Here is a 56847-nt window from a genome sequence, read left to right as displayed (position 1 = left end):
CCTCGACGCGACCGACGAGGCCGTGTCGGCGGCCGGTGACCGGCTGCGCATGCTCGACGCGGTGGCCAAGGACCCGCGGCAGGAGATCGACCGGACGCGGTTCGCGATCCGGGACGCCCAGCGGCTGGCGATGGAGGGCCGCAGCGTGCCCGACCCGCGGCAGGCGCGGCCGCTGGACGAGGCGGTGGCCCGGCTGGACCGGGCGGTGGCCGAGCTGGAGGGCCGCCACCCCGACTACTGGCACTTCCTCCAGGAGACGAAGGACGTACGGGCGGCGGTCGGCCGCGTCGTGGCGGACATGCGGGGGCAGCGCGGAGTGGGCTGAGGAGCCCCGCCCCACGCTCCCCTTCCGCCCACGCTCCCCTTCCGCTCCCCCGCCCTCCGGCCCCACGCTCCCGCTCCACTTCCACCCCCGCCCTCCGGCTCTCCCGCCCCTCCGCCGTCCGCGGCCGGCACGACTTGTCCCGGAATGGGCATCGGCGGATGCTGGAGGGTGCGGGGAACGGAGCAGAGGAGGGCCGCATGTCTGCCCACACGTCCCACAGGCCCGAAGCACGCGCACGCCACGGCTCCCGTGCGCCCCACACGGCCGACGCGCCGCACGCGGCCTACGGGTGCCACGAGTCCCACGACCACTACGCGCCGTACGTGGCCCACGAGCCGTACGAGCCGGACCGGCCGTACGAGCCGGACCGCCTCCACCTGAAGCACATCTTCCAGCCCGTCAACGCCAAGCTCGACGAGCACCTGCCCACCGACCACAAGCTCAGCAAGGTCTACCGCGTCGGCGCCGGCCTGACCGGCCTCCTGCTGCTGGCCTTCGGGATCCTCGGTCTGACCGACAACATCGGCTTCTTCGACACCGGCGGCGACCGGGTCCTGGGGCTGAACACCAACGGAGCGCTGAGCGTCCTGTCGATCTGCGTCGGACTGCTGCTCTTCGTCGGCATGGTCATCGGCGGCACCTTCGCCTCGACCCTCAACATCGTGCTCGGCGTCCTCTTCATCGCGAGCGGCTTCGTGAACCTGGCCCTGCTCGACACCGGCCTGAACTTCCTCGCGTTCCACATCCAGAACGTCCTGTTCAGCTTCGTGGTCGGCGTGATGCTGATGTGGTTCGGCATGTACGGCCGCGTCGGCAGCGCCCTCCCCCACGACAACCCGTACTGGCAGGCCCGCAACCCCGAACAGGCCGCGCGCGAACAACGCCTCCGCGCCCGCGCCGGCCTCACCGCCCAACCCCGCTGACAGCCCTGCCCGAAGCCGGCGACTTCCTGCCACGCCGCTGGCACGCCGGCCCAAGCTGACCGAATCCCGCCCCCAACTCGACGTTTAGGGGCGGGATTTGCCTGACCCGCGGTCCGGCGGACGCGTACAGTTGCGATCAGCGTGGTACGAGGTCGTGCTGCGACGTATGGGCCTGGGGGCTGCCCCGGGAGCTCCCACGGCGGGCCGCCCGGCCGCCCGCGGGGCTGCTGTCGGTGTTGAGGCACAGCGCAAGCGCGTCTTCGCCCGCACGCGACGGCAACCGCGTCCGACGGCGCCGTCAGACGTCGTGTGTGGGGTATGGGTCACCACCGCCTTGTACGGCCGGCTCGCCGACTGCAACAGGAAAACAGCCCGGCGTGTGCCGAACCTGGCTGGTCAGGACCCTGTACGGAGTTGGTCATCGTGGCCATCACGCGCTTACCGTCCAGCATTTACCTGGCCGACGACAGCGGCGACGCACGTCGGCTCGCCGTGATCGGCTGGATACGCATCGAGCTGGGACGCGTGTCCGACGCGAGCGCCCACTGGCTGCGGTTCCGCTCGGCGCTGGCCGCCGACCCGTACCTCGACATCCCGACGGACAGCCCCCTGCACGCGGTGGACCTCGCGGCAGGCCGCGGCCGCCCCGTCCGCGGAGTGCCGCGCCCTCCCGGAACATCGGCGAAGGACCCCTACCGCCACGTCGTCCGCCGGGCCCTGGAAGCCATCGGGTCGATGCCCGCCACCGGCGTGGGCAGCGCCCATCGGGCCGGCGCGCCGGGCGTTCCGTTCGGTGACGTCAAGCTCGGCCTGTACGAGGCATGGGTCCGGCACCTCAACGACCTGCACGCGGCCGCCGGCAGCCGTGCCTTCATCGTCTTCGACGGCAACGGCACGGAGTCGGGCCTGCGCCGGGCGCACCGGCGCCTGGTCGGCCGCCGCCACGTCATCGGCGACCCCGTGCTCGTCCCGGCCCCGCGGAACCCGCTGCTCCAGGCCGCGGACCAGGTGGCCTACGCCGCCTTCCAGCAGCTCGCACTCCAGCCCCGGCGGGAGTTCATGCACACCTGGCTGGCGGAGGGCGTCCCGCACGCCGCGGGCCCGCTCGCACTCTGAAGGGTCCGGGCCCCGACCTCACGGCCGGGGCCCGGTATGCGGACCTGGCTGCCCGAACGTGCCGGACCAGGACCGCCGTCCCCAGCTTCCCACATCCGCCACCCACCGACGGAGGCCCTACATGACCAACTTGCCACCCGCTCAGGCCGTCTCGGTCGTCTGGGCGGGCGAGACCGTCCTCGTCTCCAATGTCGAGCGCAGCCTCCCCGAGGCGCCCACGGGCGACGACCGGGTGGACACCGTTTCGGCCGGGACGGCCAACCCGGCCACTCCGCTGCCGGCCGACGCCTGGCACGCCGTCGCGCGGGCCGTGGTCACCCCCGGGGCCGCCGCCCTGCAGCTGCGCCCGTCGAAGGCCGCACCCCACGGGCTGCTGATGGAAGAGCACGTCGAGGGCGCGACGCTGCGTTCCCTCCCGTCCAAAGCCTGGCTCCACGAGCTCTTCCCCGGCATACAGCCGCGAACCGGGATGGAGATCATGCCGGTCGCCGATCCGCGAGTGGAAGGCGTGACCGCCGACGACCGGCCGACGACACTGCTGCGTTACGTCTATCCCACCCTGAGCACCCTCAAGGAACACGTCTGGCAGACGATCCAGGGGACTCTGGCGGCAAATTCGTACGCACCGTCGATCCTCAGCCGCAAGGTGACCCGGCAACTCATCACGCATCCGGTCGAGTTCGCATTCGAGGACGGCACGGAATCGTTCTACGGGCTGGTCGTACGGGACGGGATCACCCGGCTGGCGAGTGCCTGGCAGGTACTCGCGGGCCCTGGCGCCTCAGCGGCCGAAGCCGCCGACACGGCAGCCGAAGCACTCTTCGGCACCAGCGCTCCCGTGCCTTCGGGAGAGGGCAAGCCCCTCACCCAACGCATGGCCGCCGGGCGTGAAGCCCGGCGCCGCGCCCTGGCAGCACAGTTCGCCGGCGACTGGGCCGGAGATCGCCCCGGCCTGCGAGCGATCCAGATCGCGCAGACCTACACCGTGCCGACGCAGATCATGGTCGGTGCCCAGCAGCACGCGGGCAGCGGCCCGACCCTCGCGCCGGTGGACCTGTTCGACGATGCCATGCGCTCGATCCTGGCCTCCGTGCACCTGGAGTTCAAGGAATGGGATTCGGCCGCCCAGAACGTCGAAGTGGCCACGCGAGCACTCAAGCGCGTGATGCAGATCGGTCTGGGCGGCTGGCCCAAGGAAGACCTTCTGACCATTTACGGACTCGCAGTGGGACGCACGGAGCCCGAGGACCTGCCGCGGGTGTTCGAGAACCAGTCCATTCCCGGTACCGCCCTGTGGCGCGGTGTCTACCTCGTGCACGCCTTCACCCACCCCGAGCTCTTCGGGTTGCTGAAGCAGCAGGCGAAGGCCATCAAGGGCGTGCGGCGCATGGACGACAGGGCGTTCGCCGCGCTACTGGGTCCCATCGTCGACTTCGCCTGGCGCGATCCGAAGCGCGAGGCCACCAAGCAGGCCCGCAACGCCTGGTCCAATGGCGGTGTCCTGTCCAAGGACGTCCTCGAAAGGGAGTGGGATCCGGTTCCGACCGCGGACTTCGCCTCACTCGTGGAGCCTGCGCTGAAAGGCGACGACGACGCCCGCTGCACGCTCGCCGTGGCCGGCGGCATCGCCTTGATCGCGGACAAGCTGCTCACGCGGAACGTGGGCTCGGCCCTGATGGCCCCGAAGGACAAGGGCGGTGTCCCCTTCCGCGCAAACGTCAACGACGTCATCGGAAGCCTGGCCCGACCGGGCAACGAGACGGGCCTGTGGACACTGGCCCTCGCGGCACAGCGGTTCGAGGCCCATCACCTGCCGCGCAACCCGGCCACCTCCCGGCAGCTCATCCCCAAGGCAGCCGCCTCGACGGGTCAGGACTACGTACACGTGGTCGTGGACCTCTCCGCACCCGACCGCATCGCCCGCGATGAGACGGACCAGCCCGTCGCCCTCACCCAGTGGGACGTCTGCTGGGCTGCCGACCGCGACCGTGCACACAAGGAGGTCCAGCGCGCGACCCCGTTCGCAGCGTCCGCCGTCCGGGCCCCCGGCCCGGCACCGGCCTCCGACCCCGTCCCCTTGCCGTCCTTCTCCCACCCGGATCAGGGTGCGGCCGCCACACCCGCGGGGGTGGCGCTCACACCTTCGCACCGCGCCGCACTCGAACTCCAGACGCTCAAGAACGCCCTCGACGATGCCCATCAGGCGCTAGACGCGCTGGCGGAGCTCGAACCCAAGCTGGGTACCTGGCCACCCCTGTTCCCGACGGACGAGCTCGAAGGTCTGCACACCGTCGCCCAGGAGCTGAAGCACGCCTTGTACCAGCGCCTGAAGGAACAGCAGGACTCCGCCGAACAAGAGGCGGAGGAGCAGGCCGAGGCCGAGGTCGACGCCGAAGCCGACGAGTAGGCACTCCCCGGACCGGCCGCCCCCCGCCCGTTCCCGGGCAGGGGGGCTTCCGCTTAGCCTTGGGGCATGCCTCGATATGAGTACCGGTGCCGGACCTGTGGTGACACGTTCGAGCTGAACCGGCCGATGGCGGAGTCCTCCGCGCCCGCCGCGTGCCCCGAGGGGCACGACGACACCGTCAAGCTGCTGTCCGCCGTCGCCGTCGGCGGGACCGCGGCCGCGCCCGCGCCCAGTGGCGGGTGCTGTGGCGGGGGCGGCTGCGGCTGACCGGCCCGAACGGAGTTCCGCCGCGGCTACCGCTTGCGGGACAGCGTCAGCCCGTCCGAGATGATGGTGAGGACGCTGTCCATGCGCGGGTCGGCGGCCACGTGGTCGTTGAAGGCCTGCACGCCGGCGGCCGAGGCGCTCGGCTCCGCGTCCAGGACGTAGCCGTGGAAGAGCGTGTTGTCGGTGACGATCAGGCCGCCGGGGCGCATCCGGGGGACGAGCTCCTCCCAGTACGCGATCTGGTTCTCCTTGTCGGCGTCGATGTACGCCATGTCCACGTGCGGCTCGGCCGGCAGGCCACACAGGGTGTCGAGGGCCGGGGCGATGCGCAGGTCGATGCGGTCGGCGACGCCCGCCTTCTGCCAGGCCTCGCGGCCGTACGCCGTCCACTCCTCCGAGACGTCGCAGGCGATCACCCTGCCGTCGGCGGGCAGGGCCTGGGCCATCGACAGGGTCGAGAAGCCCGTGAAGGTGCCGATCTCGACGATCATGCGGGCGCCGGTCAGCCGTACCAGGAAGGCCAGCAGCGGGCCCTGCTCCTCGGCCGACTGCATGCCGGCGACGTTCGGGAACTTCTCGTAGGTCGTCGCGACCAGTCCCCGCTGGACCTCGTCCAGCGGGGGGTTGTGCGCGAGCATGTACGCGTAGAGCTCGTCGGTGATCTTGGTGGAATTGCCCTTGGTCATGGACCTCAGTCTGCCGACCGGCGGCCCGATCCGGTGGCGGCGCGGCCGAACTGGCGGACGATTTCCTCGCCGGCCAGTACGCCCGCCTCGGCGAGCGCGGTGACGTCCGGCGCCGTCCAGCGGGCGTCGGCGAGTTCCCCGTGGCCCGGGCGCCACGCCTGGTCAGCGGCGAGCAGCAGGTCCGCGTCGAGCAGCGAGTCGCCGGCGGCGAGGGTACGGGTGGCCCCGGTGCGCCGGGCGACCTCGTGCATCGCCGCGCTCTTGGTCAACGGCCGCGGAACGGCGTAAATCTTTCGGCCCTGGAGCGAGACCGTCCAGCCACGGGCCTCGGCCCATTCGGTCAGCTCCTTCACCCAGTCCGCGGGCAGCAGCGCGCGTTCCACGACCAGGTACGCGAAGAGGTCCTCCGCGATCCGCTCCTTGCGCAGCCACGCGGGGTCGGCCGACGCGACCAGGTGGGCGCGTACGTCCTCCAGGGGCGCGCACTCCGCGGCGAGGCGGGCGGCGACCTGGCGCCGCCAGTCGCGGTCCGGCACGCCGTCCACGAGCAGCTGGCCGCCGTTGGCGCAGATCGCGTACGCCGCCGGGCGCCCGGGGAAACGGATCCGCTGGTACTGCTTGCGGGTGCGGGTCGTCGTGGGCACGAACACCACGTCGGGGTCCTCGGTCAGCGCGGCCAGCAGGCCGGCCGCCGTTTCCGTCATGAAGGACAGCGGCTTGTTCTCGTGCACCTCGACGCACAGCAGCCGGGGCGCCTGCGGGTCGGGCATGGTCAGCCCGAGGGCCGCCGCCGAGTAGATGAGCGTCCGGTCGAGATCGCTTGCGATCAGCACGGTCACTGGGAAGCCACTGCCTTTCCGTCGGCGCCGGTGGCGCCACGTGTGTACCGGGGGTGGATCAGGCCGACGCAGCTGTACGGCAGGCCGTCGACCTCCTCGACGGGCACCCCGCGCTGCTCGGCGAGCAGGCGTACGTGGTCGAGGTCGGCGCCCGCGCCGCGGCGGGCCAGGATCTTCCAGGGGACGCGGCGCAGCAGGACCCGGGTGGTCTCGCCGACGCCGGGCTTGACGAGGTTGACGTCGTGGATGCCGTACTCCTCGCTGATGCGCTCGACGGCCGCCCAGCCCTCCCAGGTGGGGGCGCGGTCGGCGGCCAGCATCTCCTTGACCTCGGCGTCCACGGCCTCGTCGACGTCGCCGAAGTGCGCGGCGACGGCGTCCACGAAGTCCACGGAGACGTCGGCGCCGGCCAGCTCCCGGTAGAACTTCGCGCCGTGGAAGTCGCCGGGTCCGACCAGGTCGGAGCGGAGCACGGTACGGGATATGAGCCCGGAGACGGTGGAGTTGAGGCAGGCCGAGGGGATGAGGAAGTCCTCGCGGGTGCCGTACGTGGACACGCAGCCGCCGGGGTCGGCGAGCACGACGATCTCGGGGTCGAAGCCGGGGCCCCCCGCCTTCTCCTGGTGGGCCTCCAGGGCGGCGGCGAGTTCGCGGGTGATCGCGCCCTTGCCGGTCCAACCGTCGACGAACACCACGTCGGCCGGGTCGTGGTGGGCGGCCAGCCAGCGCAGGGCGTTCTCGTCGATGCCGCGGCCGCGCACGATGGAGACGGCGTAGTGCGGCAGGTCCAGGCCGTGGCGGTGCTGTGCCCAGCGGCGCATCAGCACGCCGACGGGGGTGCCGGCGCGGGCCAGGGAGACCAGCACGGGCAGGGGTCGTGGGTCGCGGGCCTGGCGGCCGGCGCGGAGCGGGAGCTCGGCGAGGACGGTCTCGGTGACCGTGCCGACGGCCTGCGCGATGCGGCGCGCGGACGCGCCGAGGGCCGCCCGGTACAACTCCTGGTACTCGGTGGTCGGCTGGTACTCCACCGGCAGCGACTCGGCGTAGTGGGCGCCGCCCGCCTGGATGGCCTCCTCGCGCTCCTCGGTCGGGGCCTCCAGGGCGGTGCCGGAGAGGTCCTGCAGCAGCCAGCCGACGTCGTCGGCGGCGTACGAGGAGAACTCCGGGCCGCGCAACGGGGAGGGCCCGCCCCAGGCACGGGAAGGCTCGGGCATCGTCGGCTCCTGCCGGTCGGGGACGTGGGACGCGTGAGGCGCATGGGGTGTGTGAGGTGCGTGCGGCTCGTGGGGTACCTGGGGCACGTGGGACGGTACGACGGCCAGGACGACCCGGCCGGTGTGCGGGGCGAGGCGGGCCAGCAGGCCGTCGGGGGCGTGCAGCGCCGGGGTGTCGCCCGCCGAGTCGACGACGGCCACGACGGTGTCGAAGCCCGCCCCGGCCACGTTGTAGGCGTACCGGTCGCCGGGGCCGTCGGCCGGGTCGTCGTGTGCGGGGAAGACCAGCCGGGTGCGGATCGCGTACCCGGGGTCGTCGACGGCCAGGACGGGCGAGCGGGTGGTGGTCGAGAAGCGGACCTCTGCGGCCGCGCCGGACGCCTCCAGGGCGTGCGCGAGCCGCAGCGGCGCGTACATCAGCTCCTCGTTGCCGAGGACGAGGACCCGGCCGGGGCGCGGGCCGAGGGCGTCGGCGATCCGGCCGGCCAGCTCGGGCAGGGCCTTCTCCAGGACCTCCCGGTGGGCGGCGGTGAACCCGTGCCGCCCCCCGTCGGGCAGCCCGGCGGGCCAGCCCAGGTCGACCCGGACGGGCGGGGCGGGGACGGGCGCGGGTGCCGTGGCCGCGGCCGGGGTCGGGGCCGCGGTCGGGGCCGTGGCCGTGGTGGCGGCCGTGGCCGGGCCCGGGTCCAGCGCCTCGACCAGGGCCATCCCCTTCGCGAGGACGTCTTCGGGGAGGGTGACGGTGCCGCTCGCCAGGGCGACCAGGTCCACCCGGGCGCCGAGCTCGTCGGCGAAGGCGTTCAGGCGCTCCCGGTCGGCCGGCGAACGCATGTCGACCAGGGCCACCACCACGTACCGCGCGCGCGGGTGCCGGGCGTGCAGGTCGCGGATGGTGTTGAGGACGGTGTTGCCGGTGGAGAACTCGTCGTCCACGAGGACCAGCGGGCCGGCGCCTGCCAGCAGCGCCGGATCCTCGGGAAGCAGCAGGTGGGAGGTGGCGTGCGAGTGCGCCTCCTCGAAGCCGCCGGCCGCCGTGAGCCCGTCGACCGGGCGCCGGGTCGAGTGCAGGTACGGGGCCGGGCCGAGGCCGTCCGCCACGCAGTGGCCCAGGCCCGTCGCGGTCTCCGCGTAGCCGAGGACGACCGCGCGGGCCGCCTCGGCGGGGCCGAGCAGCTCCCCGACCCGTACGCCGAGGTCGTGGCCGGCGCGGTAGACGGTCTCCGGGGACTGCGGCACGTGCTTGCCGAGGACCTGCGAGACGAGCAGGTGGGCCCGCTTGGGGTTGCGCCGCAGGGCCAGGCCCAGCAGCTCGGTCAGCCTGGGCGCGGCCGCCGCTCCGGCCCGCCCCGCCGCTCCGGCCCGGCCCGTCTCGCCGTCCCGGCCGCTCTCGCCGGCCCGGTCAGCGCTGCCGGCCCCGTCCGGCCCACCCGTCACGCCGTCCTCCAGGACGACGCCGAGTCGCCGTGCGACCCACGTTCCCGACCACACCACGTCGACCGCTGTCCCTCTCGTCGTCGTCACCGGGCTCAGACCGCGAGCCCGGCCGTGAGCAGGTCGACGAATCCGACCTGCTCCCTCGCCACCCCGAAGACCTCGGCGCGCAGCATGGTGCGCTCGGCCCAGGCCCGGTGCGGCTTCACTTCATTCATCTTGTTCGTATAAACCGATCTCAGCACGCCGCCGCCTCCCCGTTCCGGCCGCAGGATGTCCTCGGCGTCGCTGAATTCCTCGTGCGACACCACGGACAGTGCGTGCACGGGGGTCACGTGGGCGGGGTGTATGCAGGTCTTGCCCAGCAGCCCGTTGGCCCGGTCCAGCTCGATCTCGCGGAGCAGCCCGTCGAGGTCGTGCTCGATCAGCGCGGTGCGCAGTTCCTCGGCCTCGCCCTCGAGGAAGGGGCTGCGGCGCAGCTGCGGCTTGAACATCCGCTCCTGGTGACGGAAGTACTCCCAGACCGGCCCGGTGACGGTGAAGCCGGTGCCGTCGGCCCGGCTGAGCACGTTCACGACGTCGGCGATGACCCCGGCGACGATCTGGACGTCGTACGCGGTCATGTCGGGGGTGCGGCGCAGCCCGTACGCGGAGCAGAAGTCGGTGACGCCCAGCCGCAGCGCCAGTACGCGGTCGCGGTGCCGGTTGACCACCCGCGAGATCCCGGCGAGCGTCTCCACCCGGGTCTCCAGATGGAGCAACTCGGGCGATTCGAGTACGGGCATGGCGAAGAGGCGCTGTCCCGAGGTGGCCTCCGCCCGCGCGACGGCGTCGAGGAAGAGCTCTCCGCGGTCCTCGGTGAACTTCGGAAGCACAAATCCGGCCAACCTTCGCACGGAGCTTCCGAGCCGGTCCACGAGGTCGGGAATCTGCTCCGGGACCCGGACCCGTACGAAGAGCAGCGGCAGCTCCCCGCCCTGCGCGTCGAGCGCGGCGAACTGCCGGACGAGGTTCTCCTCGGCCTCGGCGACCTCGGCGTCACCGATGGAATCCTCCAGGCAGAGGACCATCGAGACGACTCCGCGGGCGGCCTGCTTACGGACGTCCTCGGCGAGCCGGGGCCGGGTGGCGGGACTGTAGAGGGTGGCACCGAGGGCGGCGGCGAGGATCCGAGCGGGCGATTCGGCAGTGAATTCGCACGGTTCCCGGTGGAAGAGCTCCTCGCGGAGAGCGGGCGATATATGCCCGAAGTGACGCATGTGCTTCCCCCGTACTGCCTCGGCGGCCCAACTGGCGTGGCCGGTAATAGTACGTACGAATGAGTGTCAAGAGTTCCCCAAGCACATGAAATTCAGGTAACCCTCTCGCACCATGCCCACGCTCCGCTCTCAGGACAAGGGGCGCGGCAAAGCGGGCGCGAAGGGGGGCCGCATTGTCCCGCTCCGCTCCGGGAGGGCAGGATGACGGGCATGACGCACGCGATGCAGAAGGGTTCCAACGTCCCCGTGACGCCGACGGCGGTCCGGGCGGTGCTGCGCTGGACCACCGGCCCGGAGGTCCCGGACGTGGACGCCTCGGCCCTGGTCCTGGGCCGGGACGGCCGTGTGCGCTCCGACGAGGACTTCGTCTTCTACAACCAGCCCCGGCACCCCTCGGGGTCGGTGTGGCGGCTGGGCAAGAAGCGGCTGGGCGAGGACGTCACCGACGCCATCCAGGCGGACCTCGGCGCCGTGCCGGCCGTGGTGGACCGGGTGCTGGTGGTCGCCTCCGCCGAGGACGTCCCCTTCGAGAAGGTCCGCGACCTGCGGATCCTGCTGTACGACGCCACCGTCGAGGGCGGTGCCGAGCCGCTCGCCTACTTCGACGTACGGCCCGAGACCGGCGCGGAGACGGCGCTGATCTGCGGCGAGCTGTACCGGCGCGGCGAGGGCTGGAAGTTCCGGGCGCTCGGTGAGGGCTACTCCGACGGGCTGGTCGGGCTGGCCACCGACCACGGCATCTCGGTGGACGAGAACCAGGGCGAGCCGGATCCCGGCGCCACCCGCCAGACCGCCCCGCCGCAGCCCACCGGGCCGTCTACCGCCACGCCGCGGACCGAGGCGATGGCCGCCCCCGGCCCCCGTACGCAGTCCCCGCCGGCCACGCAGCACGCCGGCGCGGCGACCGACGCGTTCGGCGGCGCGGGTGCGGGCGGGCAGGGCGGCTACGGCTACCCGCAGCCGGTCCCGGCGCCCGGGCCGGCGCACGGCGGCGACCCGGCCTTCCGGATGCCGCTCCAGGGCCCGCAGTTCATCCGGCACTGACCACCGCGCACGCACTGACCGCCGCGCTCACACCGGCCGGCGGCCCGCACCCGGGCCGCCGCCATCCCGTCGCCGTCAGGCGTCGAGCACCCCGGCCGTCACGCCTTGGCCGTCACGCCTTGGCCGTCTTGTAGCCGCGCCCCCACTGGAGTCCCCAGCCGTAGAGCCGGTCCAGCTCCGCCTGGAAGCCGTACACGAACTTCACCTCGCGCCGCACGATCAGCTCGTCCCGGACGTTCTCCAGCATCAGCACCGCGCAGGAGCGCGCCTGCGGCTGGCGCTCGTCGAGGGAGATCTCGATCCGCGGGCCCGTCGTCGGGTAGAGGGTGACCAGCGCGTGCGTCCGGTCGAAGGCGGGCGTCTGGTCGTAGATGTAGACGAACACCAGCAGCCGCTTGATCTTGTCGGCGTGGTCGAGGTTGACGAAGATCGTCTCGCCGGACGGGGCGCCGAACCGGTCGTCCCCGCTGAGCTTCACGTACGGCGGGCTGTTGATGTCCCCGAGGAAGTTGCCCAGCGGCTGGACCACGCCCCGGCTGCCGTCCGTCAGCTCGTACAGGCACCCGATGTCCAGGTCGACGTTGACCATGCCCTGGGTGTGGGCCTGCACGATCTCCGGCTTGAACAGCTTGGACGGGTGCCGCAGCAGCCGGCCGCTCTGCCCGGACCTGCCGCCGAAGTCGGAGGTCCGCATCCGCCAGGACAGGTTCACGCGCAGATTGCCCGTGACCGCGCCCTGCTTGCTGAGCGAGACCGTCGGCTGCCGTTTGGTCAGCTCGATCGCATTGGACGACGCGCTGCCCGACTGGAACTGCGCCGCCCGGCCACCCCTCAGGCCGTCGAAGAACCCCACCCCTGCCCCCCAAGGACATCCGTCAGCGAAAGGGCCGTGCCCCGGAAGGGCCGTACCCGGAAAAGGCCGTGCGCAAAGAGCCCGAGGGGCGGCCCGGGAACCCCGTGCCGCCCCTCGGAAGAAGCGTTCCGCATTCACGGCCGGGTCACACCCCGGACGTGACCTCCGCGCCGTCCTCGGCCGCGATGCGCTTGTTGCGGCGCACCGAGGACCAGAAGGACCAGGCGATCAGCACGACGCCGACGAGACCCGTGATGATCTCGCTGATCTCGTGCTGGATGGTGACGAGCAGGATCACGGCGAGGGCGCCGATCGCGTAGTGCGCGCCGTGCTCCAGGTAGACGTAGTCGTCCAGGGTGCCCTGGCGGACCAGGTAGACCGTGAGCGACCGGACGTACATGGCGCCGATGCCCAGACCCAGCGCCATCCAGAAGATCTGGTTGGTGATGGCGAAGGCGCCGATGACGCCGTCGAAGGAGAACGACGCGTCGAGCACCTCGAGGTAGAGGAACAGGAAGAAGGCCGCCTTGCCGGCGAGGCCGACCGCGGAGACCGGCTTGCCCTCGGCCTTGGCCTTCTCCTCCTCCTCGTGCTCGCGCTCTTCCTCTTCTTCGAGCTTGTCCTCGAAGTACGAGGAGAGGCCGCCGACGATGAGGTAGGTGATCAGACCGGCGACACCCGCGAGCAGCACGGTGGCGGACTTGTCCAGGTGGCCCGTGCTGGTGTGGGCCTCGGTGGCGAAGGTCATCGCCGAGACGAGCAGGGCGATCAGCGCGATGCAGACCGACAGCATGTCGACCTTGCCGAGCTTGGCCAGCGGCCGCTCCAGCCAGGCCAGCCACTTGATGTCCCGGTCCTCGAAGATGAAGTCGAGGAAGATCATCAGCAGGAACATGCCACCGAAGGACGCGATGGCCGGGTGCGCGTCGGTGACGAGCGCCTCGTACTGGTCGGGGTGGTCCAACGCGAGCTGGACGGCTTCGATGGGCCCGACCTGGGCGCTGATCGCGACGATCGCCACGGGGAAGACGAGTCGCATGCCGAAGACGGCGATCAGGATGCCGATCGTGAGGAAGATCTTCTGCCAGAAGGCATTCATCTTCTTCAGGATTCCGGCGTTGACCACCGCGTTGTCGAAGGACAGCGAGATTTCGAGGATCGACAGGATCAGTACGACCCCGAACGCCTCCCACCCCCACTGCCAGGCGGCGAAGGCAAGTCCGATCGCCGTAATGGCGAACGACCAGCCGAAGGTTTTCAGAACCACTGGCACCCCATCGGTAAGTACGGGTCTCCCCCGCGTCGAGCGCGGCTTTACGAAACGTTGACCCCGAAGTCTAGAGCGATGCCCCGCAGGCCCGACGCGTACCCCTGCCCCACTGCACGGAACTTCCACTCGCCCCCGTACCGGTAGACCTCGCCGAAGATCATCGCGGTCTCGCTGGAGGCGTCCTCGGAGAGGTCGTAGCGCGCGAGTTCCTGGCCGTCCGCCTGGTTCACCACGCGGATGAACGCGTTCGTGACCTGGCCGAACGTCTGGCGGCGGGCGTCGGCGTCATGGATGGAGACCGGGAAGACGATCTTGTCGACCCGCTCCGGCACCAGGGTGAGGTCGATGAGGATCGACTCGTCGTCCCCGTCGCCCTCACCGGTGAGGTTGTCGCCCGTGTGTTCGACGGAGCCCTCGGGGCTCGTCAGGTTGTTGTAGAAGACGAAGTACTCGTCGCCGAGCACCCGGCCGTTCTGGCACAGCAGGGCGCTGGCGTCGAGGTCGAAGTCCGCCCCCGTCGTGGAGCGCGCGTCCCAGCCGAGCCCGATGAGCACCCGGGTGAGATTCGGTGCGGCCTTGGAAAGGGAGACATTTCCCCCCTTGGCGAGTGTGACGCCCATGATCGTGGTCCTCCCCGGACGACGGTGTGCTGACAAACCCGGTCTGCGCCGGTCCGCGCGGCCGCAAACCCGTCCGCGCGGTGGCACAACCCGGTCCGGCGCCGCACACACGGGGTGCGCGGCGCCGGACGGAGGTACGTACTGCGGTGGTGCTGCTGCCTCAGACGTTGACGCCGAAGTCCTGGGCGATGCCCCGCAGGCCCGAGGCGTAGCCCTGGCCGATGGCCCGGAACTTCCACTCGGCGCCGTTGCGGTACAGCTCGCCGAAGACCATGGCGGTCTCGGTCGAGGCGTCCTCGGAGAGGTCGTAGCGCGCGAGCTCGGTGTTGTCCGCCTGGTTCACCACGCGGATGTACGCGTTGCGCACCTGGCCGAAGCTCTGCTGGCGGCTCTCCGCCTCGTAGATCGAGACGGGGAAGACGATCTTGTGAACGTCGGCGGGCACGCCGGCCAGGTTCACCTTGATCGCCTCGTCGTCGCCCTCGCCCTCACCGGTGGTGTTGTCGCCGGTGTGCTCGACCGAGCCGTCGGGGCTCTTGAGGTTGTTGAAGAAGACGAAGTTGCCGTCGCTCGTCACCTTGCTCTGGTCGTTCGTCAGCAGAGCACTGGCGTCGAGGTCGAAGTCAACCCCGGTGGTGGTGCGAGCGTCCCAGCCCAGGCCGACGATGACCGCCGTCAGGTTGGGGGCGGCCTTGGTCAGCGAGACGTTGCCGCCCTTGCTGAGGCTGACTCCCACGGGTCCTCCATTGGTTGTGTGGGGCGGGGGCCCCGTCGTGCGGTTGCTACCGGATCAACGGTTCGATCCTAGTGACGGGTTCCCGGTCCGTACCGGTATTTCCCAGGCTGCCGTGCCGCTCAGATGCTGTCGAGGGCCTTGATGTACTCGTTCAGGTCGCGCGCGTCCGGCAGGCCGTTGACGACGGTCCAGCGGACGACGCCGTCCTTGTCGATGACGAAGGTGCCGCGGACCGCGCAGCCCTTGTCCTCGTCGAAGACGCCGTACGCCCTGGAGGTCTCGCCGTGCGGCCAGAAGTCGGAGAGCAGCGGGTAGTCCAGGCCTTCCTGCTCGGCGAAGACGCGCAGGGTGGGGACCGAGTCGTTGGAGACGGCCAGCAGCTGCACGTCGTCGTTCTGGAAGCGCGGCAGCTGGTCGCGCAGCTCGCACAGCTCACCCGTGCACACGCCGGTGAAGGCGAACGGGTAGAAGAGCAGGACGACGTTCTTCTCGCCGCGGAAGTCGGACAGCCGCACGGTGGCACCGTGGTTGTCCTTGAGCTCGAAGTCCGGAGCCTTGTTGCCGGCCTCGATCGCCATCTCTCGCATCCCTTCGTTGGGCTGTTCGGGTGAGGCCCCAGCCTAGTGAGGCCCCGGCAGGACCGTATCCGCGCGGGGGCCGCGGGAACAGCAGAAACCCCGCCGACCGGGGCCGACGGGGTTGATCCACTTGTCTGGGCGCGTGGCTAGCGCTTGGACTTGGCGGCCTTGGGGGTCACCAGCTTGCTGGCGGCCCACTCCTTGCCGACGCTGACGCTCTTCGTCTGCGACAGGCCCGCGGTCTGGGCGGCCTCGCTGATGTCGCTGGCCTCGACGTAACCGGGACGACCGGTCTTGGGGGTCAGCAGCAGGATCAGGGCGCCGTCCTCCACCAAGTTGATGGAGTCGACCAGCGTGTCCGTCAGATCGCCGTCTTCGTCCCGGAACCAGAGCAGCACCGCATCGGCGACGTCGTCGTACTCCTCGTCGACGAGGTCGCTGCCGATGTGATCCTCGATGGCCTCACGGAATTCCTGATCGACGTCATCGTCGTAGCCGATCTCCTGGACCACCTGTTCGGACTCGAAACCCAGCCTGGAAACCAGACTGGTCTCCGCGTGGTCCGCGGTCGCGCTCACGGGGTGCCTCCTGCTCATGTATCGGTGAATGTCTTCGGCCGCGCGCGTACGCGCAGCATTGGGCGTAGTCCACACGGACGCGGCGGATCGCGCAAGTGGCCCGACGGCCGAGACCGTCGAAACGGTGACGATTGCGGCCGTCTCGCCGCAACTCCAGGCACTCCCGTGGTGACCACTGGTGATTCATGCCACACCATTCCAGCACCATGAGGGGTGCTTGAGGACTTTCCTACCTCTTTGAGGGACGAACGGCCTTACGAACCTCGTAAACCACTTGAGCGTAAGGTTGCGATCTGTCCGGACCGTCCCTTCTCGCGCCTCCCGGACCCGCGGTGTGGTGGCCCTCGGATTTCGCGAACCCGCGGTTCGAGGGGTTGCCTAGCGGTAAAGATGACGATTCTGGCGCAGCGGTACACGATGGGAGGCGGTGTGACCCAAGGCACGCCTCCCCCGACAGCGAAGGAACAGCGTGGCTTCCGCATCCGATCGTAATCCGATCATCATTGGCGGCCTGCCGAGCCAGGTCCCGGACTTCGATCCGGAGGAGACCCGGGAGTGGCTCGACTCCCTGGACGCCGCCGTCGACGAGCGGGGCCGCGAGCGTGCCCGCTACCTGATGCTGCGGCTGATCGAGCGGGCCCGCGAGAAGCGCGTGGCCGTGCCCGAGATGCGCAGCTCGGACTACGTCAACACGATCGCCACCAAGGACGAGCCGTTCTTCCCCGGCAACGAGGAGATCGAGCGCAAGGTCCTCAACGCCACCCGCTGGAACGCGGCCGTCATGGTCTCGCGCGCCCAGCGGCCGGGCATCGGCGTGGGCGGCCACATCGCCACGTTCGCCTCCTCCGCCTCCCTCTACGACGTGGGCTTCAACCACTTCTTCCGGGGCAAGGACGAGGGCGACGGCGGCGACCAGATCTTCTTCCAGGGCCACGCCTCCCCGGGCATCTACGCGCGCGCCTACCTCCTGGACCGGCTCTCCGAGCAGCAGCTCGACGCGTTCCGCCAGGAGAAGTCGAAGGCCCCGTACGGCCTCTCCAGCTACCCGCACCCGCGGCTGATGCCGGACTTCTGGGAGTTCCCGACCGTCTCGATGGGCCTGGGCCCGCTGGGCGCGATCTACCAGGCCCGGATGAACCGGTACATGGAGGCGCGCGGGATCGCGGACACTTCCAAGTCCCACGTTTGGGCGTATCTGGGCGACGGCGAGATGGACGAGCCGGAGTCGCTCGGCCAGCTGTCGATCGCCGCCCGCGAGGGCCTGGACAACCTGACCTTCGTCGTCAACTGCAACCTCCAGAGGCTCGACGGCCCGGTGCGCGGCAACGGCAAGATCATCCAGGAGCTGGAGTCGCAGTTCCGCGGGGCCGGCTGGAACGTCATCAAGCTGATCTGGGACCGCTCCTGGGACCCGCTGCTGGCGCAGGACCGCGACGGCATCCTCGTCAACAAGATGAACTCGACGCCGGACGGGCAGTTCCAGACGTACGCCACCGAGACCGGCGCGTACATCCGCGAGCACTTCTTCGGCGGCGACCAGCGGCTGCGCTCGATGGTCGAGAACATGTCCGACCAGCAGCTGCTGCACCTGGGCCGCGGCGGCCACGACCACAAGAAGATCTACGCGGCGTACGCGGCGGCCAAGGCCCACAAGGGCCAGCCGACGGTGATCCTGGCCCAGACGGTCAAGGGCTGGACGCTGGGCCCGAACTTCGAGGGCCGCAACGCGACCCACCAGATGAAGAAGCTGACGGTCGACGACCTCAAGCGGTTCCGCGACCGCCTGCACATCCCGATCACGGACGCCCAGCTGGAGAACGGCGCCCCGCCGTACTACCACCCGGGCCCGAAGTCGCCGGAAATCGAGTACATGCACGACCGCCGCAGCGCGCTGGGCGGCTACGTGCCGACCCGCGTGGTGCGCGCGAAGCCGCTCCAGCTGCCGGACGACAAGACGTACGCCACGGCGAAGAAGGGCTCGGGCCAGCAGTCGATCGCCACCACCATGGCCTTCGTCCGCATCCTGAAGGACCTGATGCGGGACAAGGAGATCGGCAAGCGCTTCGTGCTGATCGCGCCGGACGAGTACCGCACCTTCGGCATGGACGCGTTCTTCCCGAGCGCCAAGATCTACAACCCGCTGGGCCAGCAGTACGAGGCGGTCGACCGCGACCTGCTGCTCGCGTACAAGGAGTCGCCGACCGGCCAGATGCTGCACGACGGCATCTCGGAGGCGGGCTGCACCGCCTCGCTGATCGCCGCGGGCTCGGCGTACGCGACGCACGGCGAGCCGCTGATCCCGGTCTACGTCTTCTACTCGATGTTCGGTTTCCAGCGGACCGGCGACCAGTTCTGGCAGATGGCCGACCAGCTCGCGCGCGGATTCGTGCTGGGTGCGACCGCCGGACGGACGACTCTGACCGGTGAGGGCCTCCAGCACGCGGACGGCCACTCGCAGCTCCTGGCGTCGACCAACCCGGGCTGCGTGGCCTACGACCCGGCGTACGGCTACGAGATCGCGCACATCGTCAAGGACGGCCTGCGCCGCATGTACGGCCCGGACGCCGAGGACGTCTTCTACTACCTGACCGTCTACAACGAGCCGATCCAGCACCCGGCCGAGCCGGCGGACGTCGACGTGGACGGCATCCTGAACGGCATCCACCGCGTCTCCGCCGGCCGGTCCGGCACCATCCCGGCGCAGCTCATGGCCTCGGGCGTGGCGGTGCCGTGGGCGCTGGAGGCCCAGCGGATCCTCGCCGAGGAGTGGGACGTCAAGGCGGACGTCTGGTCGGCGACCTCCTGGAACGAGCTGCGCCGCGACGCCATCGAGGCGGAGGAGCACAACCTGCTGCACCCGGAGGAAGAGGAGCGCGTGCCCTACGTGACGCGCAAGCTCTCGGGCGCCGAGGGGCCGTTCGTGGCGGTCTCGGACTGGATGCGGGCCGTACCGGACCAGATCTCCCGCTGGGTGCCGGGCGCGTACACCTCGCTGGGTGCGGACGGCTTCGGCTTCGCGGACACCCGCGGCGCGGCCCGCCGGTTCTTCCACATCGACGCCCAGTCGGTGGTGCTGGCGGTCCTCACCGAGCTCGCGAAGGCGGGCAGGATCGACCGCTCGGTGCTGAAGCAGGCGGTCGACCGGTACCAGCTGCTGGACGTCACCGCGGCCGACCCGGGCGCCGCGGGCGGCGACGCGTAACCGACGGACGCCTGACCGAACGACGCACGACCGGCAGGCGCGTCACGAGAGACGCATCACCGCGGAACGGCGCGCCACCGCGGAACAGCAGGTCGCAGCGGGTCCCCGGCACGGCCGGGGGCCCGCTCGTCCTTACGGGTTCCCTACGATGCCCGCATGAAGGAACAGCCCGCACAGCTCCGCTGGGAGCGGCACACCCAGGTCCCGCTGCTGGCGTGCGCGATCGCGTTCGCCGTCGCGTACGCCGTGCCGATCATCGCCCCCGACGCACGTCCCGCCGTGCACGAGGGCTGCATGCTGGTGGAGTGGCTCGTGTGGGCGGCCTTCGCGCTGGACTACCTGGTGCGGATGGGCCTGGCGGAGGACCGCCGCCGGTTCGTCCGCACGCACTGGCTGGACCTGGCCGCGGTGCTGCTGCCGATGCTCCAGCCGCTGCGGCTGCTGCGGTTGGTCTCGACCCTGATGCTGGTGGGCCGGCGGGCCCGGATGGCCCCGCAGATCAAGCTGACGACGTACGTGGCGGGCGCGGTGGTCGGGCTGCTGATGTTCGGCTCGCTCGCGGTGCTGAGCGTCGAGCGGGACGCCCCCGGCGGCAACATCAAGAACCTCGGGGACGCCGTCTGGTGGTCGTTCACGACGATGACCACGGTCGGGTACGGGGACCACGCGCCGACCACCGGGCTCGGCCGGGTGCTCGCGGTCGGCCTGATGCTCTCCGGGATCGCGCTGCTCGGTGTGGTGACCGCGAACATCGCCGCCTGGTTCATCTCTCGCTTCGAGCGCGACGACCGGGAGGAACGGCTCCAGACCGCCGCGATCCGGACCCTCACCGACGAGGTCCGGGCGCTGCGGGCCGAGGTGGCCCGGCTGTCGGAGAACGCCCCCTCCGCGCTCTCCGTACCGCCGGTCCCCGCTCCGCAGACACCCGTCCCCGCCGGCGCCCCCGCGCCGCTCTCCCCGGGCCGGGAGACCGCCTAGGACGGCCCGGTGCTGTGACAGGCAAGGTTCACGGCGCTAGGTCTCCCAGACCTTGAAGGCCCGCACCTGGTACGGGGACTGGGGCAGCCAGACCCCGTCCCCCGGGTAGGTCTGGAACTCGCCGGTCTCGGCGCACTCGGCCGACTGGTACGTGGTCACCGGCCGGCCGGTGCGGTTGGCCAGGGCCTGCACCGTGCGGCCGGCGGGCAGCGGGACGCAGCTGTCCACGTCGAGCCCGCTGAGTTCGTGGACCGTCCGCCCACCCGTGAAACCGGGTTTGACCCACAGGCACAGCTGCCCGGTGGCGCAGGGCCCGAGCCCGGGCGGTGCGGCGGCCCGGGCCTGGGGCGCGGGCCGGTGCGCCGGGGCGGCCTGGGCGGCGGGCGAGCCGCTCGGCAGCAGGGCGGTGGCGGTCAGCACCGCGGCGGCGAATGCCGTGGAAATCGTGCGCATCCGAAGTCAACTCCTCACACGGCGTATTGCCCGCACGGGTGGTCCGGTGGACCGAGAGCCGGTGCGTTCGCCGTTGGCCCCCACGCTGACCTGCGCGGATGGCCGGGCGGAAGGGCTTGCCGGCAGTTCCACCCTGATAGGCGACAACCGCATCGGACAGCTCCGGCGGGGCGGCGGCGGGTACTGGAGTTGACGTCGGGGAACCTTCCGGCGCCCTCGCGCGTGATGGTCCGGCCCCGCCCGTCGCCGGAACGGAAGCCGCCGTCCCGCCCGCCGGTAAGGTGAGCCGCCCACGGGGCGGGCGACGGGCGGGGGCGGCGAGCGGCGGGCACGGGCCCCGGACAGGGAAACAGAGGACGGCAGTGGTGATGACGCAAGAGCGGACCGGGGCCCCGGCGGCGCCGGCCGGCCTCCGCGAACGCAAGAAGCAGCGGACCCGCGACGCCCTGCTGCGCGCCTCCCTCGTGCTGTTCACCACGAAGGGGTACGAGGAGACGACCGTCGACGAGATCACCGAGGCCGTCGACGTCTCGCAGCGCACCTTCTTCCGCTACTTCGCCAACAAGGAGGAGGCCGCCTTCGCGGTCCAGGACCTGGTCGAGTCCCACTTCATGGCGGCGCTGCGGGCCCGGCCGGCCGCGGAGAACCCGTTCGCGGCCCTGCGCGCCGCCGTGCTCGGCGCCTGGGACGGCATCGAGGAAGCCCTCGCGGACGTGGTCCCGGTGGACCTCTACCTGCGGACGTACCAGGTCATCGAGTCGACGCCGGCGCTGCTCGCCGTCCACCTGCGCCGCTCCACCGAACTCGACGAGGAGATCGCCCGGATCGTCGCCGCCCGCGAGGGCCTCGACGTGGACGCGGACCCCCGGCCGCGGGTGGCCGTCGCCGCCTTCTCCGCCGTGATGCGGGTGACGGGCCGGCTCTGGGGCCGGGGCGAGGACGTCAGCGTGGCCGCGATCCGGCGGCTGACCGAGGACCACCTCGACCACCTCGCTCCGGCGCTCGCCGCCGACTGGCGGGCACCCGCCGCGCACGGAGCGTGACCCTCGCCGGGGCGGCCGGTCCGATTTCGGTGGAGAACCGTGCAGCGCCGGTGACCCTCCTCACCCGGTGCTCCGATCGCGCGCCGGGTCTCCTAGGCTGATGGACAGTGAACTCCTCCGGCTTGGCGCTTGCCGCGGGGCCCGCCGCTCCCGGGCATCTCGCGCCGCCCCACTCCACCGCCCCCTCCGTGCGGCGCGCCCTGCTCGCGCTCGCGGTGGTCTTCGTCCTGCTCGCCACCACCGGCTGGACGGCGCTGCACCGCTCCGATGACGGCGGCGCGCCCCTGGCCGCGGCCCTCACGTTGTGGAACCGCGGCCGGATCGACGGCCGTCCGCTGCCGTCCTCCGACGCGCCCGCGCCGGTGATCGCCCGGTTCTTCGCGCGGCTCGACCCGGGCCAGCGGTCCCGGCTCACCGAGCGGCACCCGCTGGCGGTCGGCAATCTCAACGGTGTTCCGGTCGCGGTCCGCTACCGGGCCAACCGGCGGGCCGTGCAGCAGGCCCTGCGCACCGCGCGGGCCGACGCCGGGGACTTCCGGCTGGCGCCGGGCGACCGCGAGCAGGCCGGCCGCCGGGCCCACCGCTTCGAGTCGCTGCTCGGCGGCGACCGGCAGCTCCTCGCCTTCGACCCCACCGGCGGCGGCCGGGCCGCCGAGGTCTTCGGCGACCTCGACCAGGCCCGCCGGGTCTCGGTGATCGTCCCCGGCGTCGACACCAACCTGCTCACCTTCGAGCGCACCGCCCGCCGCTACACCGCGCCCGTCGGCATGGCCGAGGCGCTGTACGGGGCCGAGCACGCGGCCGCGCCGGAGGTCCGTACGGCGGTCATCGCGTGGGCCGACTACACCGCCCCGACCGGGCTCGGCATGGACGCCGCGACCGGGCGGCTCGCCGTCGACGGCGCGCGGCGGCTCAAGGCGCTGGTCGGCGCCCTGCCCGGACGCTCGTCGGTGGCCCTGTTCTGCCACAGCTACGGCTCGGTGGTGTGCGGGGTCGCTGCGCGCGGCCTGCCTGCGCGGGTCACCGATCTGAGTGTCGCCGGTAGCCCCGGCATGCGGGCCGGCGGCGTCGACGACCTGGACACGTCCGCCCGGGTGTGGGCGATGCGGGACGGCGGCGACTGGATCGCGGACGTGCCGTACCTGGAGGTCGGCGGGCTGGGCCACGGCGCGGACCCGGTGGCGCCGGAGTTCGGGGCGCGCCGGATCTCTTCGGCAGGCGCGAAGGGCCATACCGGTTACTTCGAGCCAGGCACGGTGTCGGTGGACAATCTGGCACGTATCGGAACCGGCACCTACGGTTCCGTGGTGTGCGCCGAGGACGATGCCGGGTGTCGCGGCGGAATTTCCGGCACGCAAGGGTACTGACACGCGTACATGCGGGAAAATCGCCCCCGGCAGTGGGGAGGACGCCGGTGGGGAGGCCGCTTACGATGAGCCGCATGGGTGAAGTACTGGCCGGAAATCATGCCGTGTGGGAGTTTCACTCGGATTCGGTGCTCATCCGCTTCGAACGGGGAATCCGCACGCCGCGGTTGTGGTCTGCGCTGGGCGAACGGCGCATCCCGTACGACGCGTTGACCGCCGTGACGCTGAAACCCGGGAAGCGGGACACCGTGGTGCTGCGCGCGGTGCCGCGGCCCGGCGCCGATCCGCTGATGGAGGCCGCCGCGGGACAGCTGCGCGAGCACTGCGACCCGTACCGGCTGGTGCTGCCCGGCGAGCGGACCGCGGCCGCCGCCGGGCTCGCCGACGAGCTGCGCGCCGCGATGCCGTCCGACTCCGCCGGGCCCGCAGCCCGCTTCCTGGTCCCGGCGCCCGAGGCGCCGGTCACCTTCAAGGGGTACGACGCGAAGGCCTCCTTCGACGGCTCGGCGGTGGTCTTCCGCTGGTCGCGCACCGGCGCCTCCAGCGTCAAGTGGAAGGCCGGCGACCAGTACTTCGCGCTGGACGGTCTCTGCGGGGTGCAGTGGCGCACGCCCGAGGCGCCCGGCGGCCACCTGCGCCTGCTGCCCCGCGGCGCCGCGCCGGCCGCCGGCGCGGGCGGCACGCCGGGCACGTCGGACCCGGGCGGGCCGGGGGGTGCGGCCGCGGGGGCCGTACCGCCCGACCAGGACCCGGCGGCGGTGCTGTTCGGCCTGGGCTACGGCCCTGTGCACGAGTCGCTGCCCTTCGCCGCCGCCGTGCTGCGGGCGGTACGCGGCCGGAGCCCGGCGCTGCCGGTCGCGGCGGTACGCCCGTCCCGCCGCGACCCGGCCGACATCGCCGAGCGCATCCGCCACCTGGGCGAGCTGCACGGCGCCGGACTGCTGACGGACGCCGAGTTCAGCTCGAAGAAGGCGGAGCTCCTGGCGGAACTCTGACGCCGCCACCGGGGCGCGCGGGGCCGCAGACCACGCGGGGCTCCGCCGACGCCCGAGGCGATATCAGCCTCGCCGGCGTTTGAGGCGCGGGGTTTGGGGCGGAGCCCCAAGACAACCCGGCTGACGCCGGGCACCGGGCTCCGCCCGGACCCGCTCCTCAAACGCCGGAGGGGCTGGATGGTGCCGCCTGGGCAAGGGGCACCTCTCGGGCGCCGGCGAGGCTGGATGGTGCCGCCTGGGCAGGGGGTACCTCTCGGGCGCCGGCGAGGCTCGATGGTGCCGCCTGGGCAAGGGGGTGCCTCTCCGGCGCCGGCGAGGCTGAGCGTTGCCTCAGGCCTCGCGGGCCGCGGAGGTGGAGCTCATGTCGGGGTACCGGTCGCCGGCCACCGCGGCGGCGATCGGCTCCAGCCGGGCCAGCTCCTCCCCGCCGAGCGTCAGCGCGACCGCGCCGAGGTTCTCGGCGAGGCGCTCGCGCTTGCGGGTGCCGGGGATCGGCACCACGGTCAGGCCGGCGTGCACCTGTGCCCGCTGGTGCACCCAGGCCAGCGCGACCTGCGCCGGGCTCGCCCCGTGCGCGGCGGCTATCTCCCGTACGGGCTCCAGCAGCGCCGCATTGGCCTTGGCGTTGTCGCCGGTGAAGCGCGGCTGGAACGCGCGGAAGTCGCCGACGGACAGGTCGGTGCCGGCGTCCGTGAAGGCACCGGTCAGGAAGCCCCGGCCGAGCGGCGAGTACGGCACGAGGGCCACGCCGAGTTCGGCCGCCGCAGCCACCGCGCTGATCTCCACGTCCCGACTGAAGAGCGACCACTCCGACTGGAGGGCCGCGATCGGGTGCACGGCGTGCGCCTCGCGCAGCTCCGCCCCGGTGACCTCGCTCAGCCCGAGGTGGCGGACCTTGCCCTCGGCCACGAGTTCGGCCATCGCGCCCACCGATTCGGCGAGCGGCACGGCCGGGTCGCGGCGGTGCATGTAGTAGAGGTCGATGTACTCGACGCCCAGCCGCCGCAGGCTGTCCTCGACGGACTTCCGCACGTATCCGCGGTCGTTGCGGATGCCCCGGTACTGCGGGTCGTCGGTGCGCTCGATGGCGAACTTCGTCGCGAGCACGATCTCGTCGCGGTGCGCGGCGACGAACGGGGCGAGGAACTCCTCGTTGCGCCCGCGGCCGTAGATGTCCGCGGTGTCGAAGAGCGTGACGCCCGACGCGAGCGCCGCGTCGAGGGTGGAGCGGGCCGCCGCCTCGTCGGTGTCGCCGTAGAACTCGCTCATGCCCATGCAGCCGAGTCCCTGGACGCCGACCAGCGGGCCGCCCGTGCCGAGCTCCACCTGCGCGATCCTGCCGTTGGTCAACACTGTGGTGCCTCTCCGGTGTAGAAACCGATCTTGTGGTCGAGTACCGCGAGCGTGCCGGTGAGTTCGTCGATCCGTGCCCGGACGTCGCGCCGGGTCCGTTCCAGCAGCTCGCGCCGTTCGTCGAAGGTGTGCGCGCCCTCCCGGACGAGCTCCGCGTACCGGACCATGTCCGCCACCGGCATCCCCGTGGTCCGCAACTTGCCGACGAACGCCAGCCAGTCCAGGTCCGCGTCGCTGAACCTCCGCTGCCCGGAGTGCGACCGGTCCACGTGGGGCATCAGGCCGATCCGTTCGTACCAGCGCAGCGTGTGCTGGGTCAGACCGGTGCGGGCCGCGACCTCGCTGATCGTGTACCGGGTCTCCGTCAGGCTCATGTGACCACGCTAAAAGGTTCGAGTGCACTCCAAGCAAGTAGGCTCGGAGGCATGGAGAGCCTGCGGATGATCGAGAACTGGCCGGTACCGACCGCGGCGGCGGCCGTCGTACGGGCCGACGGCACCGTCGTCGGGAGCCGGGGCCCGGTCGACCACCGATTCGCGCTGGCCTCCGTCACCAAGCCGCTCGCCGCGTACGCCGCGCTCGTCGCGTACGAAGAGGGTGCGATCGAGCTCGACGAGCCGGCGGGCCCCGAGGGTTCGACCATCCGCCACCTGCTCGCCCACACCAGCGGCCTCGCCTTCGACGAGCACCGCGTGATGGCCCCGCCCGGGCAGCGCCGGCTGTACTCCAACGCCGGTTTCGAGGTGCTCGGCGACCACATCGCCAAGGCCACCGACATCCCGTTCGCCGAGTACCTGCACCAGGCGGTGCTGGAGCCGCTCGGCATGACCTCGACCTCGCTCGACGGCTCGCCCGCCAAGGACGGCGTCTCCACCGTCGCCGACCTGCTGCGCTTCGCCGCCGAACTCCAGGCCCCCCGGCTGCTGGACGTGCGTACCGTGGCCGAGGCCACGGCCGTGGTGCACCCCGGCCTCAAGGGCGTGCTGCCCGGCTACGGCCACCAGTCCCCCAACGACTGGGGGCTGGGCGTGGAGATCCGGAACGGCAAGTCCCCGCACTGGACGGGGCAGCGGTCCTCGCCGCGCACCTTCGGCCACTTCGGGCAGGCCGGCACCTTCCTGTGGGTGGACCCGGACGCGCGGGCCGCGTGCGTCGCGCTGACCGACCGCGCGTTCGGACCGTGGGCGGTCGACGTTTGGCCGGTGTTCACGGATGCGGTGCTGGCCGAACTCGCCACCGGCCACTGAGAGGCAGATCACACCCCGACTGCTGGCGATCTGTCGGGTTCCGGCGGTTCGTCCCCGTCGCGTGGCGCAATTCGATCGGTAGATTCCGTTTCTCATCCCCCTGGGAACACGGAGACCACCGGTGCGCACGCGCAGAATCTGGGTGACGGCCGCGACCGTCGCCACCGGCATCATCGGCGTACTCACCCTCCAGGGGGTGACCGGAGTCGACGTCCTCGACGGCGAGGGGGACGGCAAGGCGCAAGGCGCCGCCGGCCCCGGACCGGTGGTGTCGAAGGTGCGCACGGCCGGCCTGTCCGTGGCCGGCAACCGCGCCACCTTCAAGGACGAGGACACCAAGGCCTTCAGCATGCTCGCCGTGTCCTGGGCCGACCCGGCCCGCCGGGTCGACGGCACGATCCAGGTCCGCACCCGCTCCGAGAAGTCCGGCGACTGGTCGCAGTGGCTGGACCTGGGCTCCGAGGGCGAATCCTTCAACGACGGCGCCGCCCGGCGCGGCCTGCGCGGCGTCTCCGAGCCCGCCTGGACCGGCCCGTCCGACGGCGTCGAGGTCCGGGTGACCGGCAAGGGCGCCGCACTGCCCGCCGGGCTGCGCCTGGACATGGTCGACCCGGGCCGCTCCCGGGTGCTGCGCGCCGAGCCCGCCGCCTTCGCCGTGGACGCGGCCGAGGGCGAGGGCGCCGAGACCGAGGGACCGACGCAGACTCCGGAGGCCTCCCCCTCGCAGAGCGCCGAGGAGTCCGCCGCGCCCACGACGCCGGCCGCCACCGAGCCGACCGCTCCGGCCACCTCGGCGGACCCGTCCACCTCGCCCACCGCGAGCACCGGCCCGTCGGCCTCCGCCTCCGCCTCGGCTTCCGCTTCCGCCTCGGCGACGCCCAGCCCGAGCGTCTCCACCACTCCGCCGCCCACCGCGCCGGTCTCCACCGTTCCGCAGCCGGCCTTCGTCACGCGCGCCCAGTGGGGCGCCGACGAGTCGATGAACGACGAGGCCCCCACCTACGGCAAGGAGGTCAAGGCCGTCTTCGTGCACCACACCGCGCAGAGCAACACGTACACCTGCGCGGACTCCGCGGCGATCGTGCGCGGCATCCACACGCTGCACGTGAAGACGAACGGCTGGAAGGACGTCGGCTACAACTTCCTGGTCGACAAGTGCGGCACGATCTTCGAGGGCCGCAAGGGCGGGCTCGACCTCCCGGTCATCGGCGCCCACACCATGGGCTGGAACACCGACACCACCGGCATCTCCGTCATCGGCAGCTACACGGACATCGACGCCTCGGCCGCCGCCAAGACCGCCGTGGCCCGCATCGCCGCCTGGAAGCTCGGCCAGTACAAGTACGACCCGAACAGCACGGTCGCCATGACCGCCGCGATCAGCAACGGCAAGTTCACCGCCGGCCAGAGCGCGACCTTCCAGCGGATCTCCGGCCACCGCGACGGCTACGCCACCGAGTGCCCCGGCACCACCCTCTACGGGCAGCTGCCCACGATCCGCTCCTGGGCCGCCGGCCCGGCCGCCGGACCCACCGTCAAGTCCGTCACCGGCGCGAGCCTGTCGGGCTCCGCCTACTGGACCAAGAGCGCAATCACCGTCGGCTGGACCGCCACCACCCCGGCCGCGCTGCTCACGAAGAACGAGCTCCTCGTCGACGGCAAGCCCGTGGCCACCACCGGCGGTGCGGCGACCTCCGCCGGCGCCTCCCTCGCCCTCGGCAGCCACCAGGTGCAGGTCCGCGCCACCCACCAGTCCGGCCGCACCGCGCTGTCCCCCGCGGTCACCGTCATCGCCGAGACCACCGCTCCGACCTTCACCACCAAGCCCTCGCTGGCCCTGCGCGCCGGCACCGTGAACACCACCGCGGTGCCCGTCACCCTCGCGTGGAAGGCCGCCGACACCGGCGCCCTCAAGGACGTGCGCCTCACCGCGCCGCTCACCGCGGGCTTCGCGGCGACCACGCTGAGCTCCGCGCAGACCGCCAAGTCGGGTGTGGCCACCACCTGGACGCTGACCGCCGCCGACCACGCCGGCAACACCGCCGCCGCGTCCGTCGCGGGCACCCCGGTGATCCTCCAGGAGACCTCCGCGGTGCGGACCGGCACCTGGACCAGCCGGTCCTCCAGCAGCTACCTGGGCGGCACCTCGCTCTCCAGCGCCTCCGTGAACTCCAGCCTGACCTGGAGCTTCACCGGCCGCTCGGTCGCGTGGACGGTGTCCCGCGCCGCGACCTCCGGCCAGGCCCACGTCTACGTGGACGGGGTGAAGACCGCCACCGTCGACCTGAAGTCGGCGACCACCAAGTACCGGGACGCGATCTTCACCAAGACGTGGCCGACCAGCGCCGCGCACAAGCTGAAGATCGTCGTCGTGGGCACCGCGGGCCGCCCCACCATCACCACGGACGGCATCGTCTACCTGAAGTAGCCCGCCCCACCCGGCCCGGGGACCGCCCGCCTCAGGCGGGCAGTTCCCACACGAGGAGCTCCCCCGGGGTGAGCGCGCGGATCTCCAGGCCTTGCCCGCCGGTGATCCGCGCCGAGTCCCCGGGGGCCAGCGGCACCGGGGACCCGGCGTCCCCGGCCAGCTCCACCTCGCCCGCCACCACGTGCACGTACACCCGCGGCGCGTCGGGCAGCGCCGTGCGCTCCCCCGCCCCGGGCCGCCGTACGTGCAGCACCGCGCCCGCCGTGGGCACCTCGTACGGGGTGCCGTCGGCGAGGCCGCGGACCACCTCGTACCCGGGCGCGCCGCCCGGCTCCACCGGGCTCAGCCACATCTGCACGAAGCGCAGCGGGAGTTCGCCGTCGTTGCGCTCCACGTGCCGCACCCCGGAGGCGGAGCTCAGCCGCTGCACGTCGCCGGGGCGCAGCACCGTGGCGTGGCCGCCGGAGTCCCGGTGGGTGAGTTCGCCCTCGGTGACCCAGGTGACGATCTCGGTGTGGCTGTGCGGGTGCTCGTCGAACCCGGCGCCCGGGGCGAGGCTCTCCTCGTTGCAGGCGAGGATCGCGCCGAAGCGCAGGTTGTCGGGGTCGTAGAAAGCCCCGAAGGAGAAGGCGTGCCGGGTGGCGATGCCCGCTTCCGCGTCTCCGCCCCGGTAGCGGTCGGCGCCGCGCCGTACGTCAATCATGGGAGCCACCGTAGCCCCGGCCCTCCGCCGGGGCGGTCGGATAAGGCAGTCTTGTCCCGTGCCCCAACCAGATCGTGAGCCCTCCCCGGAGTCCCCCGCGGCCCCGGCGCATCCTGCCCATCCCCACGCCGCAACCCTGCGCCGGCTGGAGAAGTCCTCCGGCCGCCTCGCCGCGAACGCGATCGCCCGCATGGACGAGATGCTGCCGTGGTACCGGGCGATGCCCCCGGAGAACCGGTCGTGGATCGGTCTGGTCGCCCAGGCCGGCATCGCTGCCTTCACCGAGTGGTTCCGGCACCCCGAGACCCCGCAGGCCATCTCGACCGACGTGTTCGGGACGGCTCCCCGGGAGCTGACCCGGGCCATCACGCTGCGCCAGACCGTCGAGATGGTGCGCACCACCATCGAGGTCATGGAGGCGGCGATCGAGGAGGTCGCCGCGCCCGGCGACGAGTCGACGCTGCGCGAGGCGCTGCTGGTCTACGCCCGGGAGATCGCGTTCGCGACCGCCCAGGTGTACGCGCAGGCCGCCGAGGCGCGCGGCGCCTGGGACGCCCGGCTGGAGTCCCTCGTCGTCAACGCGGTGCTCTCCGGCGAGGCCGACGAGGGCGCGCTCTCGCGGGCGGCGGCGCTGGGCTGGAACTCTCCGGAGCACGTGTGCGTGGTCCTGGGCACGGCCCCGGACGGGGACAGCGAACTGACCGTGGAGGCGATCCGGCGGGCCGCCCGGCACGCCAAGCTCCAGGTGCTCACGGGGGTGCTCGGCGACCGGCTGGTGGTCATCGCGGGCGGCAGCGACCAGCCGATCCAGGTGGCGAAGTCCCTGATCGGGCCGTTCGCGCACGGTCCGGTGGTGGCCGGTCCGGTGGTGCCGGACCTGCTGGCGGCGACCCGCTCCGCGCAGGCGGCCGCGGCCGGCCTGAAGGCCTGTACGGCCTGGCAGGACGCCCCGCGTCCGGTGCTCGCGGACGATCTCCTGCCGGAGCGCGCGATGGCGGGAGACCCCTCGGCGCGCGAGCAGCTGGTGGAGGAGATCTACAGACCGCTCGAAGAAGCGGGCTCGGCTCTGCTGGAGACGCTGAGCGTCTATCTGGAGCAGGCGAGCAGCCTCGAAGGCGCAGCTCGGATGCTGTTCGTACACCCGAACACGGTGCGCTACCGGCTCCGACGTGTGACAGACGTCACCGGCTGGTCACCCTCTGATGTCCGTTCCGCGTTCACACTGAGGATCGCCCTGATCCTCGGACGTCTGGCCGAGGGCGATCTTCAGTCCTAGACTTTTGTCGGACATCAACAATTCCCCCGACGGTTCTTGGTCCCTGTCCCCACGGGCGGCGCGGACCATCCACAAGAGAGAGTGTGAGGGTGCTCGTACTCGTCGCTCCCGGCCAAGGCGCTCAGACGCCCGGCTTCCTGACCCCCTGGCTCGAACTGCCCGGCGCTGCTGACCGCATCGCCGCGTGGTCGGACGCCATCGGGCTCGACCTTGCCCACTACGGCACCAAGGCAGACGCGGACGAGATCCGCGACACCGCGGTGGCGCAGCCGCTGCTCGTCGCGGCCGGCCTGCTGTCGGCCTCCGCCCTGGGCTCCCTCGCGGGCTTCGGCGCCGTCGCCGGCCACAGCGTGGGCGAGATCACCGCGGCCGCCTACGCGGGCGTCCTCGACGACACCGCGGCGCTGCAGCTCGTGCGCACCCGTGGCCTGGCGATGGCCGAGGCCGCCGCCGTCACGGAGACGGGCATGGCCGCCCTTCTGGGCGGCGACCCCGAGGTGACGCTCCCGCACCTGGAGAAGCTGGGGCTGACCCCGGCCAACATCAACGGTGCCGGCCAGATCGTGGCCGCGGGCACCGCGGAGCAGATCGCGGCCCTCGTGGCGGACAAGCCCGAAGGTGTCCGCAAGGTCGTCGCCCTCAAGGTCGCGGGCGCCTTCCACACGCACCACATGGCTCCGGCCGTCGCGCAGCTGGAAGCGGCCGCGCAGGCCCTCGAGCCCGCCGACCCGGCGCTGACGTACGTGTCCAACAAGGACGGCCGGGCCGTCTCCTCGGGCGCCGAGGTCGTCGCCCGGCTGGTGGGCCAGGTGGCCAACCCGGTCCGCTGGGACCTGTGCATGGAGACCTTCAAGGAGCTGGGCGTCACCGCGATCGTCGAGGCGTGCCCCGGTGGCACCCTGACGGGCCTGGCCAAGCGCGCCCTGCCGGGTGTGGCCACGCTGGCGCTGAAGACGCCGGACGACCTCGAGAAGGCCGCCGCGCTCATCGCCGAGCACACGGCCTGAGAGAAGGAGCCCACCGCATGTCGAAGATCAAACCTGCTCAGGGGTCTCCGTACGCCCGCATCCTCGGGGTCGGCGGCTACCGCCCGACCCGCGTGGTGCCCAACGAGGTCATCCTCGAGACGATCGACTCGTCCGACGAATGGATCCGTTCCCGTTCGGGCATCACGAGCCGGCACTGGGCCTCGCCGCAGGAGACCGTCGCCGCCATGTCCGTCGAGGCGGCCGGCAAGGCCCTCGCGGACGCCGGCATCTCGCCGGAGCAGATCGGCGCCGTGATCGTCTCGACGGTCTCGCACTTCAAGCAGACTCCCGCGGTCGCGACGGAGATCGCGGACCGGATCGGCGCGGGCAAGCCGGCCGCGTTCGACATCTCGGCGGGCTGCGCGGGCTTCGGCTACGGGCTGACCCTGGCCAAGGGTCTGGTCGTCGAGGGCTCGGCCAAGCACGTCCTCGTCATCGGCGTGGAGCGGCTGTCCGACCTGACCGACCTCGAAGACCGCGCGACGGCCTTCCTGTTCGGCGACGGCGCGGGCGCCGTGATCGTCGGCCCCTCGGACGAGCCGGCCATCGGCCCCACCATCTGGGGTTCCGAGGGCGACAAGTCCGAGACCATCAAGCAGACCGTGCCGTGGGACCAGTACCGCAGCACGGACACCGCCGAGAAGTTCCCGGCCATCACGCAGGAGGGTCAGGCGGTCTTCCGCTGGGCCGTCTTCGAGATGGCCAAGGTGGCCCAGCAGGCGCTCGACGCGGCCGGCATCACCGCCGACGACCTGGACGTCTTCATTCCGCACCAGGCCAATATGCGGATCATCGACTCGATGGTGAAGACTCTGAAGCTGCCGGAGCACGTCACGGTCGCCCGTGACGTCGAAACGACCGGCAACACCTCGGCCGCCTCGATTCCGCTCGCGATGGAGCGGCTCCTGGCGACCGGACAGGCGAAGAGCGGCGACACCGCGCTCGTCATCGGCTTCGGGGCAGGTCTCGTGTACGCCGCGACGGTCGTTACCCTCCCCTAGGCGCTCCGCTACCCGGAACGCCGCGCACCACCACGCAACACCTTTCCAAAAGCTATCGAAGGAGCGCCACATGGCCGCCACGCAGGAAGAGATCCTCGAAGGTCTCGCGGAGATCGTCAACGAGATCGCCGGCATCCCGCAGGAGGACGTCCAGCTCGACAAGTCCTTCACGGACGACCTGGACGTCGACTCGCTGTCCATGGTCGAGGTCGTCGTCGCCGCCGAAGAGCGCTTCGAGGTCAAGATCCCGGACGAGGACGTCAAGAACCTGAAGACCGTCGGCGACGCCGCGGCCTACATCGCCAAGCACCAGGGCTGACCTGGCCGAGCGTTTGTCGCCACCCGGCGGTGGCGCCGTGACAAATTCAGCACCCCTTACACGTGGAGAAAGAATTCCTGTGAGCCAGACCAATCGCACCGTGGTCGTCACCGGTATCGGCGCAACCACACCGCTGGGTGGCGACAGCGCATCGACCTGGGAAGGCCTGCTCGCGGGCCGCTCCGGCGTCGGACCCCTGGAGGGCGAGCGCTTCGCCGACCTCCCGGTCCGCATCGCCGCGCAGGCCGCCGTCGACCCGAGTGAGGTCCTGCCCCGCCCGCTGGCGCGCAAGCTGGACCGCTCGGCGCAGTTCGCGCTGATCGCCGCCAAGGAGGCGTGGGCCGACGCCGGCTACACCGCCCCCGCCGGCGAGGACGCGTCCATCGAGCCCGAGCGCCTGGGCACCGTGATCGCCTCCGGCATCGGCGGCGTGACGACCCTGCTCGACCAGTACGACGTACTGAAGGAAAAGGGTGTGCGCCGGGTCTCCCCGCACACCGTCCCCATGCTCATGCCGAACAGCCCGTCGGCCAACGTCGGCCTGGAGGTCAACGCCCGTGCGGGCGTGCACACTCCGGTCAGCGCGTGCGCGTCGGGCGCCGAGGCCATCGGCTACGCCGTCGAGATGATCCGCACCGGCCGCGCCGACGTGGTCGTCGCCGGCGGTACGGAGGCGGCGATCCACCCGCTGCCGATCGCGGCCTTCGCCAACATGATGGCGATGTCCAAGAACAACGACGAGCCCACCAAGGCCTCGCGCCCGTACGACAAGGGCCGTGACGGTTTCGTGCTCGGCGAGGGCGCCGGCGTGATCGTCCTGGAGTCCGCGGAGCACGCCGCCGCGCGCGGCGCCCGCGTGTACTGCGAGGTGCTCGGCCAGGGCCTGTCCGCCGACAGCCACCACATCGCGCAGCCCGAGCCGACCGGCCGCGGTGTCGCCGCCGCGGTGCAGAACCTGCTGGACAACACGGGTCTGAAGCCGTCCGAGGTGGTTCACCTCAACGCGCACGCCACGTCGACCCCGCAGGGTGACAGTGCCGAGATCAAGGCGCTGCGCAAGGTGCTGGGCGACGACCTCGACCACGTGGCGGTCTCCGCGACCAAGTCGATGACGGGTCACCTGCTCGGTGGCGCCGGCGGTATCGAGAGCGTCGCGACCGTGCTGGCGCTGTACCACCGGCTGGCCCCGCCGACCATCAACGTCGACGAGCTCGACGAGGACATCGACGCCGACATCGTCGTGGGCGAGCCGCGCAAGCTGCCCGAGGGCACGATCGCGGCGATCAACAACTCGTTCGGCTTCGGCGGTCACAACGTGACGCTGGCCTTCCGGTCGGTCTAGTCACCGCGCTCCCCGCACACAGCGAGAAGGCCCGCCCGGTTCTCCGGGCGGGCCTTCTCGCTGTGCCGGTGTGCGGGTGCTCAGACGACCTGGTGGAGCCAGCGCACCGGGGCGCCCTCCCCGGCGTACCGGAAGGGCTCCAGTTCGTCGTCCCAGGGCTTGCCCAGCAGCATGGCGATCTCCGCCTCCAGATCGGTCTCACCTCCCGCGGCCCGGGCCAGCGCGGCGCGCAGCCGGTCCTCCGGGATCAGGATGTCCCCGTGCATGCCGGTGACGGCATGGAAGATGCCGAGTTCGGGGGTCGAGCTGTAGCGCTCGCCCTCGGCGGTGGCGCAGGGTTCCGCCGTCACCTCGAAGCGCAGCAGGTGCCAGCCGCGCAGCGCGGAGGCGAGTTTCGAGGCCGTGCCGGCTTCCGCCTTCCAGGAGAATTCGGCCCGCCAGGTGCCCGGCGAGGCGGGCTGTCTGATCCAGTCGAGATGCACCCGTGCTCCGAGCACGGCCGCTACTGCCCATTCCACGTGCGGGCAGAGCGCGCGCGGAGCGGAGTGCACGTACAGAACTCCACGTGTCGTCACCGGGACCTCCAGTGTGGGACGAGGTTCGCCTTCCCCAGCGGCCTCGTGCCGTTGCCGTTCCCGAGGTCACCCATTGTAAACAACATTGGGAGTGAATCTCCTGAAAACGGACAGTATGTGACGTGATGTAATTTACCGGAACCGATCTGACAGTGCGCCACCGGTGGAGCGCGCGGGCGGCCACAGCGCCCTCACGGGGAAAAGCTACCGTGCGCCGGGGGCCCAGGTGTGACGTACGGTCGGTCCGGAGACAGGGAAACATCGACCTTTCACTCAGCAGGACGCCGCGGCGGACCACCCGGCGGCAAGGGAGGGCACCACCGGATGCGGAACACCACGCGAAGCGGCCGTCCGCTCACCGCCCTTGGCACGGCGGCGGCGCTCGCAGCCGTGCTGGTGGGGGCGGTCACGGGCTGCTCGGCAGGGTCCGGCGAGGGCCCGGGGACGCGGGCGGACGTGGCCGGCGCCCGGCCCCCCGCCAAGGCCGCCCCGGTGTGGAACCGGCAGCCGTCCTCCATCGCCGCTGTGGGTGACTCCATCACCCGCGGATTCGATGCCTGTTCGGTTCTCGCGGACTGCCCCGAGGCGTCCTGGGCCACCGGGAACGACCCGGCGGTACGGAGCCTGGCGAGCCGGCTGCTCGGCAGTGCGGGGGCAGCCGGCCGCAGCTGGAACTTCGCCCGCACCGGGGCCCGGATGGCGGACCTGCCCGCGCAGCTCGCGGAGGCCGCCGAGCAGCGGCCGGAGCTGGTCACCGTGATGGCCGGGGCGAACGACGCGTGCCGGACCACGACCGCCTCGATGACCCCGGTCGGGGAGTTCCGCTCGGACTTCGAGAAGGGCCTGGCCGAGCTGCGCAGGTCGCTGCCCAAGACCCAGGTGTACGTGTCCAGCGTGCCGGATCTGCTGCGATTGTGGGACCAGGGCCGCGGGAGTCCGCTGGGGCGGCAGATCTGGAAGCTGGGCATCTGCCCGTCGATGCTGGCGCACCCGGAGGCGGTGGACGCGGCGGCGGCCAGGCGGCGGGCCGCGGTGCAGGCGCGGGTGGTCGCGTACAACGGGGCGCTGCGCGAGGTCTGCGGCCGGGATCCGCTGTGCCGGTACGACGGGGGCGCGGTGTTCCGGTACCCGTTCACCGCCGCCCAGTTGAGCCGGTGGGACTGGTTCCACCCGGGCAAGGACGGCCAGGCCCGGCTCGCGGAGCTGGCGCACCGGCAGGTGACGGCGGCGGGCCCGCCGGCGTAGCCACCGGGAGCACCTTCAGCCTCGCCCGGGGGTCCCCCCGGACGGAGTCCGGGGGAGTTTGAGGCGCGGGTCCGGGCGGAGCCGGGTTGCCTTGGGGCTCCGCCCCAAACCCCGCGCCTCGAACGCCGGCGAAGCTGGATTGGGCGCTGCCCAGGCCCGCGCCTCGAACGCCGGCGAGGCTGGGGGGCGGGAGGGGCTGCGGCCTTCAGATCTCCAGGGTGGCCGTCAGTCGGATGTCGGCGAGCGAGCGGCCCGCCTGGACGTCGTAGCCGCCGGGGATCCGCGACCAGCCGCCGGCCGCCTCGTCCCAGATCTCGAAGGCCCGGGCGGGCAGCGCGATCTCGGCTTCGACGCTCTCGCCGGGGCCGGCCTCGACGCCGGCGAAGGCGGCCAGCCAGCGGGCCGGGCGGTCCGCGGTGTCGTCCACGGGCGCCAGGTAGATCTGGACGACCTCGCGGCCGGGGCGGGCGCCGGTGTTGCGGACGCGGACCCGCGCGGTGGCGCCGGTGACCTCCAGGGACTCGTAGGTCCAGTCGGTGTAGCCCAGGCCGTGGCCGAAGGCGTACGCGGGGGTCACGCCCGCCTTCTCGTAGCCCCGGTAGCCGATGAAGAGGCCTTCGCGGTAGTCGAGGCGGCCGTCCTGCGGGGTGACCTCGGTGACCGGGGCGTCGGCGAGGGCGGCGGGCCAGGTGGTGGGCAGCCGGCCGCCGGGCTCGGCGGCGCCGAGCAGGACGTCGGCGAGGGCGGCCCCGCCTTCCTGGCCGGGGAACCAGGTCAGGAGCACCGCGGCGACCTCGTCGCGCCAGGGCAGTTCCACCGGGGAGCCGGCGTTGACGATCACGACGGTGTTCGGGTTGGCGGCGGCGACGGCGCGCACCAGGTCGTCCTGGCGGCCGGGCAGCGCGAGGTCCTGCCGGTCGAAGCCCTCGGACTCGACGCGTTCGGTGGTGGCGACGACCACGACCGCGGTGTCGGCGTCCCGGGCGTCCCGGGCCGCCTCGGCGATCAGCTCGTCGGCGTCCCGGCGCGGGCCGAGGTGCAGCAGCGAGAACATGACCGCCTTGAGCGGGACCGCGGACAGGTCGGGGACCTGGTAGCGCAGCGACACCTCGACCGGCTCGCCCTCGGTGAGGACGATGCGGCCGCGCTCGCAGGGGGCGCCGAAGAACGCCTCGAAGGGGTCGGCCTCGCTGCCGAGTTCCTGGACGCCCTCCCACAGCCGCTCGCCGCCGACGGTGAGGGCGAAGCCGCCCAGGCCCCGGGTCCCGAAGGAGTGCTCGCCGCTCTCGCGGGGCACGAAGGTGCCGGTGACCTCGATGGCGGCCATCGTGTCGTACGTGACGCCCGCGGGCAGGTCGTCGCCGATCCACTGGACCTGGCCGGAGGGCAGGCTGCCCTCGCCGATGACGGCGCCGGACGCGTCCCGGCACACCGCTCGGAGGGTGAAGCCCTGGTCGGCGGGGGCGAGTTCGTCGGAGGGGTCGGCGCCGAGGGTGTAGGTCAGGGCGCTGCCGGGGTGCCCGGCGAGGGCGGCGGTGAGGCCGTCGAGCGGGGAGACCACGTACGCGGGGAAGACGGTGGCGGAGCCGCCGCCGAGGATCCGGGCGTCGCGGGCGGCCGCGCCGGACAGGGCGATCCGGCCGGGTGCGAGCGGCAGCGCGGCGTTCTCGTTGCGTACGAGGACGAAGGCGCGGCGGGCGATCTCGCGGGCCAGGGCCGCGCCGTCGACGGTGGCGGGCGGTTCGGTGACGGCGGCGGGGGCGCCGTCGAGGACGCCGACGCGGGCGGCGAGGCGCAGGACGTTGCGGACGGCTCCGTCGACGGCGGACTCCGGGACCTCACCGGCGCGGACGGCCTCGGCGAGTGCGGGCCCGTACACGGTCTGCGGGCCCGGCATGGCGACGTCGAGGCCGCCGAGGACGTCGCCGGCGGTGGCGCGGGCGGCCATCCAGTCGGAGACGTTGAAGCCGTCGAAGCCCCATTCCCCGCGCAGGACTTCGTTGACGAGGTAGCGGTGCTCGGTCATCGTCGTGCCGTTGACCTGGTTGTACGCGGTCATGATGCCCCACGGGTGGGCGTTGGCCACGATCGCTTCGAAGGGGGCGAGGTACATCTCGCGCAGCGGGCGCGGTGCGATCCGGTTGTCGACGGTGAAGCGGTCGGTCTCGGCGTCGTTGGCCACGAAGTGCTTGACGGTGGTGCCGACGCCGCCCTCCTGGACCCCGCGGACGTAGCCGGTGCCGATCTCGCCGGTGAGGTAGGGGTCCTCGGAGTAGCACTCGAAGTGGCGGCCGCCGAGCGGGGTGCGGTGCAGGTTGACGGTGGGGGCGAGGAGGACGTGGACGCCCTTGCGGCGGGCTTCCTGGGCGAGGAGGCTGCCGGCCCGGCGGGCCAGCCCGGGGTCCCAGGCGGCGGCCAGCGCGGTCGGCGAGGGGAGCGCGACGGACGGGTCGTCGGCGGTCCAGCGCACGCCCCGGACGCCGATCGGGCCGTCGGACATGACGAGGGACTTCAGCCCGATCTCGGGGAGCGCGGGAAGGGACCACATGTCCTGGCCGGCGAGCAGGCGGGCCTTGGTGTCGAGGTCGAGCTTGCCGAGCGCCGCCTCGACGGCGTCGGCGCGGGCCCGGTCGGCCGCGTCGTCGGCGGCCTGGGGTTCGCGGGCCTGCGGGGCTGCCTTGTCGGCTCGGGCGGTGGCCTGAGCGGCCTGGGTGGTGGCCTGGGTGTCGGTCGCGCGTGCCACGGCCTGCCTCCTCGGTGAGTGCGGTGCGGGGTGCCGCCCATCGTGGCGCGATTACCTGTAGAGCGGTAGGCGATGTTATCTTTTCGTAATATCAAGATGCCGTACGGTCCTCCTGACGGCGAGCGGAACCGCCCGCACGGCACGGCGGGCGGCCGGCGGGGGTCGGGCAGCCCGGAAGGAAGAGGGGTGCGGGGCGCATGGCCAGGGCCAGGAGCGAGGAGCGGCGCGGCGAGATCCTGAACGCCGCGCTGGAGGTCATCGCGGAGCGCGGCTACCGGGGCGCCTCCCTGGCCGCGGTCGCCGAGCGGGTCGGCCTGACCCAGCAGGGCCTGCTGCACTACTTCCCGACCAAGGAAGCCCTGCTCGTGGCGGTCCTGGAGGAGCGCGACCGCTGGGACACCGGCGGCTCCCGCACGGCCCCCGGCACCTGGCGCCTGGACCTGCTGGCCTCGCTCGTCGAGTACAACGCCATGCGTCCGGGCATCGTGCAGACCTTCTCGGCGCTGCTCGGCGAGAGCGTCACGGACGGGCACCCGGCCCGGGAGTTCTTCACCACCCGCTACGCGCAGGTGCGCGCGGAGATGGCGACGGTCCTGCGGGCGGAGTTCGGCGACCGGCTGCCGTCGGGCCTGTCGCCGGAGGCCGCGGCCCCGCTGCTCGTGGCCGTGCTGGACGGCCTCCAGTACCAGTGGCTGCTGGCCCCCGACGCGGTCGACATGCCGTCCGCCTTCCGCGCCTTCCTGACCCTGCTCCACGGCGGCCCCGAGGCCCGGCCCTAGGGGAATCCCCCGGTGCCGTGACCGCACGAGGCGGTCCGGCAGACTGGGTGCCGTGAAGATCGCCGCCGCCCAGCTGACCTGTGTGCCCACGGACGTGTCCGCCAACGTGACCGAGCTGGTCCGGCTGGCCGGCGCGGCCCGCGCGGAGGGCGCCGAACTGGTGGTGTTCCCCGAGTTCGCCCTCACCGGCTACGAGCTCGGGGCCCTCGCCGCCGATCCCGCCCTGTGGGTGGACCCCGAGGACCCGCGGCTGGACCCGGTCCGGGCGAGCGGCGTCGCCACCGTCGTCAACTGCGCGGTCCGCACGGACGGGCCGCTGCCCGCGATCGCGTCACTGGTGTACGGGGCGGACGGCGAGCTGCTCACCGTGTACGCGAAGCAGCACCTGTACCGGCAGGAGCAGGGACGTTTCACGGCCGGCGGCCGGGACGGCCGGTTCGACCTCGGCGGCCTGCGGTTCTCGCTCGCGGTCTGCTACGACAACCACTTCGCGGACCTCACCGGCCGCGGCGCCGCCGACGGCTGCCGGGTGCACCTGGCGAGCTCGCTGTACGGGACGGGCGACGGCGTCGCCGAACGGGCCGCGATCTACCCGGGCATCGCCGCGGACACCGGCATGGCCGTGGTGCTCGCCAACCACGTGGGCCCGGCCGGCCCCTGGACGGGCTGCGGCGGCGCCGCGATATGGGCCCCCGGCGGTGCCCTCCTGGCCGAGGCGGACGCCCGCACGGCCATGGTCGTCACCGCCGAGGTCATCTGACCGCCCTCACCCGCGACCCGCACAGCCCGCAGGCCGCCCCGGCACCGCAACCCCCAGCCTGGCCGCCCTGCGGGGGTGCCGATGCCCTGGGGCGCAACGTCCAGCCTCGCCGGTGCCCTGGCGCCACACCCCGCCTGGCCGGCAACATCCAGCCTCGCCGGTGCCCGGGGGCGCAACTCCCGGGCTTGTCGGCGCTGCGTGCGGCAAATTCCAGCCTCGCCGGCGTTTGAGGCGCGGGGTTTGGGGCGGAGCCCCAAGACAACCCGGCTGACGCCGGGCACCGGGCCCTGCCCGGACCCGCTCCTCAAACGCCGGAGGGGCTGGAGGGTCGCGGGGTCGCCGGGCCCTGCCCGGACCCGCTCCTCAAGCGCCGGAGGGGCTGAAGGGTGCGCAGGGTCGCCGGGCCCTGCCCGGACCCGCTCCTCAAACGCCGGAGGGGCTGAAGGGTGCGCAGGGTCGCCAGGCCCTGCCCCGGACCCGCGCCTCAAACGCCGGCGAGGCTGGAGTCGGCTCTGCCCCGGCGAAGCCGGGAGTCGCTCGGGGGTCAGGCGTACGGGTTCGGGCCCGGGCGGGGGGCCTTGCCGAGGTCCACCGCCGGCGGGTCGCCCGCAGCCTCCGCGTCATCGGCGGCCGCGTCCGCCTCACCCACCAGCTCACGAGCCATCAGCGTCGCGCCGGCGACCGCCCCCGGCATCAGGAAGACCGCCACCACCGGCACCAGGAAGGCGAGGACGAGCGGCACGCCGAAACCGATCGCCAGCCCCCGGCGGCCACGGAGCAGCCGCAGCCGCTCGTCGAATTCGACCCGGCGGCGCTGGAGTGCCACGGCGGTCAGCTCCTCGGTGAGGAAGAAGCCGGAGACGCAGAAGCCGAGGGCCGGGACCACCGTCTGGCCGACGACCGGGATGAAGCCGAGCAGGAACAGCCCGGTGCTGTAGAGCAGCACCCGCAGCAGCACCTTGACGCTGTCGCGGGCCGAGATCCACAGCTCCCGCCACAGCGGCAGGCCCGATTCCGGTACGTCGCCGCCCTCGGAGCGGTCGACCTGCTCGGAGAGGGACTCGTAGAACGGCTGCCCCACGAGCAGGGTCACCGCGGTGAAGGCGACCACGGCGACGAACAGGCAGAGGCCGATCAGCAGGACGGTCAGGGCCCCGCGGAAGAGGTCCTGCCAGGGGGACGACCAGTCGTCGGCGAACGGCGTGGCCCACGCCGTGAGGTCGTCGGCGCCGAAGCCGAGCCCGACCAGGGCGCCGGCGTAGAGCACCAGGGTCACCAGGCCGGGCAGCAGCCCGAAGCCGAACCAACGGCCGTGTCCGGCCACCCATCGCTGTCCGGCCAGCAGGTACCGGAATCCCCCCACCACATCACGCATCGGGCCAGCTTACGGCGCAGGCCGCACCCCCGAACGCGGGGTGCGGCCTGGCCGTTGCGCGTGCGCCGCAGGGGCGCGTACGCCGGGCGCGTCCGTCAGGCGACGGAGAGCTCGACGGAGATGTTGCCGCGGGTGGCCTTGGAGTACGGGCACACCTGGTGGGCCTTCTCGACCAGGTCCTTGGCGCGCTCCTGGTCCACGGTCGGGATGGCGGCGACGATCTTGACGATGATGCCGAAGCCGTCGTCGTTCTTGCCGATGCCGACCTCGGCGGTGACGGTCGCGCCGGTGATGTCGGCGTTCTCGTTGCGGGCGACGACGCCGAGGGCGCCCTGGAAGCAGGCGCTGTAGCCGGCGGCGAACAGCTGCTCGGGGTTGGTGCCGGCGCCGCTGCCGCCCATGGCCTTCGGCGGGTTCACGACGACGTCGAGCTGGCCGTCGTCGCTGGCCACGCGGCCGTCACGGCCGTTCTCGGCGGTGGCGACGGCGGTGTAGAGAACCTCGGACTGCTGGATGGACATGTAAAACGATCCTCCTGGTTGTCGCCGCGACTCGCGCCCACGATCGCGACGGTTCCAGGTGAGCCTAGCGGGTGAAAGAAACGATCATCTTTCCGGTGTTCTCGCCGCGGAGCATGCCCAGGAACGCCTCGGTGCCGTTCTCGATGCCGTGGACGACCGTCTCGTCGGCCTTCAGCTCGCCCGAGCGCAGCCAGCCGGCGACATCCTGCACGAACTGCTGCTGGAGCCCGGCGTGGTCGCTGACCAGGATGCCCTGGAGGCGCAGGCGCTTGCCGATGACGGCGACGAGGTTGCGCGGGCCGGGGGCCGGCGCGGTGTCGTTGTACTGGGCGATGGCTCCGCACAGGGTGGCGCGGCCGTGCAGCTTGAGGGCGCCGATGGCGGCTTCCAGGTGGTCGCCGCCCACGTTGTCGAAGTAGACGTCGATGCCCTCGGGGGCGGCCTCGGAGAGCTGCTCGGCCACCGGGCCGTTCTTGTAGTTGAAGGCGGCGTCGAAGCCGTACTTCCCGGTGAGCTGCTTGACCTTGTCGTCGGAGCCGGCCGAGCCGATCACCCGGGAGGCGCCCTTGATCTTCGCGAACTGGCCGACGAGGCTGCCGACCGCACCGGCGGCGCCGGACACGAAGACCGAGTCGCCCTCCTTGAAGGAGGCGGTCTCGAAGAGGCCCGCGTACGCGGTCAGGCCCGGCATGCCCAGCACGCCGAGGTACGCGGAGAGCGGCGCGAGGTCGGCGTCCACCTTGGTGGCGTGCTGCGCGTCGACGTCGGCGTACTCGCGCCAGCCCAGTCCGTGCAGGACGTGGTCGCCGACCTCGAAGCCCTCGGCGGCGGAGGCCACGACCTCGCCGACCGCGCCGCCGTCCATGGGCCGGTCCAGCGCGAAGGGCGGGATGTAGGACTTCACGTCGTTCATCCGGCCGCGCATGTACGGGTCCACCGACATGTGGAGGTTGCGGACCAGGATCCGGCCGGGCCCGGGGGCGGTCACGGGGACCTCGCGCAGGGCGAAGTCCGCGGCGGTCGGCCATCCCTGCGGACGGGCGACCAGGTGCCACTCGCGGCTGACGGCGGGGAAGTCGGTCATGGATGCTCCAAGGAAGAATGCTTCAGAACCTGAAACAACCATGCTCCTGGATATTTCACGTTGTCAAGTAAATCGATAGACTGGCGCCATGCCCCCTCGCACAGACCCCCTGACCCTTGAGGTCGTCGAGCTCATCGGCGCCGTCGTGGCCCGCTACCACGAGGAGTACGAGCAGGCCGCCGCCAGCCACCAGCTGACCGGCGCGCAGGCCCGCGTCCTGACGCTGCTGGCGCTCGACCCGCTGCCGATGCGCCGGATCGCCCAGCAGCTGAAGTGCGAACCGTCGAACATCACCGGGATCGTGGACCGGCTGGAGGCACGCGGGCTGGTGGCGCGGCAGCCCGACCCGGCGGACCGGCGGGTGAAGCTGGCCGTGGCGACCGAGGCGGGGCTGCGGACCGCCGAGCGGCTGCGCGACGCGCTGGACTTCGCCCGGGAGCCCCTCGCGGGCCTCGGCACCGCCGAGCGGACCGCGCTGCGGGACCTGCTCCGGCGCATGCTCGGCCAGTAGGACCCGGCGCGGGCCGGGTCACGCGCGGCCGGCGAGACGCACCTACTCGGATCCGGCGGTCGGGCCCGGCGGCCAGATCCGACGATCAGGTCCGCCGGTCGGGGTCCGGCGCTCGGATCCGTCGGTCAGGTCCGTCGGTCAGATCCGGCTGGTCACACGCACCACCACAGGAACCATTCGCAGGCCTCCGTGGGGTCCGGGTCCGGCTGCGGCGAGGCGGGGGGCGAGGTGCCGGGGGCGGCCGCCGACCGGCTCGGGGACGGGCGGCCACCGGGCTCGTCGCCGTCGGAGTCCGGCCCGGTCGACTCCTCCGAGCCGCCCCGGCCGTCCGCGTCGTCGGCGTCGTCCGACTCCCCCGACCCCTCGGAGCCGCCGGAGTCCCCGGACTGCTGCCCGTCCTCCGCCTGCCCGGTCGCCGCCGCTCCGGGCCCGCCTGGATCGCCGCCGGCCGACGACCGTCCCGCGACGGGAACACCCGGACCGTCGTCCGAAGAAGCCGAAGGATCCGGCTCGTCGGGCCCGGCCGTCCCGGTGGGCGTGGGGGTGTCGGTTCCGGGGCCGGCGGGCAGCGAGGTGGGGGCGCCGAAGGTCTCGGGCGCCTGCGGCTGCCGGCTGCCCACCTCTTCCTGCTGGACCACGGTCGCGGCCCGGTCGCTCCGGTCGCCCTCGACGGTCAGCGCGGCCACCGCGAGCGAGCCGCCGGCCGCGAACAGCAGCCCGAGGCCCACGGTGAGCGCGCCGCGCCGGCGCCTGCGGTGGCCGGCGGTCCGCCGCCGCCGGGCATCGGCCCGCCCCGCCCCGCTGTAGTCGGCGAAGACGGGCGGCGGGGCGGCGAGCTCGACGGCGGGCAGCTCGGCGGCGCCCGGCGCGGGTCCGGCGGTCAGGTACTCGGCGGGGGTTCCGCAGCCGGCACAGGCCAGTGCGCCGTTGAGGTGCCGCCGGCAGGCGTGGCAGTAGTCCATGGCGCCCGCAGGCTATGCGGGCGCCGGCAACAACGGTGTCCCGGGGCTGTAAGGATCCTGTGTGCGTTTTCGGCCACCCGGCCTCCCGGGCAAGGCCGGGAGGCCCCGGCCTAGGCGGGCTGGGAGGCCAGGAAGGCCAGGACGCCCGCGGAGACGCCGTCGTGGCCCAGGAAGTCGTTGTGCTTCAGGCAGCCCGCGTACGTGTTCGCCGCGCCCGCCAGCGGCACGCTGCCGTCCGGGTTGATCACCTCGTCGCAGTCCGACCAGAAGGTGGCGTACGCGACGGAGCCGGGCGTCTCGTCGCCCTCCGCGAGCTTCTTCTGCACGTACGACCCGGGGCTCATGTCCCGGCAGGCCTGGTCCCAGATGACGCAGCCCCAGCTGATGTACGTGCCGTGGTTGGGGCCGGCCAGCGAGACCCAGTGGGCCACCTTGGGGGCGCCGCCGCCGAACTTCACGTACCAGCGGCTGACGAGGGATCCGAAGGAGTGCGCGACCACGTCCACCTGCTGGGCGCCGGTCTGGCTGCGGACCTGGTCGACGTACGCGGCGAAGCGCCCGGAGAGCACTTCGTTGACCGACTGGTGGGTGTCGTAACCCCACGAGAAGAGGCTGGAGTCGGCGTACCCGGCGGCCCGGAGGTCGGCGCGGAGCCCGCCCCAGACTCCGGGGTCGGCGTTGTAACCGTGCACGAACACCACCGGATTGCGCAGACCTGCCTGGTCGGAGGGGGTGACGGCCACCCGTTCGGCGGCGTGGGACGGCAGCGGCGCGCAAAGCGCCGCGAGGAGCGTGATCAGGGCGAGAAGTCTCTGGCGGACCGTCAGCACGGCCTCCCCCTTACCTTGTTACGCACGAGTAGTAGCGGAATGCTGGGGCCTGACACGCCAGAAGACCACCCCCGTGCAGCACCTCGCGACCCGCTCGGCGCAGCCGCCTCGCCCCCCGACCGGCCCAGCCCAACGCGCCGCATGTCCGTTTTGCCCGAAAAGATGCGAAATGTGATCGGTAGTCGCCGGTCGCGATTCCCACCTAGCGTCAGCGCCTCGGGAGGACCTGCCGTGACCGTCAGCCTTGAGCAGTTGCGCCGCTGCCACGTCGCCGTCGACCTGGGTGCGGCGAGAACCCGCGTCTACGTCAAGGGCGCCGGACTGGTCGTGGACGAGCCCAGCGTCGCCGCGGTCAACACCCGCACCGGCGCCCTCATCGCGGTCGGCACCTTCGCCGAGCGCATGACCGGCCGCACCCCTGACTACATCCGCGTCGTCCGCCCCGTCTCCGGCGGCACCGTCGTCGACATCGAGATGGCCCAGCGGATGCTGCGCCACCTGCTCGGCGAGAAGCTCCGCCGGGCACTGCGCCGCAAGCCGCGGCTGCGGGCCGCCGCCTGCACCCCCCACGACGCCGACCCGCTGGCCCAGCGGGCCGCGGTCGAGACCCTGGTCGGGCTCGGCGCCCGCCGGGTCGAGCTCGTGGACACCCTGATCGCGGCGGCCGTCGGCTGTGGCCTGCCCGTGGAACAGCCGACCGCGACCATGATCATGGTGTGCGGAGCCGCGGCCACCCAGATCGCGGTGCTCTCGCTGGGCTCGATCGTGACCGCCGAGCGGGTCGCCGTCGGCGGCGACGCCATCGACCACGCGATCGTCCAGCACCTGCGCCACCAGCACGAGCTGATGCTGCCGAGCCAGGCGGTCCGCCCGCTCCAGCTGGCCTTGCACGGCAACGGCATCACCGGGCAGGGGCCCAAGTCCACCGAGATCCACGGCCGTGACGTGGCCACCGGCCTGGCCCGTTCCGTACAGGTCGACACGGCCGCGGTGCGCAACGCGATCCACACTCCGCTGACCGCCGTCCTCGACGGCATCGGCAAGGTGCTGCGCGAGTGCCCGCCGGACCTCGTCGCCGACCTGACCGACAAGGGGATCATGATGGTGGGCGGCAGCGCCCTGCTGCCGGGGCTGGACCAGATGCTGCGGGACGCCACGGGCATGCCGGTGCACATCGCGGAACGGCCGGACGTCTGCGCCGTGCTGGGTCTCGGCGCCATGCTGGAAGGAAAGATCGCCCCCATGGTGCTGGACCCCCTGTCCGAATGAGCGGACCGCCGCAGCCGGACTCCGGGACCGGCACCGGACCCCGGACCGGTGCCGGTCCCGAGCACGACCGGGAACCAGGCCCGGATCCGGACCGGGAGCCGGACCGGAACCAAGGCCCGAATCAAGGCCCGAACCAAGGCCGGAACCAAGGCCGGGCCCAGGGCCGCACCCGCGGCCAGGGACCGCCGCCCGGTACCGCCGTCACCGGGTCCGCCGTCACCGGGTCCGCCGTCACCGGGTCCGCCGTCACCGGGTCCGCCGTCACCGGGTCCGCCGTCACCGGGTCCGCCGTCACCGGCGGCGCCGACGCCGCGCTGCACGGCCTGCCGACGCTGCTCGAAGCGGTCCTCAGCGTGGGCACCGACCTGGAGCTGAAGACGACGCTCCAGCACATCGTGGCGTCCGCCCGGGAGCTGTGCGGCGCCCGGTACGGGGCGCTCGGCATCATCGAGCCCGACGCCGGTACGGACCCCGCGACCGGCGCCGGGGCCGAGGGCCGGACCGGCGGCCGGCTCACCGAGCTGATCACCGCGGGCCTCACCGAGGAGGAGCGCGAGCGGATCCCCCACCTGCCCGACGGGCGGTCGGGGGTCCTGGGCGCGCTCGCCCGCGACCCGCGTCCGCTGCTGCTCGACGACGTGACGACCGACCCGCGGGCGGTCGGCTTCCCGCCGGGCCACCCGCCGATGCGCAGCTTCCTCGGCGTCCCCATCCGGGTGCACACCGAGGTGTTCGGGAACCTCTACCTCGCCGAGAAGCAGGGCGGCGGCCCGTTCGGCGAGGACGACCTGGCGCTGCTGCGGGTGCTGGCCTCCCAGGCGGGCATAGCGATCGGCAACGCCCGCCTGTACGACACGGCCCGGCGGCGCGAGCGCTGGATCGAGGGCGCCGCCGCGGTGACCACGGCCCTGCTGGCGGGCCGCCCGGCCGCGGACGCGCTGGAGTGCGTGGCCGAACGGGCCCGGTTGCTGGCGGACGCGGCGGCCGGCGTGGTGCTCCAGCCGACCCCCGAGGGCGGCATGGAGATCGTCGCCGCCTCGACCCAGGAGGACCCGGGCGACCTGGTCGGCACCACCATCGAGGCGGGCAGCCCGGTGCTGGAGCAGCTGCTGGGCGGAGAGCCGGTGTTCGTCGAGGACTCGGCGACCGACCCGCGGATGACCACGCACGTACGGGAGCGGTTCGGGCCGAGCATGCTGCTGCCGCTGCAGAGCGGCGGTCAGCTGATCGGCACGCTGGCGCTGCCGCGGCGCCGCGGCGGCAAGCCGTACGACGCGGTGGACCGGCTGCTGGCCTCGCAGTTCGCCTCGCAGGCGGCGCTGGCCCTGGTGCTCGCCGACGCGCAGCACGACCGGGAGCAGCTGGCGGTGTACGAGGACCGCGACCGGATCGCGCGGGACCTGCACGACCTGGTGGTGCAGCGGCTGTTCGCGACGGAGATGATGCTGGACGCGACCCGGCGTCGCGGTGCGGCGGCCCCGGACGCGGACACGGTCGGGGACGAGCTGGGCCGGGCCGTGGACGAGCTGGACTCCACGATCCAGGAGGTGCGTACGGCCATCTTCGCGTTGCAGCAGCCGCCCACCGACGCGCCGACGACCTTCCGGGGCCGGGTGCTGCGGGAGACGGGCGGCGCGGCCGTGCTGCTGGGGTTCCAGCCGTCCGTGCACTTCACGGGCGCGGTGGACGTGCTGCTGACCGAGCCGGTGGCGGATCGGCTGCTGACCGCGCTGCGCGGCGCGCTGGCGGCCGCGTACCGGCGTACGGACGTCACCTCGATCGAGGTGGAGGTCGCCGCGCACGCCGGCCGGGTGCGGCTGCGGGTCGAGGACGACGGCCTGACCGGCACCGGCACCCGCGGCACGTCCCTGACGTGGGAGTCCGCCCTCTGACCCACCCACGCGACGCCCCTCCAGCCCCGCCGACCCCACGCGGCACCACCCGAGCCCCGCCAGCCCCACGAGGCACCACCCCCAGCCCCGCCAGCCCCACGACGCACCACCCTCAGCCCCGCCAGCCCGAGGCACCACCCCAGCCCCGCCGACCCCACGAGACACCACCCCCAGCCCGAGGCACCACCCCAGCCCCGCCGGCGTTTGAGGCGCGGGGTCTGGGGCGGAGCCCCAGGAACCCCGCGGGGTCAGAGCGCCGGGCGGGTGGCGGCCCGCAGAGCGATGCGGGTGTTGGAGTGGGCAACGCCCGCCTCCCTCTTGAGGCGGCGCAACAACCCGTCCAGCGCGGCCGGATCGGCCGCCCTGGCCCGCACCAGGTAATCGTGCTCGCCGGTCACGTGGACCACCTCCGTGATCCCCGGCATCCGGGCGACGGCCTTCTCGAAGTCCTCGTTGGTCGTGTCCAGCCGCAGCGTGACGTCGATGAAGACGACGAGTCCGCCGCCGCTGTCGGCCGCCGGGTCGACGAGCGTGGTGAACCCGCGGATCACGCCGTCCCGGCGCATCCGGCGGACCCGGTCGGCGGCCGCGTTGGCACTGAGCCCCACCCGGACCCCGAGGTCCCGGTAGGAGATCCGCGCATCCTGCTGCAGGACGCCGAGGATTTCCCTGTCGATGCGGTCCATGCCGCGATTCTCGCAGTCCCGGCCGATATTCGGGCCCGAAGCGCCCGCGGGCGGCGGCCTACTTGGGGGCATGAGCGAACTGACGACGACCGCCCTGGCGGGTGCGGCCGCGGGGCTGGGGGTGGCGATGCCGGTGGGTGCCATCGGCGTGCTGCTGGTGCAGGAGAGCATGCGCGGGCCGCGTCGGGCGGCCGCCGCCGCGGCGGCGGCCGTGGCCGTGGTCGACATGGCCTACGCGGCGCTGGCCACGGCCTTGGGGCCGCTGGTCTCCTCGGCCCTGTCCGGCGTGGAGGCCTGGGTCCGGCTGCTGTCGGCCCTGATCCTCCTGGCCATCGCCGCCCACGGCCTCCGCCCGACCGGTTCCCCCGCCTCCACCTCCTCGGCTTCCCCCTCCTCTTCCGCATCCCGTTCCGCCGGCCTCGGTTACGGCCCGGCCACGGGCCCCGACGCGGCCGCGGGCTCTGGGACCACGACCTCCACAACGGTCTCCACCGCGACCACGAGCGTCACCGCGAGCACCTCCGCCGGCGGGTTCCGGACCTTCCTCCGCTTCGCCGCGCTCACCGCCGTGAACCCGACCACCGCGCTCTACTTCGCGGCCCTCACCACCGCCCAGGGCGCCACCCTGGCCGGCGGCACGGCCGGCGCGGTGTTCGTCGGCGCCGTCTTCGCCGCCTCCCTCGCATGGCAGCAACTCCTGGTGCTGGCCGGTTCGTTCGCCGGGTCGCGGATCTCCGCGGCGGCCCGCGTCTGGACCTTCCGGGTGGGCTACGGCCTGGTCGCGCTCTATGCGGTGAAGATCGCCCTGCCACTGCCGTGACGCCGTAGGGTGATCCCGTGGCCACACTCTTCCCAGCCCTGGATACCCCCTCGGAACGGCCGGCACTGCGCTTCGGCGACCGGGTCCTGACCTACCGCGAGCTCGCCGGCGCCGCGGGCACCCTGGCGGCCCGCATCTCCGGCACCCGGCGGGTCGCTCTGTGGGCCACGCCCACCCTGGAGACGGCCGTCGGCGCGGTGGCCGCGCTGCTGGCCGGGGTCCCCGTGGTCCCGCTCAACCCCCGCACCGGCGACGGGGAGCTGGCCCACATCCTGGCCGACAGCGCCCCGGACCTCGTACTGGCCGCGCCCGGCGCGGAGCTGCCGGAACCGCTGGCGGTACTGCCCCGTACGGAGATCGACGTCGCGGCCGGCCCGCAGGCGTCCGCCGCCTCCCCCGCCGCGTCCCGCACGACCGCCGGTGACGAGGACCCGGCGTTCGTGATCTACACCTCGGGTACGACGGGCCCGCCCAAGGGCGCCGTGCTCCCCCGGCGCGCGGTGGCCGCGAGCCTCGACGCGCTGGAGGACGCCTGGGGCTGGACCGCGGCCGACACCGTCACCCACGCGCTGCCGCTCTTCCACGTCCACGGCCTGGTCCTGGGCACCCTCGGCCCGCTCCGCCGCGGCGGCTGCGCGCACCACCTGGGCCGCTTCGGCGCCGAGGCCGTGACCGCGGCCCTCGAAGCGGGCGCCACCATGCTGTTCGGCGTCCCGACGATGTACCACCGCCTCGCCGAGGCGGTCGGGTCCGACCCGGCACTGGTGAAGGCCCTGGCCGGGGCCCGCCTGCTGGTGTCCGGCTCGGCCGGGCTGCCGCTGCACGACCACAAGCGGATCGCCGCGGCCACCGGCCGCCGGGTGATCGAGCGGTACGGCATGACCGAGACCCTGATGAACACGAGCGTCCGCGCCGACGACCACGCCTCGCGGCCCGGCACCGTCGGTGTGCCCGTGCTCGGGGTGGAGCTTCGTCTCGTCGACGAGACAGGCACGGTCCAGGAGGCGTGCGACGGCGAGACCATCGGCGAGATCCAGGTGCGCGGCACCAACCTCTTCAGCCACTACCTGAACCGGCCGGAGGCGACCGCCGAGGCGCACACCGCTGACGGCTGGTTCCGCACCGGCGACATGGCCACCCGGGACCGGGCCGGGCACCTGCGGATCGTCGGCCGAAAGGCCACCGACCTGATCAAGAGCGGCGGGTTCAAGATCGGCGCGGGCGAGATCGAGAACGCGCTGCTCGACCACCCCGGGGTCCGCGAGGCCGCGGTGACGGGCGAGCCCGACGCGGACCTCGGCGAGCGGATCGTCGCCTGGATCGTGCCCGTCGACCCGCAGGCGCCGCCGGGCGCCCAGGAGCTGGCCGACCACGTGGCGGGGCGGCTCGCCCCGCACAAGCGGCCGCGCGACGTCCGCTACCTCGACGCGCTGCCCCGCAACGACCTGGGCAAGATCATGAAGCGGGCCCTCCATGGCTGACCGGCTCTCCGCCCGCGAGGCGCTCGCGGCCCTCACCGACCCGGACACCTTCGCCGAGCTGCCCGCCCCGCCGCGGGCCGTCCGCACCGACGGCCCGCTGGGGTGGCCGGGCTACGACGCGTCCCGCGAGCGCGCGGCCGCCCGAACCGGCGAGCAGGAGTCCGTGGTCTGCGGCACCGCCCGCATCGGCGGCCGCGAAGCGGTGCTGATCTCCTTCGAGTTCGGGTTCCTCGGGGGGTCGCTGGGCGAGCGCACCGGAGACCGACTCGAAGCCGCGTACACGCACGCCCGGGAGCACCGGCTGCCGCTCGTCTCGCTCATCGCGACCGGCGGCTCCCGCATGCAGGAGGGCATGATCGCCCTCACCCAGCTCCAGCGGGTGGCCCGGCAGTCCGTACTGACCCGGGCCGCGGGGCTGCCGCAGCTCGCGGTGCTGCGCGATCCGACCACCGGCGGCGGCTGGGCCACCCTCGGCGCGGGCGCCGACGTGGTCCTCGCCCTGCCGGGCGCCCAAGTGGGCTTCGCCGGGTCCCGGGTGCGCCCCGCCGACGCCGACCCCGCCGCCTACACGGCCGAGGGCCAGTACGCGGCCGGGCAGGTCGACGCCGTGGTGCCGGCCGCGGAGCTGCCGGGGGCGCTCGCCGTCTGGCTGCGCCTGCTCGCCGCCCCCGAGGGCCCGGCCGTGCCCGCCGACCCGCCGGCCGCGCTGGCCCGGGGGCACCGCCCGGCGGCGGCCGGGGAAGTACCGCCGCCGGCGACCGGATGGGCGGCCGTGCAACAGGCCCGGCACCCGGACCGACCGCGCGCCGAGGCCTACCTGGACTCCTACTTCGAGCTGCGGATGCCGCTGTCCGGGGACCGGGCGGGCGGCACCGACCCGGGCATGCTGTGCGGCTTCGGGGTCCGCGAGGGCCGGACCATCGGGTACGCCGCCCAGTGCGGCACCGCCACCCGGCCCGCCGGCTACCGGACCGCCTCCCGGCTGATCCGGCTCGCCGACCGGCTCGGCTTCCCGGTGCTGACCCTGGTGGACACGCCGGGCGCCGCCAACGACGCGGCAGCCGAACGGGCGGGGGCCGGGCCGGCCATCGCGGACACGTTCGCGGCGGTGGCCGCGGCGCGGGTGCCGGTGACGACCCTGCTGATCGGGGAGGGGGGCTCCGGCGGGGCCCTTGCGCTGGCCGCGCCGGGGCGGATGTGGGCCACCCCTGACAGCTACTTCTCGGTGATCGCGCCCGAGATGGCCACGGCCATCCTCAAACGCCCGCCCACCGAGGCCCCCCTCACCGCCGACCAACTCCGCCTACGCCCCCAAGACCTGGTCTCCCTGGGCCTGGCCCAAGCGGTAGTCCCCCTGGGGGGAGAATCCCAGCCCCGTCGGCGTTTGAGCTGAGCGGGGCCATCTTCAACCTGGCCATCTCCAGCCCCGCCGGCGCTTGAGGCGAAGGCTTTGGCGGGCCCCACCACAGCCCGAGCGGGCCATCTCCAGCCTGGCCATCTCCAGCCCCGCCGGCGCTTGAGGCGCGGGGTTTGGGGCGGAGCCCCAAGACTGCAACCCGGCTGACGCCGGGCACCGGGCTCCGCCCGGACCCGCGCCTCAAACGCCGGCGAGGCTGGATGTCGCCGCCCTGGCAGGAGGTTGCCGCCCTGGCAGGGGGTTGCCACCCTGGCAGGGGGTTGCCACCGGGCAGGGGTTGCCACTCAGGCGTCGGCGAAGCCGAAGGGCAGCCGGTCGGGCCGGCGGGTGCGCCCGAGTCAGCGGGTCAGGCTGGGGACCCGTCACGGCTGGGGCGTACGGGCGTCGTAGTGGGCGAAGCCTCGCCAGCGCGCGGCGAGCAGCCCGACGGCGACCACGCACGCGATACCCCCGCCGGTCACGGCAACCCGCGGCGACGCGAGATCGGCGAGCGAGCCCGCCAGGAAGTCACCGAGCCGGGGACCACCGGCGACCACGACGATGAAGACCCCCTGAAGCCGCCCCCGCATCTCATCGGGCGTGGCGGTCTGCAGCATCGTCGACCGGAAGACCATCGAGACGGTGTCGCAACAGCCGGCCACGGCGAGGAAGAACAGCCCCAGCCAGAGATTGCGGCTGAGCCCGAAGACCGCGATCGCGACCCCCCACGCGGCCACGGACAGCAGGATCGCCACGCCGTGCCGCCGGATGCGGCCCTGCCATCCGGAGAACAGGCCGCCGAGCAGCGCCCCCACGGCCGGGGCGGCCACCAGCAGGCCCACGGTCTTGGCGTCGCCGCCGTACCAGAGCACGGCGACGGCGGGGAACAGCGCCCGCGGGTGCGCGAGCACCATGGCGCACATGTCCGTGAAGAAGGTCATGCGGATGTTCGGCCGGGTGGCGAGGAAGCGCAGCCCGTCGAGTACGGACGCCCGCCCGCGCTTGTCGTCGGCCCGCTCGGGCCTCATCGGGGGCAGCCGCCACATCGCGTACAGGGCGGCGGAGAAGGTCAGGACGTCGATCAGGTAGGCCGCCTGGTAGCCCCACCAGCCGACGATCAGCCCGCCCAGCATGGGCCCGATCATCATCCCGAAGGTGTTGGTGACGGAGGTCAGCGCGTTGGCCGCGGGCAGTTGTCCGGGCGGCAGCAGCTTGGGGATCATCGCGGAGCGGGCGGGCGAGAGCAGCGCGAAGCAGACCGCCTGGAGGGCGACGATCGCGTAGAGGAACCAGACGCGGTGGAAGCCGAGCACGGCGGCACCGGCGAGCGCGACGGACAGGCTGCAGGCGCCGACGGAGCTGTACAGGCCGAGCTTGCGCCGGTCGACGGTGTCGGCGATGGCCCCGCCGTACAGGCCGAAGACGACGAGCGGGACGAGCGAGAAGAGGCCGACGAGCCCGACGGCGAAGCTGGAGCGGGTGATGTCGTAGATCTGGAGGGAGACGGCGAGGGAGGTCATCCCCTGCCCGATCCAGGTGATCGTGTTCCCGGTCCACAGGCGGCGGTAGTCCGCGGATTCGCGCAGCGGCGTGAGGTCGGCGAATATCCGCGCGCGGGGCCGGGTCGGTACCGGGTCGGGCTCGCGGGCGGGCCGGTCCGGGGGCGCTTCGTCAGAGCTCGTTCGGGTCACACCGGACATTAACCGGTGCGCAGATTATCGAATACAAGTTCTTATCCGTGCCATGCGACTGTCATACTTCCCGGCTGTGAAGATCACCATTCTGCGCGGCTCCCTCTTCGCGGGAGCCCTCGCGGCCCTCTGTTCCATGCTGTTCGTCCTGCCGGCTAGCGCCTCGTACGAGGACTGCGACAAGCTGACGTTCTGCCTCTACACCGGCGAGAGCGGCACCGGATCGGCCCAGCGCCTCGCGCTGAAGGACGGCGACAAGGCCCTCGCCTACGACGGCACCTGGAACGAGAAGACCGTTTCGATCGCCAACAACACCCCCCTGTGGGCCTGCCTCTACGAGAACACCCAGTACGGCGCCGCCCTCCAGGCCGTCGCACCGGGCGCGAAGGGCGACCTGGCGACGCTGGCCACGCCCGGCGCCCCGGCCGGCAACAACCTGGCCGGCAAGGTCAGCTCCCACAAGCTGGTCTCGGCCCAGTCGCTCTGCTTCACGGGCTACGAGCGGTGCACCGACGACAAGGTGTGCATCTTCCGGGAGAAGAACGGCCGCGGCCCGATGTTCGAGACCGCGATCGACTACCGGCAGTACGCGGGCGGCTGGGAGGCCAACGTGCAGTCGGTGCGCAACCGCACCGGGACCGCGGTCTGCTTCTACAACGAACACACCTGGTCCGGCACGTTCCCCTCGGGCGCCAAGGCGTACCGCGTGAACCGCGGCGACAGCACCAGTCTCGCGGGCGAGTTCGCCGGAACGTTCGGCTCGCACAAGTTCACGACCAGCGAAACGGACTCGGTCTGCCCGTGATGAAGAACACCGCCCCCCGCACCGGCCGCCGCGGCCTCGCCGCCGCCGTCGCCACCGCCCTGAGCGCGACCCTCCTCCTGGCCACCCCCGGTGCGACGAGCGCCGCCGGTGAGCCGGACTCCCCCGACCTGGCCGCCTTGGGCTGGACCACCCTGACCGCGGAAAGCAAGGTGCTCGCCCCCGGCGTCGAGCTCTTCCGCTACCAGGAGGCGGCCCCGAACGCCCACCGTGCCCACCCGCGCGAGCTGAGCATCGTACGGATGGACCCCGCCAAGGGCGCCCTGCGACTGGAGAGCACCTACGGCCTGAAGGCAGGCGTCAGCGAAACCGTCCGCACGATGCTGGACAAGCTCCCCAACGACCCGATCGCCGGGGCGAACGGCAGCTACTTCGCCAACGAAGGCACTCCCGGCGTCACCCCGGACACCATCCAGACCTTCGGCATCGCCGCCCGCGACGGCGAGCTGACCGGGGCCAACTGCACCACCGACATCGCCAACCCCCGCAACGGCGTGGTGCTCCAGTACGGCATGCCCTACTT

At 72.7% G+C, this 56847-nt stretch carries 52 protein-coding genes (2 of these 52 cut by a window edge); 29 read left to right on the top strand and 23 right to left on the bottom strand.

Annotation, left to right across the window (positions count from 1 at the left end):
- From OG764_RS24680 to OG764_RS24660, 5 genes are all read left to right on the top strand, one after another.
- A protein-coding gene (locus OG764_RS24680; RefSeq protein WP_328970608.1) for a hypothetical protein crosses the window boundary here: on the top strand, positions 1–325 show its 3' portion. It extends 953 nt beyond the left edge of the window; the window shows 325 of its 1278 coding nt (coding positions 954–1278); the start codon falls outside the window, past its left edge; the stop codon is at positions 323–325.
- A 197-nt stretch (positions 326–522) separates the two neighbouring features.
- Positions 523–1248, top strand: coding sequence for a DUF4383 domain-containing protein (locus OG764_RS24675; RefSeq protein WP_328970607.1), 726 nt, complete (start codon positions 523–525; stop codon positions 1246–1248).
- Positions 1249–1671: 423 nt separating this feature from the next.
- On the top strand, positions 1672–2364 hold the full coding sequence (locus tag OG764_RS24670) for a hypothetical protein (RefSeq protein ID WP_328970606.1): 693 nt from the start codon (positions 1672–1674) through the stop codon (positions 2362–2364).
- 121 nt (positions 2365–2485) lie between these two features.
- Complete coding sequence (locus tag OG764_RS24665; protein WP_328970605.1) at positions 2486–4771, top strand: hypothetical protein; 2286 nt, start codon at positions 2486–2488, stop codon at positions 4769–4771.
- 66 nt (positions 4772–4837) lie between these two features.
- Positions 4838–5038: an FmdB family zinc ribbon protein gene (locus OG764_RS24660; protein WP_328970604.1), complete on the top strand. Its 201-nt coding sequence runs from the start codon at positions 4838–4840 to the stop codon at positions 5036–5038.
- A 26-nt stretch (positions 5039–5064) separates the two neighbouring features.
- Here OG764_RS24660 and OG764_RS24655 read toward each other — a convergent pair whose 3' ends face one another.
- Genes OG764_RS24655 through OG764_RS24640 form a run of 4 tightly spaced genes read right to left on the bottom strand, consistent with a single transcriptional unit; the run spans position 5065 to position 10467 of the window.
- Complete coding sequence (locus tag OG764_RS24655) at positions 5065–5724, bottom strand: O-methyltransferase (RefSeq protein WP_328970603.1); 660 nt, start codon at positions 5722–5724, stop codon at positions 5065–5067.
- 5 nt (positions 5725–5729) lie between these two features.
- Entirely contained in the window at positions 5730–6563 is an 834-nt protein-coding gene (locus OG764_RS24650) for an HAD family hydrolase (RefSeq protein ID WP_328970602.1), read from the bottom strand.
- Entirely contained in the window at positions 6560–9298 is a 2739-nt protein-coding gene (locus OG764_RS24645) for a phosphoribosyltransferase (RefSeq protein ID WP_443056032.1), read from the bottom strand. The genes OG764_RS24650 and OG764_RS24645 overlap by 4 nt, the downstream gene beginning before the upstream one ends.
- A gap of 5 nt (positions 9299–9303) precedes the next feature.
- Positions 9304–10467, bottom strand: coding sequence for an HpcH/HpaI aldolase/citrate lyase family protein (locus tag OG764_RS24640; protein WP_328970601.1), 1164 nt, complete (start codon positions 10465–10467; stop codon positions 9304–9306).
- A 210-nt stretch (positions 10468–10677) separates the two neighbouring features.
- On the opposite strand from OG764_RS24640, the gene OG764_RS24635 reads away from it, so the two are divergent.
- Entirely contained in the window at positions 10678–11511 is an 834-nt protein-coding gene (locus tag OG764_RS24635; RefSeq protein ID WP_328970600.1) for a TerD family protein, read from the top strand.
- Positions 11512–11623: 112 nt separating this feature from the next.
- On the opposite strand, the gene OG764_RS24630 is transcribed toward OG764_RS24635, so the two are convergent.
- From OG764_RS24630 to OG764_RS24605, 6 genes are all read right to left on the bottom strand, one after another.
- A complete protein-coding gene (locus OG764_RS24630) occupies positions 11624–12364 on the bottom strand; it encodes a TerD family protein (RefSeq protein WP_328970599.1) in 741 nt (246 codons plus the stop codon).
- 145 nt (positions 12365–12509) lie between these two features.
- Positions 12510–13631 carry a DUF475 domain-containing protein gene (locus OG764_RS24625; RefSeq protein WP_328970598.1) on the bottom strand — a complete coding sequence of 374 codons (1122 nt, stop codon included), beginning with the start codon at positions 13629–13631 and terminating at the stop codon, positions 12510–12512.
- Positions 13632–13678: 47 nt separating this feature from the next.
- Complete coding sequence (locus OG764_RS24620) at positions 13679–14254, bottom strand: TerD family protein (protein WP_328970597.1); 576 nt, start codon at positions 14252–14254, stop codon at positions 13679–13681.
- A gap of 160 nt (positions 14255–14414) precedes the next feature.
- Positions 14415–14990 carry a TerD family protein gene (locus OG764_RS24615; protein ID WP_328970596.1) on the bottom strand — a complete coding sequence of 192 codons (576 nt, stop codon included), beginning with the start codon at positions 14988–14990 and terminating at the stop codon, positions 14415–14417.
- A 119-nt stretch (positions 14991–15109) separates the two neighbouring features.
- On the bottom strand, positions 15110–15568 hold the full coding sequence (locus OG764_RS24610; RefSeq protein ID WP_328970595.1) for a peroxiredoxin: 459 nt from the start codon (positions 15566–15568) through the stop codon (positions 15110–15112).
- A gap of 146 nt (positions 15569–15714) precedes the next feature.
- On the bottom strand, positions 15715–16146 hold the full coding sequence (locus tag OG764_RS24605) for a DUF3052 domain-containing protein (RefSeq protein WP_328970594.1): 432 nt from the start codon (positions 16144–16146) through the stop codon (positions 15715–15717).
- Between the two features lie 469 nt (positions 16147–16615).
- On the opposite strand from OG764_RS24605, the gene aceE reads away from it, so the two are divergent.
- Both aceE and OG764_RS24595 read left to right on the top strand, forming a co-directional pair.
- Complete coding sequence (gene aceE, locus OG764_RS24600; RefSeq protein WP_328970593.1) at positions 16616–19348, top strand: pyruvate dehydrogenase (acetyl-transferring), homodimeric type; 2733 nt, start codon at positions 16616–16618, stop codon at positions 19346–19348.
- A gap of 156 nt (positions 19349–19504) precedes the next feature.
- Positions 19505–20326, top strand: a complete 822-nt coding sequence (locus tag OG764_RS24595) for a potassium channel family protein (RefSeq protein ID WP_328970592.1) — start codon at positions 19505–19507, stop codon at positions 20324–20326.
- Positions 20327–20362: 36 nt separating this feature from the next.
- On the opposite strand, the gene OG764_RS24590 is transcribed toward OG764_RS24595, so the two are convergent.
- Positions 20363–20779 carry a peptidase inhibitor family I36 protein gene (locus OG764_RS24590; protein WP_328970591.1) on the bottom strand — a complete coding sequence of 139 codons (417 nt, stop codon included), beginning with the start codon at positions 20777–20779 and terminating at the stop codon, positions 20363–20365.
- A 368-nt stretch (positions 20780–21147) separates the two neighbouring features.
- On the opposite strand from OG764_RS24590, the gene OG764_RS24585 reads away from it, so the two are divergent.
- From OG764_RS24585 to OG764_RS24575, 3 genes are all read left to right on the top strand, one after another.
- Positions 21148–21822, top strand: a complete 675-nt coding sequence (locus tag OG764_RS24585; protein ID WP_328970590.1) for a TetR family transcriptional regulator — start codon at positions 21148–21150, stop codon at positions 21820–21822.
- Positions 21823–22037: 215 nt separating this feature from the next.
- On the top strand, positions 22038–23189 hold the full coding sequence (locus OG764_RS24580; protein ID WP_328973148.1) for an alpha/beta hydrolase: 1152 nt from the start codon (positions 22038–22040) through the stop codon (positions 23187–23189).
- A 74-nt stretch (positions 23190–23263) separates the two neighbouring features.
- Entirely contained in the window at positions 23264–24184 is a 921-nt protein-coding gene (locus tag OG764_RS24575; protein ID WP_328970589.1) for a DUF4429 domain-containing protein, read from the top strand.
- A gap of 330 nt (positions 24185–24514) precedes the next feature.
- Here OG764_RS24575 and OG764_RS24570 read toward each other — a convergent pair whose 3' ends face one another.
- Together OG764_RS24570 and OG764_RS24565 are read right to left on the bottom strand one after the other, a co-directional pair.
- Positions 24515–25534 (bottom strand): aldo/keto reductase, encoded by a 1020-nt coding sequence (locus OG764_RS24570; protein WP_328970588.1) that lies wholly within the window; start codon positions 25532–25534, stop codon positions 24515–24517.
- On the bottom strand, positions 25531–25911 hold the full coding sequence (locus OG764_RS24565; RefSeq protein ID WP_328970587.1) for a MerR family transcriptional regulator: 381 nt from the start codon (positions 25909–25911) through the stop codon (positions 25531–25533). The genes OG764_RS24570 and OG764_RS24565 overlap by 4 nt, the downstream gene beginning before the upstream one ends.
- Positions 25912–25962: 51 nt before the next feature.
- Between OG764_RS24565 and OG764_RS24560 the strand changes: the two genes are divergently transcribed.
- Together OG764_RS24560 and OG764_RS24555 are read left to right on the top strand one after the other, a co-directional pair.
- A complete protein-coding gene (locus OG764_RS24560; RefSeq protein ID WP_328970586.1) occupies positions 25963–26784 on the top strand; it encodes a serine hydrolase domain-containing protein in 822 nt (273 codons plus the stop codon).
- 121 nt (positions 26785–26905) lie between these two features.
- The gene (locus tag OG764_RS24555; RefSeq protein ID WP_328970585.1) at positions 26906–29212 is read left to right on the top strand and encodes an N-acetylmuramoyl-L-alanine amidase; all 2307 of its coding nucleotides are present in this window, start codon (positions 26906–26908) and stop codon (positions 29210–29212) included.
- Between the two features lie 31 nt (positions 29213–29243).
- Here the strand turns inward: OG764_RS24555 and OG764_RS24550 are convergent, their stop codons facing one another.
- Positions 29244–29915: a pirin family protein gene (locus OG764_RS24550; protein ID WP_328970584.1), complete on the bottom strand. Its 672-nt coding sequence runs from the start codon at positions 29913–29915 to the stop codon at positions 29244–29246.
- On the opposite strand from OG764_RS24550, the gene OG764_RS24545 reads away from it, so the two are divergent.
- The 5 genes from OG764_RS24545 to fabF all read left to right on the top strand — a co-directional run bounded on the left by OG764_RS24545 (position 29914) and on the right by fabF (position 34881).
- Positions 29914–31191 (top strand): PucR family transcriptional regulator, encoded by a 1278-nt coding sequence (locus OG764_RS24545; protein ID WP_443056031.1) that lies wholly within the window; start codon positions 29914–29916, stop codon positions 31189–31191. The genes OG764_RS24550 and OG764_RS24545 overlap by 2 nt on opposite strands.
- Before the next feature lie 89 nt (positions 31192–31280).
- Positions 31281–32198: an ACP S-malonyltransferase gene (locus tag OG764_RS24540; protein ID WP_328970582.1), complete on the top strand. Its 918-nt coding sequence runs from the start codon at positions 31281–31283 to the stop codon at positions 32196–32198.
- Between the two features lie 17 nt (positions 32199–32215).
- A complete protein-coding gene (locus tag OG764_RS24535; protein ID WP_328970581.1) occupies positions 32216–33220 on the top strand; it encodes a ketoacyl-ACP synthase III in 1005 nt (334 codons plus the stop codon).
- 70 nt (positions 33221–33290) lie between these two features.
- On the top strand, positions 33291–33539 hold the full coding sequence (locus tag OG764_RS24530) for an acyl carrier protein (RefSeq protein WP_328970580.1): 249 nt from the start codon (positions 33291–33293) through the stop codon (positions 33537–33539).
- Between the two features lie 79 nt (positions 33540–33618).
- Positions 33619–34881, top strand: coding sequence for a beta-ketoacyl-ACP synthase II (gene fabF, locus OG764_RS24525; protein WP_328970579.1), 1263 nt, complete (start codon positions 33619–33621; stop codon positions 34879–34881).
- A gap of 80 nt (positions 34882–34961) precedes the next feature.
- Here fabF and OG764_RS24520 read toward each other — a convergent pair whose 3' ends face one another.
- On the bottom strand, positions 34962–35456 hold the full coding sequence (locus tag OG764_RS24520) for a DUF3145 domain-containing protein (RefSeq protein WP_328970578.1): 495 nt from the start codon (positions 35454–35456) through the stop codon (positions 34962–34964).
- Between the two features lie 324 nt (positions 35457–35780).
- On the opposite strand from OG764_RS24520, the gene OG764_RS24515 reads away from it, so the two are divergent.
- Entirely contained in the window at positions 35781–36701 is a 921-nt protein-coding gene (locus OG764_RS24515) for an SGNH/GDSL hydrolase family protein (protein ID WP_328970577.1), read from the top strand.
- Positions 36702–36906: 205 nt separating this feature from the next.
- Here OG764_RS24515 and OG764_RS24510 read toward each other — a convergent pair whose 3' ends face one another.
- Complete coding sequence (locus OG764_RS24510) at positions 36907–39444, bottom strand: beta-glucosidase (RefSeq protein WP_328970576.1); 2538 nt, start codon at positions 39442–39444, stop codon at positions 36907–36909.
- Positions 39445–39641: 197 nt separating this feature from the next.
- Here OG764_RS24510 and OG764_RS24505 point away from each other — a divergent pair, with 197 nt between their 5' ends.
- On the top strand, positions 39642–40223 hold the full coding sequence (locus OG764_RS24505; protein WP_328970575.1) for a TetR/AcrR family transcriptional regulator: 582 nt from the start codon (positions 39642–39644) through the stop codon (positions 40221–40223).
- A 52-nt stretch (positions 40224–40275) separates the two neighbouring features.
- A complete protein-coding gene (locus tag OG764_RS24500) occupies positions 40276–40983 on the top strand; it encodes a carbon-nitrogen hydrolase family protein (protein ID WP_328970574.1) in 708 nt (235 codons plus the stop codon).
- A 544-nt stretch (positions 40984–41527) separates the two neighbouring features.
- Here the strand turns inward: OG764_RS24500 and OG764_RS24495 are convergent.
- From OG764_RS24495 to OG764_RS24485, 3 genes are all read right to left on the bottom strand, one after another.
- Positions 41528–42358, bottom strand: coding sequence for an EI24 domain-containing protein (locus tag OG764_RS24495; RefSeq protein WP_328970573.1), 831 nt, complete (start codon positions 42356–42358; stop codon positions 41528–41530).
- Between the two features lie 95 nt (positions 42359–42453).
- Positions 42454–42879 carry an organic hydroperoxide resistance protein gene (locus tag OG764_RS24490; protein ID WP_328970572.1) on the bottom strand — a complete coding sequence of 142 codons (426 nt, stop codon included), beginning with the start codon at positions 42877–42879 and terminating at the stop codon, positions 42454–42456.
- A gap of 64 nt (positions 42880–42943) precedes the next feature.
- Positions 42944–43963, bottom strand: coding sequence for an NADP-dependent oxidoreductase (locus OG764_RS24485; RefSeq protein ID WP_328970571.1), 1020 nt, complete (start codon positions 43961–43963; stop codon positions 42944–42946).
- Between the two features lie 88 nt (positions 43964–44051).
- Here OG764_RS24485 and OG764_RS24480 point away from each other — a divergent pair, with 88 nt between their 5' ends.
- Positions 44052–44474 (top strand): MarR family winged helix-turn-helix transcriptional regulator, encoded by a 423-nt coding sequence (locus OG764_RS24480; protein WP_328970570.1) that lies wholly within the window; start codon positions 44052–44054, stop codon positions 44472–44474.
- A gap of 152 nt (positions 44475–44626) precedes the next feature.
- Here the strand turns inward: OG764_RS24480 and OG764_RS24475 are convergent, their stop codons facing one another.
- Together OG764_RS24475 and OG764_RS24470 are read right to left on the bottom strand one after the other, a co-directional pair.
- On the bottom strand, positions 44627–45436 hold the full coding sequence (locus OG764_RS24475; RefSeq protein WP_328970569.1) for an SCO2400 family protein: 810 nt from the start codon (positions 45434–45436) through the stop codon (positions 44627–44629).
- A gap of 110 nt (positions 45437–45546) precedes the next feature.
- On the bottom strand, positions 45547–46266 hold the full coding sequence (locus OG764_RS24470) for an esterase/lipase family protein (protein ID WP_328970568.1): 720 nt from the start codon (positions 46264–46266) through the stop codon (positions 45547–45549).
- Positions 46267–46497: 231 nt separating this feature from the next.
- Here OG764_RS24470 and OG764_RS24465 point away from each other — a divergent pair, with 231 nt between their 5' ends.
- Positions 46498–47535: a rod shape-determining protein gene (locus tag OG764_RS24465; RefSeq protein WP_328970567.1), complete on the top strand. Its 1038-nt coding sequence runs from the start codon at positions 46498–46500 to the stop codon at positions 47533–47535.
- The gene (locus OG764_RS24460; RefSeq protein ID WP_328970566.1) at positions 47532–49427 is read left to right on the top strand and encodes a sensor histidine kinase; all 1896 of its coding nucleotides are present in this window, start codon (positions 47532–47534) and stop codon (positions 49425–49427) included. Before OG764_RS24465 ends, OG764_RS24460 begins: the two co-directional genes overlap by 4 nt.
- A gap of 248 nt (positions 49428–49675) precedes the next feature.
- Here the strand turns inward: OG764_RS24460 and OG764_RS24455 are convergent, their stop codons facing one another.
- Positions 49676–50113, bottom strand: a complete 438-nt coding sequence (locus tag OG764_RS24455) for an Lrp/AsnC family transcriptional regulator (RefSeq protein WP_328970565.1) — start codon at positions 50111–50113, stop codon at positions 49676–49678.
- A gap of 70 nt (positions 50114–50183) precedes the next feature.
- Here OG764_RS24455 and OG764_RS24450 point away from each other — a divergent pair, with 70 nt between their 5' ends.
- From OG764_RS24450 to OG764_RS24440, 3 genes are read left to right on the top strand one after another with little or no spacing between them, the layout of a single operon-like run.
- Positions 50184–50933, top strand: a complete 750-nt coding sequence (locus OG764_RS24450) for a LysE family transporter (RefSeq protein ID WP_328970564.1) — start codon at positions 50184–50186, stop codon at positions 50931–50933.
- 17 nt (positions 50934–50950) lie between these two features.
- The gene (locus OG764_RS24445) at positions 50951–52414 is read left to right on the top strand and encodes an acyl-CoA synthetase (protein ID WP_328970563.1); all 1464 of its coding nucleotides are present in this window, start codon (positions 50951–50953) and stop codon (positions 52412–52414) included.
- Entirely contained in the window at positions 52407–53807 is a 1401-nt protein-coding gene (locus tag OG764_RS24440; RefSeq protein WP_328970562.1) for a carboxyl transferase domain-containing protein, read from the top strand. Before OG764_RS24445 ends, OG764_RS24440 begins: the two co-directional genes overlap by 8 nt.
- 386 nt (positions 53808–54193) lie before the next feature.
- Here the strand turns inward: OG764_RS24440 and OG764_RS24435 are convergent, their stop codons facing one another.
- Positions 54194–55417, bottom strand: coding sequence for an MFS transporter (locus tag OG764_RS24435; RefSeq protein WP_328973147.1), 1224 nt, complete (start codon positions 55415–55417; stop codon positions 54194–54196).
- A gap of 160 nt (positions 55418–55577) precedes the next feature.
- Between OG764_RS24435 and OG764_RS24430 the strand changes: the two genes are divergently transcribed.
- Entirely contained in the window at positions 55578–56306 is a 729-nt protein-coding gene (locus OG764_RS24430; RefSeq protein ID WP_328970561.1) for a peptidase inhibitor family I36 protein, read from the top strand.
- Positions 56306–56847 carry the start of a phosphodiester glycosidase family protein gene (locus tag OG764_RS24425; RefSeq protein ID WP_328973146.1) on the top strand. Its footprint extends 1015 nt past the window's final position, so 542 of the gene's 1557 nt are visible here — the first part of the coding sequence; its start codon is at positions 56306–56308; its stop codon lies off the right edge, out of view. Before OG764_RS24430 ends, OG764_RS24425 begins: the two co-directional genes overlap by 1 nt.

The organism is Streptomyces sp. NBC_00239, assembly GCF_036194065.1.
Lineage (GTDB): Bacteria > Actinomycetota > Actinomycetes > Streptomycetales > Streptomycetaceae > Streptomyces.
This window is presented reverse-complemented; position numbering and strand designations above follow the sequence as displayed.

What these genes read in the sequence shown, in the direction of transcription:
- OG764_RS24675 (WP_328970607.1), top strand. Translation starts at nt 523, where the DNA reads ATGTCTGCCCACACGTCCCACAGGCCCGAAGCACGCGCACGCCACGGC.
- OG764_RS24665 (WP_328970605.1), top strand. Translation starts at nt 2,486, where the DNA reads ATGACCAACTTGCCACCCGCTCAGGCCGTCTCGGTCGTCTGGGCGGGC.
- OG764_RS24660 (WP_328970604.1), top strand. Translation starts at nt 4,838, where the DNA reads ATGCCTCGATATGAGTACCGGTGCCGGACCTGTGGTGACACGTTCGAG.
- OG764_RS24655 (WP_328970603.1), bottom strand. Translation starts at nt 5,724, where the DNA reads ATGACCAAGGGCAATTCCACCAAGATCACCGACGAGCTCTACGCGTAC.
- OG764_RS24640 (WP_328970601.1), bottom strand. Translation starts at nt 10,467, where the DNA reads ATGCGTCACTTCGGGCATATATCGCCCGCTCTCCGCGAGGAGCTCTTC.
- OG764_RS24635 (WP_328970600.1), top strand. Translation starts at nt 10,678, where the DNA reads ATGACGCACGCGATGCAGAAGGGTTCCAACGTCCCCGTGACGCCGACG.
- OG764_RS24620 (WP_328970597.1), bottom strand. Translation starts at nt 14,254, where the DNA reads ATGGGCGTCACACTCGCCAAGGGGGGAAATGTCTCCCTTTCCAAGGCC.
- OG764_RS24610 (WP_328970595.1), bottom strand. Translation starts at nt 15,568, where the DNA reads ATGGCGATCGAGGCCGGCAACAAGGCTCCGGACTTCGAGCTCAAGGAC.
- OG764_RS24595 (WP_328970592.1), top strand. Translation starts at nt 19,505, where the DNA reads ATGAAGGAACAGCCCGCACAGCTCCGCTGGGAGCGGCACACCCAGGTC.
- OG764_RS24590 (WP_328970591.1), bottom strand. Translation starts at nt 20,779, where the DNA reads ATGCGCACGATTTCCACGGCATTCGCCGCCGCGGTGCTGACCGCCACC.
- OG764_RS24585 (WP_328970590.1), top strand. Translation starts at nt 21,148, where the DNA reads ATGACGCAAGAGCGGACCGGGGCCCCGGCGGCGCCGGCCGGCCTCCGC.
- OG764_RS24575 (WP_328970589.1), top strand. Translation starts at nt 23,264, where the DNA reads ATGGGTGAAGTACTGGCCGGAAATCATGCCGTGTGGGAGTTTCACTCG.
- OG764_RS24565 (WP_328970587.1), bottom strand. Translation starts at nt 25,911, where the DNA reads ATGAGCCTGACGGAGACCCGGTACACGATCAGCGAGGTCGCGGCCCGC.
- OG764_RS24560 (WP_328970586.1), top strand. Translation starts at nt 25,963, where the DNA reads ATGGAGAGCCTGCGGATGATCGAGAACTGGCCGGTACCGACCGCGGCG.
- OG764_RS24545 (WP_443056031.1), top strand. Translation starts at nt 29,914, where the DNA reads ATGGGAGCCACCGTAGCCCCGGCCCTCCGCCGGGGCGGTCGGATAAGG.
- OG764_RS24550 (WP_328970584.1), bottom strand. Translation starts at nt 29,915, where the DNA reads ATGATTGACGTACGGCGCGGCGCCGACCGCTACCGGGGCGGAGACGCG.
- OG764_RS24535 (WP_328970581.1), top strand. Translation starts at nt 32,216, where the DNA reads ATGTCGAAGATCAAACCTGCTCAGGGGTCTCCGTACGCCCGCATCCTC.
- OG764_RS24530 (WP_328970580.1), top strand. Translation starts at nt 33,291, where the DNA reads ATGGCCGCCACGCAGGAAGAGATCCTCGAAGGTCTCGCGGAGATCGTC.
- OG764_RS24515 (WP_328970577.1), top strand. Translation starts at nt 35,781, where the DNA reads ATGCGGAACACCACGCGAAGCGGCCGTCCGCTCACCGCCCTTGGCACG.
- OG764_RS24505 (WP_328970575.1), top strand. Translation starts at nt 39,642, where the DNA reads ATGGCCAGGGCCAGGAGCGAGGAGCGGCGCGGCGAGATCCTGAACGCC.
- OG764_RS24495 (WP_328970573.1), bottom strand. Translation starts at nt 42,358, where the DNA reads ATGCGTGATGTGGTGGGGGGATTCCGGTACCTGCTGGCCGGACAGCGA.
- OG764_RS24490 (WP_328970572.1), bottom strand. Translation starts at nt 42,879, where the DNA reads ATGTCCATCCAGCAGTCCGAGGTTCTCTACACCGCCGTCGCCACCGCC.
- OG764_RS24485 (WP_328970571.1), bottom strand. Translation starts at nt 43,963, where the DNA reads ATGACCGACTTCCCCGCCGTCAGCCGCGAGTGGCACCTGGTCGCCCGT.
- OG764_RS24480 (WP_328970570.1), top strand. Translation starts at nt 44,052, where the DNA reads ATGCCCCCTCGCACAGACCCCCTGACCCTTGAGGTCGTCGAGCTCATC.
- OG764_RS24475 (WP_328970569.1), bottom strand. Translation starts at nt 45,436, where the DNA reads ATGGACTACTGCCACGCCTGCCGGCGGCACCTCAACGGCGCACTGGCC.
- OG764_RS24460 (WP_328970566.1), top strand. Translation starts at nt 47,532, where the DNA reads ATGAGCGGACCGCCGCAGCCGGACTCCGGGACCGGCACCGGACCCCGG.
- OG764_RS24455 (WP_328970565.1), bottom strand. Translation starts at nt 50,113, where the DNA reads ATGGACCGCATCGACAGGGAAATCCTCGGCGTCCTGCAGCAGGATGCG.
- OG764_RS24450 (WP_328970564.1), top strand. Translation starts at nt 50,184, where the DNA reads ATGAGCGAACTGACGACGACCGCCCTGGCGGGTGCGGCCGCGGGGCTG.
- OG764_RS24440 (WP_328970562.1), top strand. Translation starts at nt 52,407, where the DNA reads ATGGCTGACCGGCTCTCCGCCCGCGAGGCGCTCGCGGCCCTCACCGAC.